The sequence below is a fragment of the Gracilimonas halophila genome (assembly GCF_042684365.1).
Lineage (GTDB): Bacteria > Bacteroidota > Rhodothermia > Balneolales > Balneolaceae > Gracilimonas > Gracilimonas halophila.
In genome coordinates this window covers 57,672-115,342 of the sequence record NZ_JBHULI010000001.1, presented here as the reverse complement: position 1 = coordinate 115,342, position 57,671 = coordinate 57,672, and the positions used below count along the sequence as shown (strand labels likewise).

The following is a 57,671-nucleotide window of genomic DNA, read 5'->3' as shown; positions in this document are numbered from 1 at the left end:
TCCTTTATCAAGCTCGATAGGTTTATTATTTCCTTCCCGAAATAAAAGTGGATTATTATGCCCGGCATTTACATAGTCAAACTTCTTACCATCAGCTGATATCTTACCCCAGAAAAAGGTAATGAACTTATCAGGTGGAGTATTCTCATATATAATATTGTTAATACTTCCTGTGGCTTCGGCTAAAGTGATATCTATGGGAGCCAGTGCGTGTAACATAGACTGCAAGTTTGCCATTAAAAGAGAAGCGGGGACTCCTTTTCCTGTTACATCAGCAATAGCAAGTATACTTCCGCCATCGGGGGTTTCCACGATATCAAAATAATCTCCCCCAACCTGTCTTGATGATATATTGGTAGCTTTGAGATCGAAACCTTTGATCTTTGGAATGGGTGATGGTAACAAGCCTTGCTGAATGGTTTTCGCCAGGTTCAGCTCTTCCTCCATGCGTTTTTTCTCGACTTGTTCTTCCAGTAAAAGAGTTTTTTGTATGGTGAGGAGGGCTAAATTTCCAAGAGACTGCAGAAAATCCACCTGCTCTTTGCCATACGACTCATTATTAGCAGGAGCACCAACCCCAACAACCCCGATCTTTTCATTCTGAAAATACAAGGCGATCACAAGACGAATGTCATTTTTATCCAGAAATGGGCAATCGTGATTTTCTTCACAATAGAATACATCTTCAAGTTCAAATAATGTATTCAGTTCTTTTTTGGACGGTTTCTCTTTAAGTCCGCTGCTTGCTAAAATAGATTTTTCATCTTCAATATCCAGAACAAAGAAGAATGTCCGTATCAACATTTGCCCAAGCATGGCAAACTTGAAAGTGCGGGCGATCTCATCCCTGTCAACCATGAGGTTAAAATCTTTGCTTAGCTCAAGAAGGGTATGAAGGTCATGTACTTTTCTGTCAAGCTTTCTATTTATAAGGCGAAGTTCCTGAAACATCCTGGAATTAGCTATGGCCACTGAAGAAATAATGGTCAGGCTTTCAATAAACTCTAATTCACTATCGGTAAGAGGTTTTTTGGTGCCTTTGGGGCCCAAGCATAAAAATCCGAGATGATGGTTAGTGGTGCGCAGGTTGAAGAAAATACTTTCGTCTGCAAGACCTAATTTTTTTGTGATCTCAGGATGATCTGTACCCTGAATAATAGCATCCTCCAGAGTCATTTCCGGGAAATTCAGTTGGATGGTATCATTTTCTGAAAGTGAGCTTCTTCCTTTGATCTTACTCACCTGATAAAAATGATCAGAGCCTTTATTGATAAGGATCATACCCTTTGGAACCAAAAGCTTGCCCATTGTGATGAGTAACAAATTATTCAAGACAAAATCCGGCTCCTGCGATTCAATAAGCATTCTGCTAGTTTCAAGCAGGGTACGCAGTTCAAACCGGCTTTGGCGTTCTTCAGTATTTGAAAAAGTTGATTTAGTGTCCACGATACGTCAAAGGTTTTTGACCATTCGTATTACATTGGTATGGCCTTTACGATTGTATTGCACCTGATCCATTAATTTTCTGATGAGGTAGACCCCCATGCCGCCACGTTTTTTTTCTTTGATCCGCTTCATCAGGTCTGGTTCAGTGTAAGAACTGGGATCAAAGCTTTTTCCTTTATCCATCAAAGTGATCCACAGATGATCTGAATCGGAACCGATCTCAATGTTTACTTTTTCTTTCGGGGTATTTTTGTAAGCATGTTTTATGATATTGGTATAGGCTTCATCAACAGCAAGCCTGATCTCGGAAATATCTTTTTGGGTCAGCCCAATATTCTCAGCATGTGCAGCAACAAAATCCCGTACCTCTGCCAGGTGCTCTGTAGAAGCCTCAACAGATAAGGTTTTTATTTGTTTAGTTCCTGCCACTCTCTTGCTCTTTAATTCTCAAAGCTTGTTAATGCTTCTTTTTCATCTTCCAGGATATCATATAGTGTTGGGAAACCCAGTAAATCAAATACATTATAAACTCGGTCATTCATATTGGTGAGTTTGATGTCACCGCCCAGACTTCTTACATCCTCAATGTAGGCCATGAAAACACCCAGTCCGGCACTTGCTATATAATCGAGACCGGAACAGTTAACTATGATTGAATAACTTTCATCATCGATCAAGGATTTGAGTGCATTCTCCAACTGAGAAGCTGTATGCGCGTCAAGCTCTCCGCTGATATCCAGTATAGTTACGTTGTTTTTTTGCCGTGTAGCGATACTGAAATTTTTCATTTCGCTTAAATTGAAGTTTCTGAATAATGTTGAAGGTGCATAATAACGTAAACCGTAGAATTAGAAAAGTTTTTAGGGTCGAGGATTACGAATGATGGAAAAAAAAGATGCAAAAAAATAGGGCATTGCATTTTTCATATGCAATGCCCTGACTATTCATCAAGAGAGACGCTACTTGAGCGCTCCTACAATTAAGCAAATGCTTGGGAGAGATACAACTATAAATTCTAACCCGCTATTTATGAATCGTTTCCTGATCGCTGAACTTTAGAGACCCAATAACCAGTATTTAGTTCATTGCCCAAATCAGCTCCAAATTCTTCAGCCTCTGCTTTAGATGCAAAGAACCCCACGCGCAACCGAAACCAAATATCCCCGGTTTCTTCCTCACCGACCTTTACTACATAAACATGAGGATAATCACGGTCACTGAGTCTGTTCTTATATTCATTAGCTTCACCTTCAGAACGGAAAGCCCCAACTTGAACGGCATATTCACCATCCTCAGCAAATTGAGTTGAATCTTCTTCTTCCATTTGCTCTTGTTGAGCCACACGCGCAAGACTATCCTCACGTGCTTGCATTAGTTCAGCGATGCGCTGTTGTTCAACTTGTCTAAGAGAATCCAGTCGAGCTTGTTCAGCAGCTCTTCGTTCTTCTTCGCTCGGTCCGCAGCCTTGTATCATTATCAGTGTAAAGGCTAACAGGAGGGTGTAGATGCTTATATTTTTCATGACTATTAGTTTGTTGATATTTGTGAATAAGTTGTAATCCCGAAACAAATTAAACTTACATTATCCCGCCCTGTTTCACAAATATTCACGTATCAAAACTTTCAGAAGTACCGGAATAGTCCTTATCTTATATAGACTGAATCTAAATCAAGATTTTTTGGTTCAGTAATCATATGGAAAAACCTCTCTTACACATAACCGGATTAACCAAATCTTTCGACGAAACAGGCCCAGTTGTTAACAACGTGAGCTTTGATGTCGGAAAGAATGAGATATTTGCACTTTTGGGCCCTTCAGGTTGTGGAAAAACGACTACACTTCGGCTTATAGCCGGTTTTGAGCAGTGCGAAGCCGGAGAAGTTTTTATTGAAGAGGAGCTTGTAGAAAGCACAAATAAGCGGTTATCACCGCAGAAAAGAGAGATCGGTTTTGTATTTCAGGACTATGCATTGTTCCCTCACATGAATGCTTTGGAAAATGTAGCATTTGGTCTGCACGAAATTGAGCGAAAAAAACGCCCGGTTCTTGCTGAAGAAGTACTGTGCAGAACCGGAATGGAAAAATATAAGCATCGAATGCCTGATGAGCTTTCCGGTGGACAGCAACAGCGAGTGGCCTTGGCGCGAGCTATTGCTCCAAAACCAAGGCTCGTTTTAATGGATGAGCCTTTTTCAGGCTTAGATGCGATGCTGCGAGATACCACAAGGAAAGAAGTTCGTGGGATCCTGAAAAAATCAGGAATGAGTGCGATTCTGGTTACGCACGATCAGGAAGAAGCCCTCTCTTTTGCCGATCGTATAGCGGTGATGAACAATGGTCAGATCGAACAAATAGGAACACCCGAGGAAGTTTATTATCATCCCAAAACACAATTTGTAGCTCAATTTCTGGGAAGAACGAATTTATTCCGTGCACACGCAGACGGCTCCAACAATGTGGAAACGAGATTGGGTCCGGTAAAGATCAACAAAGAAGCGGAAGGGCTGATCTTGTGTTCTATTCGCCCAGAGCATTTAACGATCGAGCGTTGCAAAGCAAATGGAACAGAGAGTGGAATTATCGTAGGACGGGAATTTCGAGGCCATGATATCACCTATCATGTATTGTTTAAGGGTGATAAGTACATTGTGCATACTGATAACCGTCTTTTATTTGATGTAGACGAGCATGTAATTGTGAAACCTCTGGAGCCTGCCGTAGTATTAGAACAAAAGGCGTGACCTATATTTGTTAATTAATTAAGGAGTATTATGTCATTTTTTGGATTTTTAGTGTTATTACTCATAGCTGCTATCTGCGGTGGAATTGGCCAGAGTATCAGTGGTTATAGTTTTGGCGGATGTCTCATCTCGGCCGGGGTTGGTTTTATAGGCGCCATTTTAGGAAAATGGATCGCAGGTGAACTTGGGCTGCCGGAATTATGGACCATTCAAATTGACGGGAGTCCCTTTCCCATAATATGGTCGATCATTGGTGCGGCACTTTTTACAGCTGTTTTGGGAACATTATTTCGTGGTAAAAAATCAATTTGACTGATCTCAGTAAACTATGCATTTCAAAAGCTGTCCTTTAAAGAATGAACAACATTGAAGCAGTAATTTTTGATATGGACGGTGTGATCGTGCATAGCAATCCTACTCACAAAGAAGCAATTCAGGAGTTCTGTGTTAAATACGATCTGGAGGTCACAGAAGAAGAGTTTAGGCAAAAGGTTTACGGCCGAACCAATCAGGATTGGCTCCCCGCTGTTTTCGGAGATCTGCCTGATGAAGAAATTCAGAGTTATGCTGACGAGAAAGAGGCCATATTCAGAGCTGCATTTGATCCAAGAGAACATAAGGTATCCGGAATTATAGAATTCCTTGATCTGCTCCGGAAAAATGATATCAAATGCGTTGTGGCAACTTCAGCTCCGGCTGAAAATGCGGAGTATATCTTAAGTGAGCTCTCCTTGAACTCTTACTTTTTGTCGGTGTTAAATTCCTCGCACGTCACGAAGAGTAAACCTCATCCTGAACCATATCTGAAAGCGGCTAAATCGGTTGCAGCAAATCCTGAGAATTGCATCGTGTTCGAAGATTCTATATCAGGAGTGGAATCAGGATTAGCGGCAGGATCTAAAGTAGTGGGAGTGGCAACAACCCATACCCACGAGGAGCTAAGTAATTGTTCTTTAGTTATCGATGATTTTAAAAGCCTGGAACTCCGGGAACTTCAAAAGATCCTTACTTGAAAGCCTATGTCAAGTCACTGTTTAGGGGGAATTGTTCCAGAAATTGTCTTGTGACTTCAATCTGACATTTGGCCCTCACCAGATTGTGTTCGGGATGATCACATGAATAATAAATATTACCCTGAAGGTAGTCGGTGAGAAACCGAATACCCATGATCAATGCCATATAAGGTGCGGAAAAGGGTATAAATTTAATTTCTTCTTCTGTCAACCAGCCTGATTCATTTTCAATATATCCTTCCAGGAATGCATAATGAAAGTCTTCTCTGAGTTCGATCTTTCCAAGGTTCGGCTCATCTTCAGGAGTAGAGGGGGTAAGCGTTCTGAGGCAGTCGCCGACATCAAAGTGGATGATTCCGGGCATAACGGTATCCAGATCAACAACACAACGGGCTTTATTAGTTTGGTCAAAAAGAAGGTTGTTGAATTTAGAATCATTGTGAGTGATCCTAATAGGAATCTCCCCGCTATCCATGGCATATTCCAGGGGGAGCAGAAGTTGAGTGAATCCCGCTATTTGTTCGGGAAGAGGATCAATTTCAGAAAGTTTTACAGGTGTATTTTTCAGGGCAAGTTTAAATTGTTGGTATCGTTTCTGCAGAGAATGAAAATCAGGTAGGGTTACAGAAAGTTGTTCGGGGTCTGTTTGTGAAAGAGTCTTAGCAAATTGGGCGAAAGCTTTTCCGGCTTCAACTACCATTTCTTTATTCTCAGGAGCATCATAGCCCACCAGGTGTTCCTTAAAATGATAGATCCTCCATGCCTTAAATTCATGCTCATAAAACAATTGCCCGTCATTGGTTTTTAATAGCTCAAGGCTTTCATAAGGTGAACTCTGAAAAGCATCTTTAAGAATGGTTGTTACATGGGCAATGTTTCCCATCAGGGCTTCAACATCCCTGAAAACGGAGGTGTTGATCTTCTGAAGGAGATAGGATTTACCCTGTCTTTCAATGACCTTATAAGAAGTATGGATCAATCCTGTTTTAACTGGAATAACCCGCACCTGTTCTCCCGAAATGGGAAAGCGTGCAAGGATCTCTTTTATGACTTGATCAGAGTCCATCAGGATAAACTCCTGATTCATGAAGTTCTGTAAGCTGCCGGTTTACCCATTCTTTATCCTCACTATAGGTAACGCCAAACCACTGACTGTTGGTAGGAATTACCGAAACGTTTACTCCCTCATTTAAAAGCCGGGTTAGCACATTGGCGAGATAAAATTCCGCGGTGCTTCCCGGATTGAGGTTTTTATAAAAACGATCGAATCCTTCGCGAATAGCATCAAAGACAGAAGGTGTAAATCCCATTAAATTCATGGAGATCAGATCTTCCGACCGAAGTTCTCTTTCTTTTTTATCTGTTTCAGAAATGATCTTACCAAGTCTCTCTTCAATGGATTTCAGTTCTTCAATATTAATCAGGTTCCCGCTCTCATCAACATGACAAAGACCTCTTGAAACCGAACCGTTTGGACTCAGGGTATTCCCCAATTCATAGCCGATAATGAATGCACCGTTTTTATCAGAAGACATTTTCTTAAGCTGATCACAGGTTTTCTGAATGGCTTCCCTCCCATAAAAATCATCGGCATTGGCGATGGCAAAAGGTTCGTTGATCTCATTTTCAGCCATCCATACGGCGTGTGCGGTACCCCAGGGTTTGGTTCTGCCTTCCAAAGGCTGGTATTGTTCGGGAAGGGAATCCAGTTCCTGATAAACTACTCTTAGATCGATCCTATCTTTCCATTTATTGAAAACTGTCTCATTGAATGCAGGCTCAATTTCTTTTCGGATCACCACAACGATCTTTTCGAAACCTGCTTCAATGGCATCCAAAATGGTGTAATCAATAATAAGATGGTCATAGGGACCAAAGGTTGAAAACTGCTTGGTGCCGCCGTATCGGCTTCCCATCCCGGCTGCGAGTAATACAAGTGAAGGCATTTTATGCGGTTTGAAAATTGAAATTCCAACTAAGAGCGGAAGTTACCAATCACCCAAAGCAAATACAGGTTCGCGATGGATCCAGTTTCCATCTGTGAAATCGGGAATTTCCTGAGGAGTTCCTCCTTCCCTGATCGATACTTCAGATAACGGGGTGATCACCCGCATCACAGCAGCGTCATAAACATCAATGACGGCCGGGGCACTAGCTTTTACACTTTCAACAAAAGCGCGGTCGAGAAAATAATCCATGCCTCCATGTCCTCCATCGATGGCGATCTCACCATATTTTCTCCAAAGCTCGTGATCGTACTTTTCAAACCATTCTTTCCATTCATCCCATTGGTGATTTTCTGAAACACCTTCCACATGAACTCTTCGGGTGTGATAGTCGAATTGGGCCAGTCCTTTAACACCTTGAACTCTGAATCCAAGCGAATAGGGCCGTGGAAGGTTGGTATCGTGCGTTAGAATGATGGTCTCGCCATTAGCCGTGGAGATATGTGAAGTGACGATATCTCCCAGCTTCCAGTCAATGTTTTCATACGGGTGATCTTCACCGCCATCGGGGTGATCGAGTACAAATTGGTTTAGCCCTTTAGCCTTGGTGGCAAAAGATGAAATAGAGGTAAGCCGATTACCTCTGTTTACATCCAGCATGGCATTAAGCGGTCCGAGACCGTGTGTTGGATAGAGTTCCCCGTTTCGGCGAATGGAGTGTTCAGTTCTCCAACGGGCTTCCCCGTAGCTGTCCTTCCCAAATTTAAGTCCGCCTTGCCCGTCATTGAATTTCACCTGTCGAAGATCATGCTGATAACCGCCTCTTAGATGCAGAAGTTCTCCAAATACATTATCCCTTACCATATTCAATACAGCCAATACATCCCGACGGTAATTCACATTTTCGAGGAAAAACAAATGCGTTCCTGTTTGTTGATGTGTACGAACCAACTCCCAGCATTCATCCACTGAAAAAGCTCCAGAAACTTCAACCCCGGTATAAACTCCATTGCGCATTGCAGCGAGACTCATCGGTGTGTGCCATTTCCAGTTGGTGGCAATTATTACACCATCCAGATCTTCTTTTTCGAGCATTTCTAAGTATGCATGATCATTTCCGGTGTAAACTTTGGGCAGGTCCTTGCCTTTATTTCTGAAGATGTCCTTGGTTTTGGTGATGGCCTCTGGGTCGATATCGCAAATAGCGGGGCAATGCACGCCTTCATAACTAAGGATATTATTCACGTGATTCCGTCCTCGTAGTCCCGTTCCAATAAATCCAATACGGACATCATTCATCGTACCAAGTGAACTGGCTCTTACAAAAGATGGCAGAGTGAATGTTCCTGCTGCAAGAACTGATGCCGATTGAAGAAATTTACGTCGTGTAAAATCACCCATTAGAATTCAGTTTTAGTTAAATATTGTTGAATGATATAAGCCGATACAATGAAGACCAGCGTTAAAATTCCTGCGGTAATATAGTTTCCATATAGAAAATTTCCAGTCCCTATTAGTGCTGAATAGGTTCCAATGCATCCTACAAAGACCATCAAAATGCCTTGTGGAACTCCCCAATCCTTGGTTTCGGCGATCTCATCACCCCGCTTTTTAGATTCCCGGATCAGTTTTTTCCAGCCGGGTCCGCCGGGGTGAGTGAGTTCATAGAATTTGCGAAGTGTCTCATAGGATTCCGGCCGGGTAGTAAAGGCGGTAACGATCCAGACCACCGAGGTGATGAAAACGGCCAGTAATAACTTCACCGTGAACCCATCCAGATAAGTAGTGGCTAAGGCGTCATCACTCACAAAAAGGACCAACACAAAAGCGGTGATCGTACCACTGATCATAGCTGTCACTTCCGTTAGGGCATTAATGCGCCACCAGAACCAACGGAGCAGATAAATGGCTCCGGTTCCTGCGCCTGACAATAGTAAGATGTTGAAGGCCTGCGTGGCATCTCTCAACAAAAACAAAGCAAAGGCTCCTGAGATAACCATAAGTAAGAGTGTTGAAATTCGCCCCATTCTAACCAATTCCTTTTCGGTGGCATCAGGCTTCACAAAACGGTTGTAAAAATCGTGAACCAGGTACGAAGAGCCCCAATTCAAATGGGTACTGATAGTGGACATAAATGCCGCGATGAGTGAGGCTGTTACCAATCCCAGCCAGCCCGGTGAGAGTAAGGTCAGCATGACCGGGTAAGCGATGTCATCTCCCAGATATTGATCTTTGATATCCGGAAAAACTTCATGAATGGAAGCCAGATCCGGGAAAAGTACCAGGGATGCCAGTGCTACAATGATCCAGGGCCAGGGGCGCAAGGCATAATGTGCAACATTAAAGAGAAGGGTTGCTCCTACCGCATGATTTTCATCTTTTGCAGCGAGCATACGCTGTGCGATATAACCGCCACCTCCGGGCTCAGAACCGGGATACCACACCGACCACCATTGCACAGCAATGGGAATAATGAACATGGAGATGACTAGTGAGGGATTATTCATACTTGGAAATATATCCAGTTTGCCCTCCAGGTTGGGGTGATCAAACAATGCAGCCAGTGAACCGATCTCGGGCTGTTCAATAGCTACGTAGGCAGCATAAAAAGCCCCAACCATGGCGATCCCAAATTGAAAGAAATCCGTCCATATCACCCCTTTGATCCCGCCCAGGGCTGAGTAGGCGACTACTATGGCCGATCCTCCAACTACAATGATCCACGGAGAAAGCCCGAACATAACGGAGCCGATCTTAATGGCAGCCAGCGTCACGGTTCCCATGATCAGGCAGTTGAATAAAACACCGAGGTAGATCGCGCGGAAGCCCCTCAAAAAGGAGGCCGCTTTTCCGCTGTACCGGATCTCATAGAATTCAAGATCTGTAAGCACATTGGATCGCCTCCATAAACGGGCATAGATAAATACGGTTACCATACCCGTGATCAAAAAAGACCACCACACCCAGTTTCGGGCTACGCCGCCTTCACGCACCAGTCCTGTCACGAGATTGGGCGTATCGGCGGAGAAGGTGGTGGCCACCATTGAGACTCCCAAAAGCCACCAGGGCATGCTTCTTCCCCCAAGAAAAAACTGTTCCTGATTTTTGCCGGCTGTTTTGGATGACCACAATCCAATGACAAGTACAACAGCAAAAAAGACAGCAAGGATGGTCCAGTCTAAGGAATGAAGGAGCATGTTTGATTCAATGATAAATTTCGGTTTAGATCATCTTTAACAGATCAATCAAATATTGCCCCTATAAAAAGGTATTCTGAGGAAAAATACCAATGAATGTTTTAAGAGCTTTTATTTGAAGAGCAAATGTGACCCCGCCGGGAATCGAACCCAGATCTAGGACTTAGGAGGTCCCTATTCTATCCAATTGAACTACAGGGTCATTTGTAAGTTTAATAAAAACAATATCTATTAAGCTTACTTATAAAATTCATAATCGTTTCATAATCATATTACGGATTTTTGTTATACTATATCAACGAAAATCTGAGAATATGAAAAAGAAAGACTTTGGTTATTCTAAGGACATTGTAAAGTACCTTCAAAGTGATGGTACAATTCCGAATGGTTCCTTCACTATTCAAAAAAACAAACAGGGTGGAAAAGTATATCACTACTGGTACTATAACAAATCAAAGGGTACAAACAGACTGATTCATTTGTGTTCTGTAAATGATAAAGGTGATGAGGAAAATTCTTTTCAGAATAGTGTTAAAATCTTAAAGGATAAACTCAAAGGAATCTCAAAAACAAAAAGGAACCAGACTTTTCTCAATGTTATTGACGATTATATTGAAAGATTAGAAAAGGAAGGTGAAGAGAATGTACGGGGTACAGAACGGACTAAAAAAACAACTCAGGATATCATTTCACATGTAAGAAAACTCCGAGACTATGTGATTGAAACCCCCATTTCATTAAGAGGAGTTCAAAGGGAAAGTTTTAGAAATTATTTTGAGGACTTTGTTAGTTATCTCATCTATGATTACGAAAAAAGTAATGGTGAAAAGGAGTTATCTGATAATTCTATAAGGGTTATCCTTATACATATTCAACAGTTTTTGGATGAATTAGTTGAACCAAGTAGAGGGAATAGAGTGATAAAATATCATCCTATTACACCAAAATTTAGAAAAAACCTATTTTCTGTTAGACGAAAAGAGAAGTCAATTCCTGATTTCTATACTGTTGAGAATTACATAGAGTGGGTAGAAAAACTATCTGAAAGAGTTCGTAAGGTTTGGTTGGAATTTATCAAGAACCCTAAAGTTAGACCTGAAAAATACACCTCAGTTTATTTTACATCACTTCTTCAAATACTTTATGGGTTTAGAATAGGTGAATTAGTTTATTGTTATTCAAATAAAAAGAGTATGGAGAGGATTCATGGGAAAAAGAAAAGTGGGTATTCATATATTTCACCAAATAAACACATATACACCTTTGTTATTTATTGGAAGAGAAAGTTTGGGAGAGTAGGTGTGGATTATAGTGTGTTTTCCTGGACTAAATCAGACCAACTAAAACAGGAAAAAATATTCCTAAAAGAACACCATAAAAAACCTACCTATAAAACAAATATTATAGAAGTAATAATGTACTTGTATTCTGATGAAGACAGATTATTTCCATTTGACATGGGAACTTTAAGAAAGAATTTTGACAATTATGTGTTGGATGAACTTGAGTTGAAACATACAGGTGTAGAAAGAACACATGACCTGAGAGATATGATGATAAACTTTAATCTATACACTAAGGGTGTTTCAACATTTGATTTATCACAGGTAACCAGGAATTCAGTTCAAACCATGGAAAATTATTATATCCATACAAGTAATGAGATAAGTATTTCAAACAGTGAAAAACTTTCAATTAAGAACCGAATAAGTGAAGTGTATAATCTTAAAATGGAAAAGGATAACTAATCTCTACTGTGTCAAATAAATTATGGTCTTTTGAAGTATCCATATATTGACAGATTATGTACTAAGTCCATTTGATAATACTCTGAAATACATATTCAAACCCTTACCTGTTTGTTGATAGATAAACACTTTTTTATGGAATATTCTAACAGGGTAATCAAAAATTAGTTTCTTGTAACTGAGAACTTTTGTTTCCCCAAACACTTGGTCTGACCCGTTTATATATCGAGGTCAATTTTTTTGGTCTATAGAAGTTATAGAGTAGTTATTCTCACTCTGAAAAATATATATAGATATACGGTTCAGTAGGTAAGTTGGTATCTGTTGAAAAAACGAAAAAGATGGAAACAAGTCCCCCAGAAGAAAGTCAGAAAAAGAAAAAACGAGTTCTAAAGTTTATTCAATCTCACTTGATGTAGGTCATTACATCTCTTTACCTGTTCCAACATTCCCACCTCAGTTTTTCGAAGGATATGAAGTTTAGTATCACCTGATACACCTATAAGTATGAGGTCGGATGAGAAAACGAATAAAAAAATTGAAAAAAGTTTGAAATAGTTACTACCTGACCATCTTACGAGAGAGTTTTTGGAGGGTATCCAACTCTCGTTCCGTCTTTTGAAGTGACCTGAACACCTTCTTGAAAAACCCATTAATCTTCCTGACAACTTTACTTAGAAATGAGGATTCTCCGAGTCGTTTAACTCCAACCGAACTGAGTACCCGTGAAGTTGATATGGTGGATTTTAGGGGGTTTTTAAGGAGTTTTCGTGTTTGCGAATTCACCTTGGCCAATGACCCCTTAAATGATTTTTTGTACTTGTACCACTAAAAGAGTGTCCTTTTTGAACATACCCTCAAACTGTCGGTTTCCCCAAAACCTGCTCCTAATTAATAGTGTCAGTAGTGTCCTCAGGAGTAGACTCGGTTTCAAAAGATAGATTTACAAGAGATACAAAAATTATGAGAGGTAGAAGGGTATAACGTATGATAAATACATAAATAAGGTTTGTACAGGAAGTGGAAATACTTGTACCCCAAAAAACCTTCTCCCAAATCAATGGGAGGAGGTTATTGGGTTAGGTTATGTTTGAAAGATAAACACCCAATATTTGAAGTTAATCATTTAAAGGTCTTAGGGTATAAAACTTGTACCCCTAAAAACCAATATCAATAACGGGGTATTTATATCAATAAAAGTTATTAGATACTTGTTTATTAGTTGACAAGTAATTTCTAAAGGGGGTCAGGTAATACCTGTCTATTGTTCTATGAGGTCAGTATTTATATGAACATCCTTAAACCTCTTATCAATGGGATTCGGTTCAAGAGTTATGAGGGTACCAGAAATACTGTTGATGTGTTTAAAAACTTTATTTTTTATTTTCGAACGATATGAGGGGGAATGGTCAGGGAGGAAAAGTTTATCATCAAATTCAGACATTGAAATAACGGTACTCCCTTTGATATACATAGAATAAATTACTTCCCAGGTTCTTCTCACATAGTCATCTGTGATAGGTATCAACTCACCATTTTGGAAAACATGAATTTTGTCGTCCTCATAATTGAGATAAAGAGGTGATTCACTTTCTGTAGTTTCAAGGGTACTCTTTTGGATATATCTGATATAAATAAAAACTAGGAGTACACTAAAAGTTAGAACTGTGAGAATCCACCACAGGTATTTGGATAATATAAATCCAAATCTACTGTAGGTCGGAATTTCAGAGAGTGTGAACTCTGAATTAGGTATTCTTTTAATGGTAAGATTGGTTGTACTGTTTTCCCTATCAGAACCAACGAATATCCATTGGTCACTTTTATCTGAGTAATAAAAAACAAACCGAGTTATGTTAGTAAGAGTAGGGTTCTCTAACTGATAGAATCTACTTGTATTAGTATTGAGAAAGTACTTTCCATCTATATGGGTGATATTAGTTGAGTCATTTCTCGTATAACTGGTTCTCACTAACAGATAATACCCAAGGTTAATCTTATGTTCTGTTGGAATTATCCATTTTTCACTGACCCATTTTTTCTTTTGGAGATTGTATGTACCCAAACTATAAGAATCTTCATCTATCCACTGACTGTTTGATTTCGTCATATAGAGTAATTCTCTGTTGTCTCTATCGTACCAAAGTGAATTTTGGGTCATATGTGGAACCACTTTTAAGTCATCCCCGTAGGACTCCAATAACCATTCGTTTTTGGAAGTGTATTTCAAGAGGAAATTCTTAACCTCCCAAAAACCATACCCTCCCTGTACGAATATGTTGTTATTTTCATCTATGACCCCTCCGTGATTGTACATGTATTTATGAACACTCGTGTTGGATATGTGTTGAAGAGACTTGGTCTTAATAGCATATTTGTACACTTCCCCTAAACCAATTTCCCAAAAGAAAAGAGTAGACCCGTCACGGGAGGTTTCCATGTAATGATATTCATCTGAAAGTGGAAATTGAAGAGTATTGATAACGGAGAAAGACCCATTTGGTTCAATCTGAGTAAGTTCTCCTGACTGATTGTTTAACAGGTATATAAACTCAGATTCAGGGTTGAATGAAATGGATAGGTTTGAAAGAAAAGAAGGTTCCTTCTGAGGAAACTCGACAAGAATATTGTCCTTGATAACTTTCTCATCGTCAGATATCGGTTGAGGGGTTGGTGAAAAGGTGGAAAATAGTACTATTAACAAAATTCCAATCATTATAAATCGTGTGTTGTCTTAATGATATCTTAGGTACAGTGATAATAACTAAGTAAAGTCTTATTTACTTAATTTATCCATTCTTTTCCACCAGGGGTTTTTCTTGAACTCATTGTGAAAATCTGAAATTCTAAGTGGAGGTTATAAGAACAGAATTTATAATCATGACCCTTATTAATTGTAAATCAGACACGATTTATAATCGGATTCATAATCATTGATAAAGCATGTTAAGTAATTGATATTATAGAACTTATGCTTATTACAATTCTCTCCAATTGAACTACAGGGTCAGTAGTCAAGACAATCTTTGTGGAAAAGATACGTAGCTTAATGTAACTAATCAGCTTCTTGTTAGTAGAAGTTTATTGATTTTATTCCACAAACAGATTTTCAGGGCGATGCAAAAAACAGCTATAGTATTTACTTTTCTCCTTCTCTTAACGGCATTTACAGAAGCGGCCGCGCAAACCACAGTCACCGGCAGAATTGCAGATGCCGAAACCGGAGAGCCTCTTCCGGCAGCTCACGTGATCATCAAAGATACCTACAAAGGAACGATCTCGAACCAGGATGGTGAGTTCAGCATCATTGTCGGCGAATTACCGGTGACATTAGTGGTACGTTTCATCGGCTTTGAGAGTCAGGAAAAAGTTGTTACTGAAGAGACCGATTTCGTGGATTTCTTACTGAAGCCGTCGGTGGCGGAAATGGGTGAGATCGTGGTGACCGGTGAAGATCCTGCCATAGCTATTATGAGAGAAGTGATCCGCCGAAAACAGATCTGGCGGGAAGGTCTTAAGACGTATAAAGCCGAGGCGTATACCCGCCAGCAGCTAAAGAATGATACGACCATCATTTCTATTTCTGAAAGTGTGTCCATCGCCTACTGGGATAGGGAGAGAGGTCACCGGGAAGTACTGAAGTCAAAGCGACAAACGGCCAATATTGATGAGGCAAGTAATTTTGCCGGGGTAAGCTATTTACCGAATTTCTATGATGACAACCTTGATATCGCGGGTTTTGATATGGTTGGGGTAACTCATCCGAATGCGTTGAGCTATTATGATTTTTACCTTGAAGATATACAGTCGCTGGATGGACAGGTAGTATATGAATTGTCAGTAACATCAAAGCGAAAACTACAGCCCCTTTTTGAGGGGACGATCTTTGTGCTGGGTGAAGAATATGCGTTGCTAGAAGTAGACCTGAAGCCTAATTCGGTAATCAGTTTTCCTCCCCCGGTACAAGACTTTAACCTTACTTATTCCCAGCAATTCAATAATTTTGGGGGCGATTACTGGCTTCCGGTAGATGTCCGGATCGAGGGATTGGTTGAGGTTGGTATCGTAGGGCTTAGATTCCCTCCCATAGGCTTTAAGCAAGTCGCTAAGCTGAACGACTATGAAGTGAATACAGATCTTCCTGATTCGCTGTTCAGATCAACGCAAATGTTGATGGTAGATTCCACAACGATCAATAGCGGTGATTCTCTTTTTGTCAGTGAAGTTGATGTGATTCCCTTGGATCTTCAGGAGAAACGTGCTTACGAGACGGTGGACAGTACAGCGACGCTGGAAAAAGCATTCAAACCTACCGGTTTCTTTACCCGGTTTATTGATTGGGAAGATGAGGATGATCCCGGTTATTCTATAGAAAGTAATGGAGGCAGCAGCAGAGGCAGTAATAACTCTTCAAATACACAAAATAGTCAGGGGCCTTCAATATGGTCTAAAGTAACGCGAAACATAAGTCCTTTGGCTCGTTTCAATAGGGTAGATGCCTTTTATGGTGGAGTTAAACATGAACGACGATATATAGATAACAGGCTTTCATCGGAGGTTTTTGGTGGATACAGTACCGGTTATGAGGCGTTCTCTTATGGAGCTAAAATAGGATGGTGGCCACTGAAAAAGACCCGCCGATTTGGACTTTCTGCCGGTTATAGTGCTACTACGGAAACCCGCTATAATTCCGATATGTATAATTCTTTCATAACCAGTATGCCGAACTTATTGGGCTATTCTGATTACTTTGATTACTACCGAAATGAAGGAATTGAGTTTACGGCAGCTTACCGACCGGAGAAGAGGTTTCGTGGCACATTTCGTTTGAATTATGCGTATGAAAATCATTCTGCCATAAATTATAAAACCAGTTATGACATCATTGGCAGAGATCTGATTCAGCGCCCAAACAGTTATATAGATGAAGGTACTCTGAGTGCTTTTAAGGTATCCTATAGCATAGGAGAAGACAAGAAAGCTTTTGGTGCTATTGGCGCCAATGACTTCTCTGTAAGTGTTGAGCAGTCCGCAAAACTCATTGGAAGCAGCTGGGATTATACCCGGTTTAAACTGGATATATATCGCCGGTACGAGACTTTTTATCAGCGGCGGTTTTTCCCAAACACATTGGATATGAGATTAAATGCCGGAACCTATCTTGGCGATCTTCCTATTCAAAAAAATGAAGCATTGGATGTTGCTTTGGGAGTAGTTACACCTTTTGGAGCTTTCAGAGCCAAGCGTTTTATTCCTTATGAAGGAGCAAGTTATGTATCATTAAATGCAGAGCATAACTTTAAAAGTGTGCCTTTGGAGATGCTGGGCTGGAGAAATGCTACACAAACCGGACTTAGCATTATCGCATTTGGTGGGGTAGGAAGAACATGGATCAAAGAACAACAGGTAGACGAGTTTAATAACCGTTATGGGTTCTCACCTGTATCAACAGATGACTGGCATATGGAGGCAGGACTTTCATTAAGTAATATCTTTAATCTCTTCAGAGCCGATGTCGCTTACCGAATAGATGATCCGGGGTTCTATGTTGGGGTGAGTGTAGCCCGGTTCTTTTAAAGTCGTTCCTAAAGGCAAAATTAAGTACATAAAAAAAGCCCGCTACCATAGGCAGCGGGCTTTTTAAATTATTTACTCTAACTGATCAGCTTAGTTATTTGGCTGATACTTGAGTGTGCTAATAGGATGAGACTCAGCGCGGCGGTTTCTTTCACAGCCGGGAGTATTCGCATCCAATTCAGCTTCAGTACACTCAACAGGAGCTTTACCTAAGCCACTTGACTCAATGCGGTCTTCAGAAATGCCGTTTTCTACATAGTAGTCAACGACAGCATTTGCTCGACGCAAGCTCAAGCGTAAGTTGTATTGATCTCCACCAACATGATCAGTATAGGCATCTATACGGATTCGGAAAGCTGGAGCATCTTTGAGTAATTCAACATTTTCAGCGAGGGTCGTTTGAGCATCACTGCGGATGTTAGAACGGTCAAAGTCAAAGTTGATAGTTCCGAAATCGTCGGCGTTCAGGAACACAGGGTCACTGGAATCCATAGGATCTGTTCCCATATCAATTTCCTGCATATCAGTGAAGCCATCACCATCAGAATCTGCGTTGTTAGGATCTGTGTCATGAGTCATTACTTCGTCATAATCATTTAACCCATCGTTGTCAGAGTCTGAACTGTTAGGATCGGTGTTATAATTGTTTACTTCGTCACCGTCAGAAAGGCCGTCTTCGTCAGAATCAGGATTGTTAGGATCGGTGTTGTAAGAATTTACTTCATCACCGTCAGAAAGGCCGTCACCGTCAGTGTCAGCGTTGTTAGGATCTGTGTCGTATTCATTGATCTCTTCACCATCGGTAAGGCCGTCACCGTCAGTGTCAGCATTTAATGGGTTGGTTTCGTGAACTCTAAGCTCATCATAGTCACTTAATCCATCAGTATCAGAGTCTAATGTTTTTAGGGTCTCGTCATCTAGGGAATTTAAGTACTCAATGGTACGCTCGGATGGAGCAAGTAATTCTTCGGTCCCTGAACAGTTGGTCATAAAGACCAATGCAACGGCTACCAAAGAAAAATGTAGGATAGATTTTAAATTTGTCATCTTCTTGGATTACGGTTTGAATTAACTTTGCGATGTTTGCTTACTAAAATAGCGGTTTAACAAAGAATTAAAAAGAGTTTTTTATCAACTTGGCATATATTATAAAACAAAGTTTTAAAGCTCAATAAATGAAATTAAGAATAAATAAATTTGTCATGTTATTTGGGTATAAATTATTTATTTTTGTCGTCCGTTTTTTACGGGGCTATAGCTCAGCTGGCTAGAGCGTCGCGCTGGCAGCGCGAAGGTCCGGGGTTCGAATCCCCGTAGCTCCACAAAGCCTTTTTCCATTACCCGGAAAAGGGCTTTTTTTTATTTCTTTTATAATACAAATGGTTATCAGTGTATTTTTCCAAATATTAGAGTCTTCGCATACCGCTTGTTTGTATGCGGCTATTACTTTAAAATAAGACTCAAATAAAATTACGGGATTAAATATGTTTGAGAGATCACTTAAAAGTCATTCTATAGCTCTTGTACTGTTGATTGCCTGTGTTGTTCCCTGCGAATTAGTAAATGCTCAGGACATCAATCTTGAGCTTGAGCCCAGAGCTACCTTAGAAAACACTCAGGTTTTAAGTTTAACAGGATTGGGAATAAATGGTGATGGAACCGGGCCTGTACTGATTTCGGGGTTTTTAGAGAACCTGACAGCTGAAACCATCAATAATCTTTATATCGAAGTAAAGGTAAATGCGGCAAAAGTAGGTGATATTATTGAATTTAGGTCTTATTCCACTCTTCCGATCTCATTGGAACCTTATCAGTCAGTGTATGCAACCAATAATGATTTGGCTAACGAAAGAATTCCGGGAATAGACCAGCAAATACAGTTTTCAGGCGGATTCACTCCGGAAGGGGATGAGTTTTTCGAAAACCTGTCAGGCTCAACAGCCCTGCCTAAAGATATTTATACCATCCAGGTCATTATTTTCAGGGTAACCAATGCTTTTGGTCGGCAGGACCTTGCGAGTAGCACTATCGAGATCGGAGGAGGTGCCACTTCATCATTTGATGAGAGTGAGATCTATCTTAAAACACCGGGAGATATTTTTGGTGCTCCTGCATAGATCACTAATCCATATCCTCAATTTAGTTGGGAAGGGGCGAGTGATGTGTCCTACCGGTTGTTGGTTGTAGAAGATAACGGACAGGATAGTCCGGAATCATTGCTACAAGGTGCAAAAAGTTCAACACCGATCAATGACGGAGGTTCCTTACTTGAATTTGAAAATCTTGCCGTTACCGGGAACAAATCTACTTCACGTCCTTTATTGATAACTGATCTTTCAGGAACTGAAAGCAATCGAGATGATTATTATGTACTATCAAATAACGTGACTGAAAATAATTTTCAAACCTATGTAATGCAGACCGGAGCTCGTTTCAATATTGATAATTATCATTCACTGGTATTTGACGCAAACTTAACCAACGTAAGTGGTTCAGGGCGCGCAAATGATAGAATTGTACAGCTCAGATATGTATTCAGGTTCTAAGTTAAATGGCTAAAAATAAAAGCAGTAGCAAAAAGCTGATCTCCATTCTTCTGATAGCCATTACTGCATTTATAGCATCGTTCATTTTGATGATCTTCAAGCCGGTTCAAATTCTGGAATTGAAGTATAGTGACCAGTTATTTGAGTGGAGGGGCCCGCTTGATGTGAGTGACTCTTCCATAGTATTGGTGGCTATAAGCCAGGAAGCAGATGAGGAAATTCTCCAGAAATATCCCTGGCCAACCAGTATTCACGCCAAATTGGTTGAAAATCTAAATCGTGCCGGAGCCAGGGTTATCGCCTTTGATGTCATCTTTGATAATCCGGATCAGTATGATTTTAAGAATGACACTCTTTTTGCGGAGGCACTAAAAAAGTATAAGAATGTGATCTTGGCAGGAGAGTTACAGCGAAGTATCACAGATCTTTCAGATGAGACCTCGCCCATGTTTCCCATTCCGGTATTAACTGCCAATAATCCAAATCAGGTTGCTTTAGTGCGGGTGCACCCGGATCTGGATGGTGCCGTTCGATCTTACCGATTTGGGCAAGAATATCGGGAGCAAAATTATTACAGATTATCATTGGAAGCACTAAGGCTCTATGCAAATATTCCATACGAACAGATAGATCCCATAGGCCCGAATCCGGAAAGCGATCACTTTGCTTTGGGGCCGTATCAAATATTGAAGGATGGAGCGAATTCGTTTCTTATCAATTATTATGGGCCGGAAGGTACGTTCCCTGAAGTATCTTATGAAGAAGTGATCGATGATTCTTCTTACACAACAGTATTCGAGTCTGAGCTTGGCTTTGCTGTGAATAGTTTTGATGATCCTGATATTGGTCACCTGAACCTTGAGACTTTTAAAGATAAGATCGTGATCGTGGGGGCCACCATGCCGCTCCTCAAAGATTTCTATGCAACCCCTTTCGCTAATGAGGGTAATAATGCACGTCCGGGGTATCAACTTCATGCTAATGCTCTTCAAACCATCTTAGACAGTAACTATATTGAGCGATTCCGTGGCTGGTATACGCTGATGATCATGTTATTCTTCTGTTTCATGATCACGATGGTAAACCGTTTTCTAAGTGCAAATTTTGGGATCCTGATTTCGCTGGTAATGGGCGCCGGATATTTTGGGATCACATACTGGGCTTTTATTCAACATAATATCCTGATGGTATTAACCGGACCACTACTGGCGGTTACAGTCACCCAAATAGGTATGGTTAGCTACGAATACTATATAGAGCAAAAAGAAAAAAGGCGCATTAAAGGAATGTTTTCATCCTATGTATCTCCTGACCTGGTCAATCAGATGATAGAATCAGGAGAAGAACCACAACTTGGTGGAGAAGAAACTTACATGACGGCTTTTTTCAGTTATATCGTTTCTTTTTCTACATTTTCAGAACAACTGGAAGCCAAAGAGCTGGTTCAGGTCATTAATGAATATTTAAGTGCCATGACCGACATCCTGAATGATCGTGGCGGCACCCTCGATAAATATATAGGTGATGCTATTGTGGCTTTCTTCGGTTCCCCAGTGTATTTGGAGGATCATGCCTATCAGGCTTGTATAACTTCCCAATTGATGCATAAGGAATTAGAAAGGTTAAGAGAGAAATGGGAGAAAGATGGACGCCCTGAAATTGTTTCTAATATGCAACACCGTTTGGGGATGAATACCGGTATCATGGTGACCGGGAATATGGGATCGACCCGGCGCTTTAACTATACGATCATGGGAGACAATGTAAATTTAGCTGCTCGCTGTGAGAGTGGAGCTAAACAATATGGAGTCTTCACGATGGTAACGGAATCTACCAAAGAGGAAGCGGAAAAATTTGGTAACGAGTGTCTGTTCCGACAGTTAGACCATATTGTAGTGAAGGGTAGAAGCAAGCCGGTAAAAGTATTTGAGATCGTCGGTCTTAAAGAAGATGCAGATCAACAGCTTCTTGACTGTATTGGATTATATGAAGAAGGCCTGCAACATTATCTGGATCAAGATTGGGACAAGGCCCTTTCGAAATTTAATAAGTCCGGAAAACTTGAGAAATACGTCAAGAATCCATCCGGTATTTTTATGCAACGGTGCGAGTTCATGAAGGAAAATCCACCGGGTGACGAATGGGACGGAGTGTTTATTATGGAGAGCAAATAAAACTCTTAAAAGAGCTAAAATGTGCGGAGAGGGAGGGATTCGAACCCTCGATACCTCGTTGGAGGTATACTCCCTTAGCAGGGGAGCGCTTTCAGCCACTCAGCCACCTCTCCGTTTTTTCAAGGGCAACAAATATAGCCACCTTTATGGACTAATAGCAACTTTTATGAGCGCGAATATGAAGACAATTTTCTTTAGTTTTTTTGAGCTTCTAAAAAAGCCTTAATAGGTAATTTTATAATAAACTCAGTCCCTGTTTTTTCTTCAGATTCTACACTGATACTTCCATTGTGGAGCGTGATCATTTCCTTACAAATAAGTAACCCGAAACCTGAACCCTTTTCATTATCAGTTCCGGGTCGGGAAGTATTGGAATCTAATCGCAGTAAATTTTCTGCAATTTTCTGAGGCATTCCAATACCATTATCCTTAACACTTATCAGATAATGATCATCCACTTTTCTTAATATAAGCTTAACTTTACCCCCGCTTTCTGTAAACTTCAGGGAATTGGAAACAAGGTTTAGAAGTACTGTTTGAAGCATGTTTTGATCCGCAAGTATTCTGGCCTGCTCAGGAGCTGAAACTGTTATACTGATTCCTTTTTGGTTACCAACGTGTTCCAGAAGTTTTTGAGTTTGATTCAGTAAGTCAGAAAGGTTGATCCATTCTGGAGCCAGTTTAATTTTACCTGTTTGGAGAGATGCCCATTTAAGTAAGTTTTCAACAAGTTCTAAAAGTTGTTTTGCGGAACTTTTAATGTTTTGAAGGTTTTCGGTGAGTTCTGAAGAGGTCGAATCGTCTGCGTCCATTAAGGAAAGCTCAGTGAACCCTAATATAGCCTGGAACGGGTTTCGCAGATCATGAGCAATGATGGAGAAGAATTTATCTTTGGTCTTGTTGCTTTCCTCAAGTTCTGTAGCTTGCCTTCGTATGATCTGGTTCTTAACCTGAAGATCATTTCTTTCTTGTCTTAGTTCAGCTGTTTGTTCCTGAATGATGGTTTCAAGCTTACGCTGTTTATTTAATAGATATCGGTAGCGGATCTGAGTAGAACCAAAATAACCTGCTGTTATGAGAGCAAGAACAAGGATAAAAAACCATGGTTGTTCATAGAAATAAGGCTGAACAGTAATAGAAGCAGTAGCAGGTTGTTCACTCCATACTCCATTGTTATTTGCTGCTATAACTTCAAACGTATAATCTCCGGCAGGTATATCATTATAGGATGCAGATCGTTGGTTAGATATTTCATTCCAGGAATCATCAATACCGATCAAGCGGTATCTGAACCTTGCTTTTTCACTTGAAGGAAAGGTCAGTGCGTGAAAATTGATAGTGAAGCTTTTGTATCCTTTATCGATTACAACTTCATTGGATGTGTAAGAATTTCCACCGGCAGTTATGGAGTTGACCAAAACAGTTGGGGGAAAGGCCTGGGATTCATTCTGGTCTTGGCTGAAAATGGCGACCCCTTCCTGCGTTGAAAACCAAAAGTCTCCACTGCTTGTCCTGAGTCCTGCTTCCTGAACCGAACCATTTCCCTCAGGATTACGCATTCCTTCCGCACGTCCATAATGTAATAAGGTGAATATATCAGAATCATTATCTAAATAGGCATTCAGTTCAGATTTTTTGATCTTAAACACACCACGGTTTGAGGACATCCAAAGCCAACCGTCTTCATCTTGAGATATCCAGTGTATGATATGATCGGGCAGGCCATCTTCCATATTGATATATGAGATCTCACCATCTTTAAGACGGTTCAACCCATTGTTTTCTGACCCTATCCAAATGGTGCCGGCGTCATATTCATCAATATAAATAGACCGGATATTATTGGAAGAAAGGCCATCTTCGACCGTATAATTTGTAAAAGAACCCTCGTGAAAACGGGATACTCCTCCATCCAGACTGCCAGTCCAAAGAGCACCATCTGGGGCTTCGGTAACGTACCTTATCTTAACACCGGATAACCCATCATCTTTATCATAGATAACATGGTTGGAATCGGAAGGATCGAATTTTATCAATCCTCCGTAGGTACCAAGCCACATTTCCCCGTTACTGTGAGTATAAATGGAGCGTATATCATTGATCTCAACATTATTTCCCGGGGTATAATGCTCTAAGCCGTTTGGCGTTATTTTATTTAGTCCTTTTTGATGATGCCCAAACCAAATATTCCCATGTATATCTTCCCCAATAGATTGGACTATGTTTGTTTCTGCTCCATTTGTTACATCATAATGAGTAATGGAATTGCCTTCAATCATGTTTAAACCGGCACCTCGGGTACCCACCCAATAGCGCCCCTGACTGTCTTCCAGCATAGCGAGTATATTATCTCCTGACAGACCTTCCGGGGTGCCTAAATTTTGAACTTTACTTTCGCTTACAGCAAGGAGGCCATTTCCACTTGTTCCAAACCAAAGTTTTCCTTCGCGATCTTCAAATACGCTGTTGAAATAATAGTCACTGTGATCCGGTATTTCTGTAAAGGGACGAATTTTTCCATCCTCAAATAAAGAAAGTGAACCTGAAGTTCCTACTAACCAAAATCGTCCTTCCGAGTCCGTATAAAATTCTCTATATACCTCCCCTAACTCTAAATAATTGTGTTGAACTTTTGAGATATTGCCATTTGAATTGTAAAAGACTTCCCCGGCCGAAGAAAATAATGTTTTGTTATCGTCGTGGAATATATCATAGATTGGATGATCGGCTGTGATGGCATACTTTTGAGATTGGACCAATTCTTTTTCCCGCAATTCATATACACCGTCATCGGTTCCAACTGTTATGGTTCCGGCATTGGTTCTTATAACTTCCAAAATGCGATTTTCCTGCTGTTCGGAACTTTTGTGATACTCAGCTAATAGATCTCCGGTTGGAGTAAATTGAAGAAGACCGTCGTTTGTTGCAACCCAAATACTCTTATCATGGTCTTCATAAATATTGTGAACCTGATTTTGTTTGGGATTATCGCTGTTATAGAACCTGGAAAACTTTTCATCATCAAACACATAGAGTCCGGAATGAGTAATGAAGAACATCCTGTTACCGGATAACTCATACATTTGAGTCAGGTCAGAATCGGTAAAGTTTGTTTGGTTTCCAAAGTGTTTGAACTCCCCATTTTCTTTAAGAAGGACTCCGCCGTATTCCAAAGCAATCCACATTCGACCGTTGTCCTGCTGGTATATGATAGTGGTGCGATTATGGGGCATTGCAGGGGTGTTGGAATAATTGAATAATTTGAATTCCAGTCCATCGAATCTAACAAGTCCGTCATAGGTGCTTATCCATAGGTAACCGAGGCTGTCTTGTGTGACGCGCCCAACGGTATTCACAGGAAGGCCGTCTTCAAGGGTCCAGTGTTGGGCGGTAAGAGTTGGTTGTTGCTCTAATATTGATAGCTGGAAGGCTTTCGCCGACACGCAAGAACAAACCAAAGCAAGTAGTAATATGACTTTTCTAATCATAGCAACAGCGATAAAACACCCATTTATACACAACCGGGTGCTGTTATTTAGCCTTCATTATCTATTACATAAATCTGAGAAAGGTTGCGTCCTTCCTGGGCATAGTCTAACCCGTATCCCAATACAAAAGCATTCGGAATTTCAAAACCAACGTAATCTAATTGCACATCATATTTAGTGGCTTCTTTTTTGTGAAGCAAGGTGCATACAGAAACTGATGCCGGGTTATTTTCTTTCATTCGTTTAACCATGTAATTCATGGAAAGGCCGGTATCCACAATATCTTCTATAAGGATCACATGCCGGCCTTCGATCTTAGCATCAATGTGTTTTAGTTCGGTAACCTGACCTGAAGATACTTTTTCATCACCATAACTGCTTAGTTTCATAAAATCCACTTCGCATGGAATACTAACATGCCGCATAATATCTGCCAGAAAAATAAAAGCACCATTAAGGATGCCGATGAAAATAGGTTTTTTACCTTTGAAATCTTTGTCAAGCTGATTACCAAGCTGATTCATACGCTCGTCAATTTGCTCTTTAGTAATAAAGATCTTGAACTTTTCACCGTTACATGTCACGGTTTCCGGTTGGTAAAATTTAGAACTCATAGTTAAGTGAAATTAATCGTCAAAAAGGTTTCTGTTGTTGATTCGCATTTAGCTCTCTCTGAAATAGCACCATGATCTCCGTCTGCTGTTAAATCAGGGTAAATAATGGCGTAAATAGTACCATCTGATCCGCACAATACCAAGGCTTTTTCACGGGAGGTAGTCGGAATTTTTCTATTGGTCAGGTGATCAGAAATATTTTGAGAGCCGCTCATTCCAAGCGGTTGGAAAACGTCTCCTGCATTCCAGTTTCGGGCCTGAAGGGGCCAATTCAGTTTCGAGGAATCCAAACGTAATGCCGGCAGGGGTATTGGCTCAGGCTTTAGTTCAATAAGAATGTTTTTCGATTTCCAGCCATTTCGGGCCTGATCTTCATCGATCTCTTCCGAAATAACTGGTGATGTTTGTTCCGCCTGAAGGTGAATATGATCCCGGTCTCTGGTTAAAGTCATGGGCCCGATCTTCAGGCTCTTTCCGGTCTGAAGGAATTCAATTTCTGAGAGTTCTTGCAATTGTCCACGCGAATAATCCCCCTTCATGCCCGCTTGATCAAGGATGGTTTTGATAACGGCCGTTTTTAATTCTTCCGGTAATTTGGTGAATTTATTCAATAAAATGGTGTTCTTGGAAGATACCTGATCGGAAATATAGGTGATGCTATGTTCGAAGGTTTTACCAAGCCGCGGAAGATCAAGGATATTTTTTTGCCAGCCCGGAAATAAGTTGTCCATAGCATGAATGAATTCATTACGGATGAAATTTCGGGCAAATTCAGAATTCTTATTAGACTTATCTATTCTATAGGGGACGGCTTCAGCTTCACAGAAGTCAAGGATTTCTTGTTTAGTGTATGATAAAAGTGGTCGGAAAAGTTCACCATTCCAAATACTCATTCCCTGCCAGGTTGAAGGGGAACTGCCCCGGAATAATTTCTGCAAGATCGTTTCTAACTGGTCATCCTGATGATGAGCGGTAATGATGGCATCAGCTTTATAAGCCTCTTTAAGATCTCTGAAATATTGATATCGCTGATTACGAGCCCAGTTTTGAAAATTCTCACCCTTTGAAGCTTCAGGTTCAAGCCGGATGGAACAACATTCAAAACCCCAGGCGTTTGACATCTGCTCTACTAACTCCTGGTCCTTATCAGACCCTTTGCCTCTTTTTCCGTAATTAACATGCACTGTTAAGGCTTTTACGTCCTGAGTGTGTAAGAGATAGAGTAGGGCCATGGAATCAGGACCACCGCTAACGCCAACGATGAAAAAACTGTCTTTCTCAAAAAGATCAGATAGAGATCCTGATAGGTTTTTTTTAAATGATGTTGTGCTGGTTTTTGCCATGAGAAAAAGTACGTGCTTAATGGCAAAATATCGAACCGGGAACCGAGAATATTCAAAATTCGAAATTCTCCTAAAACCGACTATCTTCAACCGAAATTCAACTCCCAAATACTATTTCAATTTATGTTTCCTGACAGATCCTGGATTTACCATCATGATGAACCCCTTACCCGTTACTCGCTGGGGCAAGACGGGGAAAATCCACTGATCTGTTTTGGGGTGAATCCAAGTACGGCCAAGCCTGATGATCTTGACCCAACAGTGGCTTCGGTGGCTCGTTTTGCTCGCGATCATGGGTATGACGGCTGGCTGATGTTCAATCTCTATCCGCAACGGGCTACCAACCCGGATAAAATGCACAAGCATTTTCAGAAGAAGATCCACCAGAAAAATATGGATGTGATCGCCGGATTAACCAACGATTTATCTGCGGATGTCTGGTGTGCATGGGGAACGCTGATTGAAAAGCGATCGTATCTTTCTCGTTGCCTGCATGATATTTATGAAGTGCTTTCTCAAAATAATTGCAATTATTTTAAACGAGGCCGAATATCAAAAGCCGGACATCCCCATCATCCACTCTATCTTAGAAAAACTGCCCCTCCTGAGATTTTCAATATGGATAAGTATGTAAAAGAAATTATTTAAGAAGGCCGGGTTGAGCTGTTTTCTTGTGTGGTTAAATAAGAAGGTCGATATTCACTAAAGTCTATTCAAAAAAATTAAACCAAAATGCTACGATATTTACTGCCAATAATTCTTCTTATTTCAGCTTGCACCCCATCACAGCAACCACCCATTGACTGGGGTGAATCTCCGTGGCCGGAAATCAGAAAAGAGCGTATCTCAAATTTACTTCCACAAGCTATGGAAGCAGCTAACGTGGACCTTTGGATCGTGATCTGCAGGGAAAATAATAATGACCCGATCGCCGACCATATTGGAGGTGAGAATGCAGGAGGTACCGCAGCATTTCTTTTTTATAAAGATGAAAATGGGTTTCATTCCCGGATTTATTCACCTTCGGGAGAATCAACGGCACTGGCGGAACTGAAAATTCATGATGAGGTAATTCCGGTAGAACGGGGAATGTCTGCCATGGAGCAGGCAGCCGATTTCATCAAGGGGCAAAACTTTGAGCGAATTGCGATCAACTCGTCTCCAAATAATGCACAAGCAGATGGCTTGAGTTTTACTCAGCGAAAGGCTCTGGAATCAGCATTAGGCACCGGACTTTCAAGCAGATTGGTTTCCTCTGAAGAATTGATCTATGAATGGTTGTCGGTGAAACTCCCTGCAGAGGTAGAGATCATGACAAAAGCAGCAGAGCTTACAGCTGAATGGGAGTTGGAAGCCTATGAGATCATAGAACCCGGAGTTACGACGGATGCAGAGGTTGCTGCATTTTTAAAGAAAAAAATGAAAGAATATGGGGTGAAGGATGCCTGGAACCCCAGTCAAAATCCTAATGTGAATTCAGGCGCTGACCGCGGCCATTCACATGCAACAGATAAAGTGATCATGCCCGGAGATGTGATTCAAACTGATTTTGGAATTAAGCTCTATGACCGTTGGGTAAGTGATATCCAGCGTTTTGCCTATGTACTGAAAGACGGAGAGGTAGAAGCACCTGAAGATATTCAATACTACTGGGAATCCGCCAGGGAGGGTAACCGGGCTGCTTTTAACGCGATGAAGCCGGGAGTGAAAGGGGTAGAAGTGGATGCTGCCCAACGTGAGCTCATGGAGGAAAATGAATCGGAATATGTTATGTGGAGTACCGGGCATCCGGTGGGTTATGTAGCTCATGATACGGGGCCAAACCTTGGGGGCTCGCAAGCACCTTCCGTTCGCCCTGCTGCACAAAAGGTTCTCAAGCCCGGGATGGTTTTTGCTTTTGATGGCTTCCACAGCTGGCCTTTGACGGATAGCACCTACAAAACCATCAGCGTGGAAGAGATGGCTGTGATCACGGAAAATGGCGCCGAGTTTTTGATCGCTCCACAGGAAGAACTTATTCTGATCGATTGAACATCAGTTACCATTACTGAACTAAGAAGATCAAACCACTTTAAACAAAGAAAATAACCATTCCGGCATAGGCAATTACAGCCATGGTTCCGGCCAGAATAGCAAGTGGGAACTGAGTTTGAACATGGTCCATCAGATCGCAGCCGGTTGCTAAAGAGGACAGAATAGTGGTATCTGAAATAGGAGAACATTGATCTCCAAAAACGGAGCCACCAATTACCGCTGAAAAACAAAGTGTAAGGAAAAACGGATCAGGAATCACAGCCCAGGCTAATGGGATTGCAACGGGAAATACAACCGCATAGGTTCCCCAAGAGGTGCCGGTTGAAAATGCAATGAGCATGCATAAGATCATCAGCAGACCGGGTAAAAGAAATGGAGGAATCACATCACCAACAAGATCAACCACATAGGGGGCTGTCCCGACGGCATCAGCTACCTCTTTAAGGGAAACAGCTAAAGCCAAAATAACGGCACCGATGGTAACACCTTTACAACCGTCAATAAATCCATCGATCACTTCTTGTAATTTCATGCCTTTGGCAAGAGCTATTCCAAATCCAACCAATACAGCCAGTATGAAAGCTTCGGCAATAAGTAAAATTGCATTTTCACCCATATTCATGAAGAAACGTGTAACAACGTAGGGTATGATAGCAACGCCCAGTAATGTTCCAATAGGTCCAAAAAAGTCGATGAGTCCGGGTTGATAGGATTTTGGAATCTTACTTTGTGTGAGCTCATCTGCGGCCATAGGAGTAGCCCCTTCCCGGTCCAGCCCGTGTCCGGCTCGAGCCCGCTTGATAGCCAGCCTCATTTTCTTTCCAGGGATGTAAGGAAATTTGTCCCAGGCAAAGAGAAGCGTTAGTAAAATGGCGAAGATGGCGTAAAAATTATAAGGTAGAGCAGTGAAGAAAAAAGCGATACTTTCTTGAGTAGTTTCGAACATGGGCAAGGTGCCTATGATTAATCCTCCTACATAAAAAGGCCAAACATTGAATGGGATCAAAGTTGCAGCTGGAGAAGCAGTGGAATCGACCATATAGGCTAATTCTTCATGAGATACCCGGTGCTTATCAGCAATGGGGCGAACTGTTGCTCCCGTCAGAACGGTACTTATGGTTCCTCCCTGATGAAAAATAAGCCCCATCATCCAAGTAAAGAACTTGGCGGTTTGTGGCCCGCGGACCATTTTTTTACTGGCCCAGGTTGCAAACTTCTCGGCACCTCCGGTTCGTGTCCAGATACCGATCAATCCACCCAAGGCCCATAGATATACAATAATGATGAGTGCAAAACTTTCAGTTCCTACAGAAGGGATCAAAAAACCTTGTACAATATTAAGCTGTCCGGATATCACACCTCCCAAACAAATACCAATAAAGAGTGAGCTTACCACTTCCCGGGTATAAAAAGCTAAAACGATCGCTACCAAAGGGGGCATGATAGACCAAAAACCGTAATGCCCGTTTTGTTCCGGAAATACCGAATTCAGTCCTGCATAAACTCCGGCAACAACTAATGCGAGTACGGCACCAACACCAATACGGCGACGTGTTTCAGGATTTTGCCATTTCTTTTTTGTTCCGGCGAAGTCGTTGCTCATATTATTGATTGTTTTGTAATTTTATGCAACAGGATGGTAGTAAATGCATTATTGAATGACAAACAAGTATCAATATGATAAATACCCATCGTAGCTTGTGATTTCTTATTATTTTGGTGAACTAAAAATTAGTGCATATGATCTCGATAGAGTTTTTGTCTACTTTTCTTACAGTAATAATTGCCCTCACTATTATTGGGCTTTCAATAGTTAAATTTTTACGAATATATTGGGTGCTGAGAGCAGGAAAGCGGCATTCTGTATTAAAGTTGAAGGGACACTATTTTGCTAAATCATTAAAGGTATTCTGGGCAGCAACAATGATTCTAACACTGGTTGCGGCACCTGTTTTTATTTCTATCAGATGGCCTTTAGGAGGATTTGTTTCAGCTGCCTTGATAAACATAGTAGCCATATTCGTGATATTTTTTGCTCTTATTGAATTGGTACTCAGTGTTAGTTTATCGGAAAGCCTTATTCAAAGAAAATTTAAAAAAATAGTACTTAGCATAAGTGTTTTAGTACTGTTGCCAACAATGATCTGGCTGGTCAGTTCGGTTGGACAAGTATTTGAGTACCCTGAAATCGAAGATAGTTATCTAATAGAACTTCCTACTCAGGGAGCCTGGATGGCAGGACATGCCGGAGGTTCTGTTTTGACAAACTACCACAATGCCATTGCTTCACAGAAATATGCGATAGATGTAGTTAAGGTAAATGAGGATGGGTGGTTTTTTCAGAATAGTGGGGAAGAGCTGACGGATATATATTCTTTTGGCGAACCGATTTATGCTCCTGTAGCAGGAGTTGTTACAACGGTTGTTGATTCACTTCCAGATCATGAAATTTCTTTCTCTCCTTCAGATTCTTTGAATCCGGCGGGGAACCATGTAGTAATTCATTTCGATAAGGATAGATACCTTTTTATGGCTCACTTAATGGCAGGGACTATTGAAGTTCAAAAGGGAGATTCAGTTTTAGCAGGGGATATTATAGGTAAGATTGGGAATTCAGGTAACACTTCCTGGCCTCATTTACACATGCATATTCAGAATAAGCCTGCAATAAGAATGGCAGATACGCAGGCTTATCCATTCAGGTTCAAGGAAATGGAAAGGAAAAGATGGTTTTTCTGGCAAATGACGGAAAATGATTTCTTGCTGCGCAATGATTTTTTCAGGGAATAGCTCATAAAAAAAGGCGCATCGATCGATGCGCCTTCTATCTATAATTGGATCATGCTGTTTAAGGCTGTTATCAATCAAACAACTTCTTTATCCAGCCAAAAGCACCGTCAGATTTACCGGGGGTAGGACGTTTTTTATTTTTCTTACCTTCTTTTCCTCCTGAAAGCCCTTCATAGGAAGGACGGGGTAGTCCGTTGGTTTTTTTGTTTTTTTGCTTTTTAGGCTTCTTACGTCGTTTACGATCGCGATCGTCATTCTTCTTACGGCTGTTCTTATCTGATTTTTTTCTGTTCTTATCATTATCAGATTTTTTGCCTCTTCCTTTCTTCTCTTTGACTTCTTTTGGAAGCGGAAGTTCTGTCGGAGCATATCCTACTTTCTTTACGATCTCATCGATGTCGTCTTTGTCCATCTTTGAAACCAAAGAAACAATACGTGCGGCTTTACCATTACCCACCAGTTCAGCCCGGTATTTGTATTCTTCAACTTCGTTGGGGACATCATAATTAATAACCTGCTTCACTTCATCAAGCTCAACTTCCGTTGCTGACAATCCACCCACAAGCAAGATCTTCATCTCTCCTGAAGTGAATTTCCCAAAGCGTTCGTTATAATACTCCTCCTTTAATCCTTCGTTGATACTCACCACTCCCCAGCCTTTCTTACGAATGATGCGGAAAAGGCGGTCGGTGGTACGCTTGGATGCAGCGAATACCACGATCTTATCAGTTAGGTTTTTCTCTAAGTGAGCAAGAAGGGTAGATATCTTGGCTCTTGGAGGTACATAGATATAAGCCTGAGCCAGATCTTCAGGAACAGGATCAGGGTCTTCTTCAGTTTTTGAATCTTCTGCCTGGGCCTGGGTTTCTTCAGCTTCTTCTTTTTCCTCGGGATTCAGAACAACGCTTACACTTGCTTCTGCAAGTTTGCGGTTCACTTCTTCCTGATTCAGTTCAAACTCCTCATCCGAGTCAGTTTGTTTGTCTGAAGAGGACTCTTGTTGCTTCTCTTTTTTGGAACTGGAAGTTTCCTTGGATCCTTCTTTTTCAGAAGATTGTGTATCATCAAAGCCAAGTACAGTCGGATCTTTTAATAAAAAGTCAGCAAGCTGCTCCGTAGCTTTGTTATGAGATTCGGAAAAAATAAGCGATTGAGGAGCGCCATCCACATATTTAAGGATGTCCTTAACCCGGCTAACCAGGTTATAGTTCTCCATTCCGTGGGCCTCATCAATAATGATAAGATCTACGTTGGGAAGCGTTAGCTTATGGTTTTCCAGTATTTCAATTAGCCGGCCGGGGTTTGCCACCACAACCGGTGCTCCATCTTTAATAGCTTGTTCTTGTTGAGTACGGATTCCTTTCATGGAAAGTGCCGCACTGCTGATCTGTGCATGGTAGCCCATGCCCCAAACCTTTTCGTCTATTTCTTTAACTCGCTCAATAGATGGTGTTAATATTAAAACTCGTGTGCCAGTAACCTCTCCGTTGGTCGTCAGTTTTTGTAATGCAGGTATCAAAAATACTCCATCATCACCGGCTTCATGTTTTACAAGCATATGTTTGCCTTGTAGTGCCGGTGGAATAACTTCATTCTGGAGAGGTGTGGGTTGTTCAATTCGTACGTCGGCCAGCCCACTCAATAGTTCAGGGCTGAGGCCAAATTCTTCAAAAGACAATGGTTACACCTCTTTCATTTTTGGCGTTATAGTTCAATTTTCAAAGATCGTGTCTTTTAATAAAGACAAACCAATATACAAAAAATGTGAAGCAAGCTCAGGGAATATCGAATTTTTGATATTCTATACTTAATTTTTTGGGATTTTAATGCTCTATTTTAACCGCAGGTTTGATTCCTTTTTATAAACATTAACTTATTAGTTAGTGCTCTCTTCAGAAATTTCTTCCTTTTGAAAAGCAGTCCTGAAATTTTCGGCATAACCCAATTTAACTCCCGTTCTTTTTAAATAAAGAATGGAGAGCCCAAGAATAAATAGCATTCCAAATATTCCTATCAATCCTGCTTCGGGGCCAAAAGCTCCCCCTGTCCACCATTCAGGACCACCTTGCTGTATCTGGATGATGGAATGCCGGAATTCCATACCGCTTACCCTAAACCCGAAAACTCCTCCCTGAAAAAAATTCCATGAAAAATGTAGTCCAATGGATAGTGCCAGCCGCCCGGTTATTAGGTAAGGAACGGCCAGCATTACTCCTGCAAAAATGATGTTTATTACAGCTGTAACAGAGGCATTAGGGTTGCTTGCATGTAAGATCCCAAAAATGGAAGAACTGATGATCACGGCAATTACAGCCGCTTTTTGAGGAGTGATGTTTCCAAAGGTAAATCCTTCAATAATATTGGGAATGAGGTATCCTCGCGCCATCACTTCTTCGTAGAATCCAACAGAAGCCATTCTTATGAAAAAATAAAATAGAGGAACCATCCAAAAGCTTTGCCCATTACGATCCCATCCGTACCCGGTAACTTCCAACCCTTCGGTTAGCCATAATGATAAAAAGATGAGCCCCATAGCTGTTCCGGCAATAGCGACTCCCATCAGACATTCTTTAATCCATGTTTTGGTCATGATCAACCCGGAATCTCGCCAGGCTCTCTGATCCACAAACCGAAACATCATATAAAATAAGCCAAGCGTCATAACGGACTGTCCTATGAATTGAACAGGCTCAAAAGGGATGAGAAAAGGGATGCTTACAGCTATACTAAAAAGAAAAATGAATAGCAGAACCCTAAATAAAGAGCGAAGACGCTGTTCATCCGGATTATAAAATGGATTGGTCATGATGAAGATTGAATTTGATTTGGGAGGAAGGTAATAAATTTTTCGTTTCACGCTGAGATGGCTAAGAAAGCGCAAAGGCCGTAAAGTGTATGTTGAAAAACTGAACAATACCTCAGACTTTTTACGTTAACCTTATAAATCAACCAAATTAAAACTCATGAAGCGATACGTTTTAGAAACTGATAGATATACTATTAAAGAAGTGTTTGGAGTAAGCTCAGATTCGGAGATCATGTATGAACCAAACTATAACGTAATGCCTGGCCATTCGATGCCCGTAATTATTGGAAATGATAACAGAAAAATAGTCAGGTCCATCTGGGGTTTAGATCCTGATAATTCAGAAACAAGTGTATATGAATTGGAGCATGAAGCTTTCACAAAAGAGAACTCTGAATTTTCCTTGAAGGATTTTAGTCCATGCTTAATTCCTGCCTTAGGGTTTTATAAATGGAAGGAAACAGTAGATGATCCACTACCTTTTTATTTGAGGGTGATCACTCAGGATGTTTTGGGAGTCGCGGGGTTATGGGATACTCAAAGTGAAAGTTTTGCAGTTTTAACAATGCAAGCAAATGCCCTGGTAGAACCACTTGACAATCGAATGCCGGTGATCCTGGATCCTAAAGAATTTGAAGAGTGGCTGAGTGAAGGCGTGAGCGATATGATAAAAAATGGTTTCTCAGGAAATCAATTATTACCAAACATGTCTGTTTTCAGGGTGCCGGAGCTGGTGAATGATCCATCCAACAATTCAAAGGAGCTTATTCAGCCTATTCCTAAACTCCGAAACTATGATGGGGAGGATGAGGATTAGAAATTAGGAATTCAATACTACTAATCTCCAGAAGGAATAGTGCTCGGTTTACCTTCTGAAGGGTTGTCGTAGTAACGAATGGTTGGGTATGCAAAATCAATATCGTCATGTTCGGCAAAACGGTCCAAGACGGACTCCCATATAGATTGGGAGATTCCCCGTCGTTTCCGTGGATCGGAGAGATATCGAATGGAGAGGTTAATACCGCTATCCTTAACACTTGTATACACGATCGGGGTTAAGTACCGATATTGAATAAGATATGATTTCTCGGCTTTTTTAACCTCTTCCTTGGCCTGCTCGACGAACTCCTGCATATTTTCTTCAACAACTTCCTGCAAGATCTTTCTCGCTTTCTTCCAGTCACTTTCAAATGTGACCAGGACCCCCATTTCATTCCAGATAAACTCAAAGTCGCTGGTGTAGTTGGCAAGGTCATCAGTAAACACTTTATGATTTGGTATGTGGATCACTCTGCCGGTACTTTGATCAGCATCTACCCAATTTCCTATTTCCAGTATCGTAAACTTAAATACCCGAATATCGATGACATCACCTTTGGAACTTCCAACCTGAATGCGATCTCCGATATCAAAAGGTTTTCTCCAGATCAGGAATAACCAGGCTGCAATATCAGTGACAGGGTCTTTCAGGGCAATGGCAATACCGGCTGAAAGAAGGCCTAAGAAAGTTCCTAATTGCCCAAGAGCAGCAAACCAAACCTGCCCTAAGATCAGCACACCTATAAAAAAGGTGATATAGGTAATATTTTTACGCCACTTATATACGGTTTTTTTGGTCTCTACATTTTTCTGTAGAAGCCGAACAGCAAAGATTCGTATTCCCCATAGAACTAAAATAATGACCAAAGTCTCAACTATTTGCACGGTGAGACTTGGTGAGCTTGCTATGAAATCAGTGATGTCATTTATGAACTCTTCCATTCGTGCAATTTAATTATTTTTTTGAGTAGCTAATGCTTGGGATAGTATGCAAAATTGGGTATCTTTTCACCCTTCAAAAAGATTAAGAAATTAATTACATGCTTTATAATATTATTGTAGGAGTTATTGCTGTTATATGCTTCCTGTTGATCGTGGTTGTTTTACTTCAGCCGGGACAGGGACAAGGAATTTCCGGAATGGGCGGAGCAGGGGCCATCGGTGGCGGTGGCGGACTTGGTGCTCGCCGAACAGCAGACTTGCTTTCGAAATCAACATCTATTCTTGCTGCTATTTTTCTGACCCTATGTGTGTTGGCGAACTTTGCCATCGACAGAGGTGATGCAAATAGAAGTATTTTACAAGAAGGTGCGCCTGGAATGAATGCTCCAATAGAGGCTCCTTCGGAAACAGCTCCGGCTATCCCTCAGCAAGAAGATAATTCAAGTGAGGAAAACGAAAACTAAGTAGTTTCCTTCCAGAAATTCAAAGCCACTTACATTACTTATGTGAGTGGCTTTTTTTATGATTTAGATCTTGGTTTCAAAGATGAAGGCTGAAATATTGAAACTTCAAATTACTACCTGAGCTAAAAAACATCTTCTTTTCGTAGATAATAGTAAGCAGAAGCTCGAAAAAATATCAACTAATAGAAAAGAAAGATGATTAGAAAAAAGTTAGGATTACTGTCGGTAATTGCTGCGCTCTTAGTTACAGGATGTGCAATGCCGGGAGCCAATATGTTAAACAAAGTTCCCATTAATTCGGTGGATATAGAAGTGTTGGATGTGGAGGGGAACCCAATCCAGGGAGCACAAGTTGAAGCATCCAATGGAAGAAAAAGTACGACTGATGAATCTGGAATGGTGACTATACGCTTCGGAACTGTGGGTATTCATAATATTACGGTACTTGCAGATAATTATATGCCAAATAACATGGTGGTCACGATGCCTAAAGATAATGGATCTACCATAACAGCAAGACTTACTAACGAAGTAGAGATCGGAGCGATCAGTTTTACCGGAATAAACTTTGGGGCAATGAATATGTATCCGATGATGTTCAACTATCTTTTTACGGGGTATGGATATCAGCTGGAACTTGAAGACTATCCCGAAGGCGGATGGACCGAGTGGAAAACGGATGATTCGGAAGAATCCTACATGAGAAAGGCACTACTTAAAAAACTGGAAAACGGACAGGAATGGTGGCAGATCATTCTAAAAGGAGATTCTGATGATGACGAAGAGCATTATATCGCAGAAGTATTATTCTCTGAAGGTCGGCAGTCGATCGTAAGAATGCGTGAGAAGATCGGAGATAATGAGGCGCAGGAGAAGCCGGTATCAGAAGGATGGTATAATTCCCCTCAAAAACTAACGGAAGAATCAATGGAAGGAGCTCTTTCCGAACGCTCTGTTTCTGTTAGTGTGCCGGCAAGAACTTTTACGGCAGACCTGCTGAACTTTGGAGTCGCTCCCGGTATTTCGATGAAGATGTGGAGAGTTTTCGCAGATCAGGTGCCCGGCGCTATCGTGAAATACGAATATGCTGAAGAAGAGGAAGGAGAAAGTTCAACCATGGAGTTGGTTGATTTTGGTACCGACGCAACAACGCTACTTGAAAGTTTCTAGGATAAACCGATTCACAATTTTGAGCCTCGTACTAACATACGAGGCTTTTTTATTAACTAATGATCAAATAATGCCGAGCTTAGATACCGGTCACCACGATCACAGGTAATGCAAACGATCACACCTTCAGCTAATTCTTCAGCTAATTTTAGGGCAGCCGTTAATGCTCCACCGCTGCTCATTCCCGCGAAAATTCCTTCTTCGATGGCCATTCTACGGGCCATTTCAGTAGCCTCTTTTTCACTTACGTCAATAGTGCGGTCAACGCGTTCGGCTTCAAAGATCTTTGGGAGATATTCTGGCGACCACCTGCGAATTCCCGGAATCGAAGAGCCATCAGTCGGCTGAGTTCCAACGATCTGAACTTCAGGATTTTGAGATTTCAAATACCGGGATACACCCATAATTGTTCCGGTGGTGCCCATAGCGGAGACAAAATGCGTGATCTTGCCATTCGTATCTTTCCAGATCTCAGGACCGGTGGTGCGTTCATGCATTTTATAATTATCGGGATTGGTAAATTGATTGAGCTGAAAATATCCGTGGTCATCAGCCATTTCTTCAGCCAGCTGTCGTGAATACTCAATGGTTTTTTCAGCGGGGGTGAGGATCACTTCAGCTCCAAAAGCCTTCATGGATTTGATGCGTTCTTCGGTGGTACTTTCCGGCATCAGCAATTTGATGTTGAGCCCTTTCATAGCTGCTATCATGGCGAGTGCTATACCAGTATTTCCGCTGGTGGCCTCTACCAATGTATCTCCCGGCTTTATATCTTCACGTTCCAGTGCCCCATTGATCATCCCTAAAGCCGCACGGTCTTTAACACTCCCTCCCGGATTTTGTCCCTCCAGCTTACAGTAGATGGTTACTTTTTTATTGGATGGAATATTCTGCAATTCAATAAGTGGGGTGTTGCCGATAAGTTGTTCTATCTTCATAGGTATGAGTTTTCAAAAAATGATCCTGCTATTTATAAATAATGGTATCCGTTTCTCCTTCAGAATTCGACATCTTTGCCTGATAATAGATCTTGGAATTAGCGGGTACGCTTTTCGTCAGCCATACATTACCGCCGATGATACTGCCTTTGCCGATCACCGTAACGCCACCCAAAATAGTTGCCCCGGCGTAGATCACTACATGATCTTCAATGGTTGGATGCCGTTTCTTGCGGGCATCTTCTTTATTAACGCTCAACCCACCTAAAGTTACACCCTGATAGATCTTTACATAAGAACCGATCTTTGTGGTTTCACCGATCACAATACCGGTTCCGTGGTCTATACAAAAATGATCTCCGATCTCGGCTCCGGGATGGATGTCAATTCCCGTTTGTCGATGGGCATATTCCGAGATGATCCTTGGAATCAGATTCACCCCTAAATGTAGTAACTCATATGCAATTCGGTGAGCGGCCATAGCATAGAATCCCGGATAGGTACGAATAATCTCCCCTTTAGACTTAGCGGCAGGGTCTCCATCAAAGATCGCATCAACATCCTGTAAAAGCATTTTACGGATAGAAGGAAGTTGTTCAAAGAACTGGTCTTCTAACCCACTTATACCGCTTTTTACACATTCCTTGTTGTGATCAAGGATGGTTCGGAGTTCTGTTTTACAGTGAGTCAATTGTTCCTTTATGGCTTGTTCATCTGTTAAACGGTTGTAGGTAAATTCAGGGAATAACAAACCAAGAAGCTCATCAAAAAATGAAATAACCTTTTCCGGGGGAGGGCATTTGGAAACATCCCGGTGAGCTTTTGTCAGATCTGAAATAAAAGAAGTTAGGTCTTCCAAAATATATAATTAGTTCTGTGTCAGGAAGTTATAACAATAAAAATATGCTAATCAGTTCATCCAAAACTGAGTTTAACAACGGGAAATATTAATGCTGTGAAAATCTGAATATTTCCCTAAAACTTTATTACTTTCATACTAATAACATAGTTCGGGGAGTTGCCTTTTTACAGGTAAAACATGCAGATATCTGTAGATCTTTAGGTAATCCATTCTTTTGCTATAAATATCAACAGTGACGCGTTATGGGTCACACAAAACTTAAATTCTTATGAAACGCATAATAACGACGTTATTTGTTTCCCTGTTATTCGTGAGTACCGGATTCGGGCAAACACAACTCATTGAGAAGGTCACACAAAGTGACAACGAACTGGTGATCCCGTATGAGAAATATGTTCTCGATAACGGATTAACACTTATCATCCATGAAGATGATTCTGACCCATTGGTCCATGTAGATGTAACTTATCATGTAGGTTCAGCTCGTGAGGAACTTGGAAAGTCAGGTTTTGCTCACTTTTTTGAGCATATGATGTTTCAGGGTTCTGAGAACGTTGCCGATGAAGAGCATTTTAAGATCGTTTCTGAATCAGGAGGTACCTTGAATGGAACCACCAATCGTGATCGCACCAACTATTTTGAAACCCTGCCAAGTAATCAGCTTGAGGTCGCACTTTGGCTGGAAGCAGACCGTATGGGTTTTTTCCTGCCGGCTGTAACGCAGCAGAAGTTTGAAGTGCAGCGTTCAACTGTAAAAAATGAGAAACAGCAGAACTACGATAATCGGGCTTATGGATTGTATAGCGAACTAAATGCGGCATCGCTTTATCCGTATGGTCACCCGTATTCATGGCTGACTATCGGGAAGCTGGAAGACCTTGACCGCGCTAATCTCGAAGACCTGAAAAACTTCTTCCTTCGCTGGTATGGTCCCAATAACGCTGTACTGACTGTTGGCGGAGATGTAAACCCGGAAGAAGTGGTGGCCTTGGTTGAAAAGTATTTCGGAGTGATCCCAAGTGGACCGGAAGTGGAAGAAATGAAGCTTGAACGGGTAACTTTAGAAGAAGATCGATATGTATCTTATGTAGATAACAATATCCGCTTTCCGGCGCTTATTTTTACTTACCCGACCGTCCCCCGCTTTCATGAGGATGAGGCACCTTTAGATTTCCTTGCCCAGATTCTTGGGACAGGAAGAAGTTCATATTTTTTCCAAAAGTTTGTACAAACTCAGAAAGCCATTCAGGCATTTGCGGGTAATTCATCCAGTGAACTTGCGGGTGAATTTTCCATGTTTGTATTGCCATATCCGGGACAAACGCTGGCTGATTTTGAGACTGAAATGAGAGGTATCCTCGAAGAATTTGCTGAGGATGGAGTTTCGGATGAGGACTTAATGAAGATCAAGGCCTCTTATGAGTCAAGTTTTATTAACCGTTTGGCCAACGTAAGCGGAAAGGTGTCACAACTTGCCAGCTATGAGACCTTTGCAGAAAGTGCCAACTTCATTCAAAGTGATCTTCAGCGATATCTTGATGTGACCAAAGAAGACATTATGCGTGTGTTCAATAAATACGTATATCAGCAGCCTGCCGTTGTGCAAAGTGTGCTTCCAAATGAAGATACCGAACCTGCTAAACCTGACAATTACACTCCTCCAACAGAGGGTGAAAATCCATATCCGCAGGCCGATTATACCGGGCTGGATTATACACGTCCTACGGGAGATGACTTTGACCGAAGTGTGAAGCCTGAAGCTAAAACAGCACCCCTTGTTCAGGTTCCTGAATTCTGGAAAGATAACTTCGATAATGGAATAGAAGTTATTGGGACCAACTACAATGAGATCCCAATTGTTACACTCCAGTTATCTATTCAAGGAGGACACAGGATGAATGCTTACGAGCCGGATAAAGCTGGTTTGGCTTCATTGACAGCCGCTATGTTGAATGAGTCCACTGAGAATTTTACGGCGGAGGAGATTCAGGAAGAGTTGCGTAAAACAGCAAGTACTGTTCGTGTATCATCAGGGAGTTCTTCCACTACGGTGTATATCAGTACACTGAAGAAAAACCTTGACCGAACGCTGGAACTGGCAGAAGAGATCATGATGCGACCCGGTTTCGATGAAAATGATTTTGCACGTGTTAAAATGCAACAACTTGAGGGATTGCGATCAAGCTATCAAAATCCCGCATCTGTAGCGAGCATGGTATATAATCGTTTGCTCTACGGAGATGAACATATCTACTCTGTTTCCTCAAGCGGACTTGAAGAAACCATTGAGCGAATTACCCTGGACGATGTGAAAGCATTTTACGAGAAATATTATGATCCGCAGCTTTCAGAGTTGGTTATTGTAGGTGATATCGAGGAGGACGAGATCCTTTCAAAATTAGACTTTCTGAGGGAATGGGAGCCTAAAGGTGCGGAGGTTCCCGACCTTCCGGAGGTTGAACCTGCAGAAAACACTAAGATCTACCTGGTAGATAAAAAAGGAGCTCCTCAGTCTCAGATCCGAATTGGAAATATGACAGATCTGACTTTTGATGCCACCGGAGAATATTACAAAAGGTCGCTTATGAACTATGTATTAGGAGGCGCCTTCAACAGTCGGATTAATCTGAATCTCCGCGAAGACAAGGGCTGGACATACGGCGCTCGTTCTTTTTTCAGTGGTTCAGATGAGCCGGGACCATTTACAGCATCTGCAGGTATCAGGGCTTCCGCTACCGATAGTGCGGTGTACGAATTCATGAAGGAGATCACTGAATATCGTGAAGATGGTATCACGGAAGAAGAGCTCGAATTCATGCGAAACTCCATCGGACAGCGTGATGCCCGGGAGTACGAAGCCCCTTATCAAAAAGCAGGGTTCTTACGTCAGATTATTCGCTATGATCTGGATGAGTCTTTTGTAGATGAACAAGCAGAGATCATTCGAACTATTTCTCAGGATGAGATCAATGAGCTTGCGAAAAAACATCTGCAAACGGATGAGTTCTACATTCTGGTGGTTGGTGATGCCGAGGCACATCGTGAGAACCTGGAAGCTTTAGGATATGAGGTGATCGCCGTAACCGAGAAAGGTGATATCATTTCTGAATATCAAGAAGGGAATGCCTCCGGAGAGGGTGAGCAGTAAGCTTTACTTTTTCATAAACTGATAAAAGATCCCGCTTGATTAACTTCAGGCGGGATTTTTTTATTCTACTATTTCCCAATACAAAACCGCGAAAAGATCGAATCAAGCACATCTTCATTAGTGATCTCGCCGGTAATGGTTCCGAGTTCTTTTAATGCTGCACGAAGGTCGATGGAAAGAAAATCCCCGGTCATGCCCTGATCCAATGCCTGTAAGGCAGACTGAACGTGCTCTTTTGTTTTTTGGAGGGCATCGCGGTGGCGGGTAGAAGTAACCAACAGACTGGAAGCATCATAATGCTTGTTTTCCAAGGCTCGATCTTTCAGCAACTGCTTTAGCTCTTTGATCCTTTCTCCTTCCAAAGCTGAGATCTTCAGGTCAAATTCCGTTCTCCATTCTTCATCTGTTTCAATATCAGCTTTGGTTCCTATCAGGATGAAAGGAGTGTCTTTGGCGCGCGACTGAAAGTCGGCGATCTCTTTTCTTTCAATATCTGAAAAGGGCTGAGACAGATCTTTGAGGTAGATCACCAGGTCGGCTTGTTCAAAGGCTTTCTGAGAGCGCTTCACCCCTTCAGCTTCAATGACATCTTCGGTTTCACGAAGCCCGGCTGTGTCTATGAGTTTGAATAACAAACCATCATAACTCCAGTCGGCATCAATGGTATCTCGGGTAGTACCGGCAATCTCCGTTACAATGGCTCGATCACTTCCAACCAAAGTATTCAATAAGGTTGATTTTCCAGCATTAGGCCGGCCGATCAAAACCGTCTTAACCCCATCTTTAACCAAGCGTCCGGTTTCATAAGTTTCCAAAAGTTCGGTGATCTCTGAATCCAGTTCTTCCAGGAGTTTTTGAAGCTGCTCCTTATTGGCAAATTCTACATCTTCTTCTATGAAATCCAGTTCCAATTCCACCATGGCGGTAGCATCAATGATCTGCTGCCGGAATTTTTTGATATGTTCTCCCAGTCTTCCTTCCAGCTGCTGATGGGCGGCATCTACTGCTTTGGAGCTTTTGGCATGAATGAGATCGGCCACGGCTTCTGCTTGATCCAGGTCAAGTTTCCCATTCAAAAATGCACGCTGAGTAAATTCACCCGGTTCAGCGGATCTCACACCAAGAGCAAGGATCGTTTCCAAAACTGATTGGGTAACCAAAACCCCGCCGTGACAGGAGATCTCTACGGTCTCCTCACCGGTATAGGATCTGGGAGAACGAAAAATCGTAACCAACACTTCATCCACAGGGAACCCTTGCTTGTTCATGACCTTTCCGAAATGGACGGTATGGGTATCCTGTGTATTTAGGTCTTTACCTTTGAAGGCCTCATTTACTTTTGCAATAGCATTAAGTCCGGAAACACGAATAACGGCAATTCCGCCTTCTCCAACAGGAGTGGCTATAGCAGCAATAGGTGGTTGTTGAGTGATATCTGACATGTTGCAAAGATAGGCAGGATGTTATTAAAAGACGAAGTGAGTATGTATTCAGAATGAACGTTAAAATTATGGATCACATTATGTAGCTATAGACCAACTAACCACAATAAATTCAATCCTATGAAAAAGATATTTTCAATAATCATATGTTCGTTTTTTGTCGTGACTACAGTTTAGGCTCAAAGCTTTTCGCCCGACCGGCCCGGAATTGGGAATGGATCATTCATAACGCCACAGAATGTGATAGGGTTGGAAGCCGGTGTCCAATACACAACAACGGAATCTTCGGATCAGATAAATATTGGTCAGGTGCTACTAAGATATGGAGTAATGGAAAAACTTGAGTTAAGGGCCTTAATCAATTCGTATGTATCAACCACCTTTGATGGTCCGGTAGAGTCAATTAGTGGGTTTCAGGATATGTCAGCAGGTTTAAAGTATAATTTCATTGGTGGAAATCGAAGTACCAGTGTCTCAGGTTTGGTGGAATTTAGTTTTCCGGTAGGCTCGGATGAATATACCAATGATGAGGTGGTGCCAAGTATGGTAATTCTTGCAGATCAATCATTAAATGAGATATGGGGTATTTCGTCAAATTTTGGATACAATTTTGGACCAGGTAGTCTTGATGACAATTGGTTCTATACGTTTACACCGAGTTTTTCATTTCCATCAAAAGAATACATTACAGGATATTTTGGATATGCAGGAATGTATTTTGGAAATAGTTTCAATCGGCACTGGCTGGAAGGCGGGATGACCTATGCATTAAAAAGCGGAGCTCAGCTTGATATAAATTTAGGATATGAAACAGAAGGTGAAGTGCTCTTTATAGGGGGCTGGATTCGCTAAAGGGTTTTGACTGAAAAGACGATTATTGAGTACTGATCTAAAGGGACAAGTATGGCTTGGTACTTTTTTTATATGCTGAAAAAAGTGTATTTACAAAAGCAGTATAATATCTATGAATAGAATTATTGACTGAATAGCTGAGTTGTAATATCAACGGATTAAAAGGCAACCAACCAATAGGCAGTTATGGAAAAGTTTATCTTAGCATTAGACCAGGGTACCACGAGTTCACGGGCGATGCTCTTCAATAAAAAAGGAGAGATCGTTTCGGTAGCACAAAAAGAATTCAGACAAATATATCCTGAGCCGGGTTGGGTAGAACACGATGCGCAGGAAATATGGTCGTCACAAGCGGGTGTCGCAGCAGAAGCGGTAGCTTCAGCCGGAATAAACGGGAAAGCAATTGCAGGCATCGGAATCACAAATCAGAGAGAAACAACGGTGGTTTGGGATCGGAAATCGGGTAAACCTATTTACAATGCCATTGTTTGGCAAGACCGGCGGACTTCAGATTATTGTGATCAGCTCAAGAAAGATGGTCATGCCGATATGATCCAGAAGAAAACCGGGTTGGTCATTGATTCCTATTTCTCGGGAACAAAAGTGAAATGGATTCTTGATAACGTTGAGGGGGCCAGAGAAAAAGCAAAAAATGGCGAGCTTGCTTTCGGCACTATTGACAGTTGGCTCATTTGGAATTTTACGCAGGGAGAATTACATATTACTGATGTGACAAATGCTTCCCGGACTCTTTTATTTAATATAAACTCGATGGAATGGGATGATGAATTACTTGAGTTGATGAATATTCCTAAAAGTATGTTACCGGAAGTGCGTCAATCGAGTGAAAAGTATGGAAGCACCAAGACCACCTTATTCGCGAGTAAAATACCCATCGCAGGTATAGCCGGAGATCAACAGTCTGCACTTTTTGGGCAGATGTGTACTGAGCCCGGCATGGTCAAGAACACCTACGGAACCGGATGTTTTATGCTCATGAACATTGGGGATGAGCCTGTAAAATCTGAGCAAAACCTGCTTACGACGGTAGCCTGGAAAGTGAATGGCCAAACAACGTATGCTCTGGAGGGATCAGTTTTCATTGGCGGTGCTGTTGTTCAGTGGTTGCGAGACGAAATGAGCATTATTCAGGAGTCTAAAGACATTGAATATTTTGCCAATAAAGTGGAGGATTCAGACGGAGTGTATTTAGTTCCTGCATTTGCTGGTCTTGGTGCGCCTCACTGGAATCAGCACGCAAGAGGCATAATGGTAGGGATGACGCGAGGAACAAATCGGGCTCATTTGGCACGTGCTGCACAAGACTCTATTGCCTATCAGGTGATGGATCTGCTGAACGCCATGAAAGCTGATGCCGGAATTGAGGTCAGGGAACTGAGAGTTGATGGCGGGGCTACTGTGAATAATACATTGATGCAATTTCAAAGTGATCTGCTGGGGGAAGTCCCGGTAGTTCGGCCTATGATAACAGAAACAACGGCTTTGGGAGCTGCCTATCTGGCCGGATTGGCCGTTGGATTTTGGGATGATATTGAAGAGATAAGGAAACTTTGGAAAGCCGATAAAACTTTTGAACGAGAGATGGAATCGGATAAAGTAAGAACATTAACAAAAGGTTGGCAAAGAGCCGTTAATGCGGCCATAACCTGGGCAGATGATAGATGATGTGGAAGTATTTGATGAGAAGCAAATAATGAATCCTTTTTTAGCTGAGTTTATAGGAACGTCTATACTCCTTTTATTCGGGTGCGGTGTAGTTGCGAATGTCATCTTGAATAAGACCAAAGGAAACAACAGTGGGTGGATCGTGATCACCTGGGGGTGGGGTATGGGAGTGTTTATTGCAGTTTATACCATGGGTCAGTTTAGCGGTGCTCATATCAATCCTGCCGTAACCATTGGCTTGGCAACAGCCGGTTTGTTTGAATGGGGCATGGTAGTGCCATATATATTAGCACAAATTGCAGGGGGATTTTTTGGGGCTTTCCTGACGTGGCTGGCCTATAAAGACCACTTTGAGGCTACCGAAGACGGGACAACAAAACTGGCTGTTTTTTCAACTATACCTGAGATAAGGAACTATAGCTCAAATTTTATCACAGAGACGATTGGCACTTTCATTCTGATCTTTGGAGTATTGTATTTATCCAATCCCGGTTTTATTGATGTGGATGGACAATTTCTTTCTACAATTACAATCTCCGGGGAAGAAATTGGGTTTGGACTTGGTTCGCTGGCTGCTCTGCCGGTAGCATTGTTAGTATTTGGAATCGGATTGGCTATAGGCGGTCCAACCGGGTACGCTATAAATCCGGCGCGTGATCTTGGTCCAAGGATAGCACATGCTTTATTACCATTTTCAAACAAAGGAAGCAGTGATTGGGCGTATTCGTGGGTTCCTATTGTGGCCCCATCAGTTGGTGCGGTTTTAGCGGCATTGGCTTTCAGAATACTTTAAAGTTTCTAAAACGAAATAATCTGAATCAGGGAAGAGAAATGAATTCATCAAATAGAATGAAATCATATTCAGTGGTTATTTTTTGTATGCTTGGTTGGTTTGCAATTTCATGCCAAACATTAAAAGCTCAGGAAAATTATGTTCCCGACAGGCCTGGCATTGGTAATGGTTCATATGTAGTTGAACCGGGTGTTTTTGGCTTAGAAACAGGGATCCAGCTTTCAACGGCTAAGTCGGTAAACCAATTTGATATTGGGCAAATGCTGCTTCGTTTTGGAGTGTTTGAAAATCTGGAAATGAGGGTATTAATGAATTCTTATTCAACTCAGAATTTTGATGAAACAGACATCACAAATTCAGGTTTTCAGGATCTTGGGTTGGCAACGAAATTCCAGTTTTTTGAATCAGAAAACAAAGAAACGAGAGTTTCTGCAATTGGAAAAGTGAGTTTACCGGTTGGAGCATCTGCCTTTACGAAATATGAGGTTATTCCAACTCTATTTCTAGCGGGAGATCAGTTATTAACCGAAAACTTTAGCATGTCTTCTAACATAGGGTATACTTTTGGAGTGGGCAGTTCGAGTGATAATTGGTTATTTACGCTTACGCCCGGATTTACATTTCCAAATCAGAAAAATCTGGGGGTTTATGCAGGATATGCGGGTATTTACAGTGGAAATAAGATCAACGAATACTATGCAGAAGCGGGCATTACATTGATTGTAAATGAAGGAGCTCATCTCGACTTAAATGCAGGTTATGAATTTGAAAATGAGTCTCTATTTATTGGGATTGGATTTTCCCAGGGCTTTGACCGGTGGGTCAAATAAAAAAGGCCGAACTTTTGTTCGGCCTAAAGATTCATGGAAAAATAAATTTACCTCACATTCCCCATCAATTTGCGAATGGGCTTACTTAACAACAGCATCACAAGTCCACCACCCACTGTTGTGATCACAATGATCCAAAACAGATCAGGAAGCAAGGTAGGGTCGGCGGCTATATCATCCTGATTAAATTGACCGGCTACACGTCCGGCTATCAGGTTCCCAAAGGCAATAGACATAAACCAGATACCCATCATCTGTCCCACTAATTTTTTTGGTGCAAGTTTGGTTACTGCACTCAATCCAACCGGACTCAAACAAAGCTCACCGATGGTGTGAAAGAGGTAGGTCATGATCAACCAAGTAGGCAGCACTTGATTGCCATCAACTACGTAATACGAGGCAAACATCATTACCAAAAACCCGACGCCCAGAAAGATCAGGCCCAATGCAAATTTCACCGGAGTGGAAGGTTCAAGCGTTCGCTTAGCCAGCCAAACCCAAAGCCATCCGAAAACGGGAGCCAGGGTAATGATGAAGAAGGCATTTACAGACTGAAGCCAGCTTGCCGGCATCAGCCAGCCAAACATATCACGATCGGTATAACGCTCAGCAAAAAGATTCAGTGAAGAGCCGGCTTGCTCAAAACCAGACCAAAAAATAGCGGAGAAAATGAACAATGCGGCGATCACCCCGATCTTTTTCTTTTGATCGGTGTTAAGATCCTCTGCCACAAAAACATATACAAAGTAGGCGATCACTAATCCAAAAATAACGACACCGGAAGCGTCTGCAATAGCCACGGGATCAATTGTAATAATACCACCCATCACTAATCCAATAAAGATGGTTAATGCAGCTCCGATTCCCCAAAGCGCATTTTTAATACGGGAATGACGATTAGCCTGCTTTACAGGATCATCCAGTTGTTCGGGTTTCATTCCAATATCACCTAAGTAATTTTCGGTTAGTTTATACTGTACTAAACCGAGAACCATTCCTACTCCGGCAAGGCCGAATCCATAATGCCAGTTAATACTTTCACCGAGCCATCCTGTGGCAATAGGGGCAATAAAAGCTCCGATATTTATTCCCATATAGAAAATGGAAAATCCGGCATCGCGGCGGGCAGGTTCATCATCACCATACAAACCACCTACAATAGAACTGATGTTTGGCTTGAGAAATCCTGTTCCTATTACAATAAGTAAGAGACCCAGATAAAATGTTTGATCTGTAGGAATAGCCATGGAAAAATGCCCCGCAGCAATGATAATTCCTCCATACCAGATGGCATTTCTAAGCCCCATGAATTTATCCGCAAGCCAGCCACCCGGTAAAGCGAGCAGGTAAACGAACATAGTGTAAAGGCCGTATATAGCGGTTGCTGTTGTATCGTCGAGCCCAAGCCCGCCGGTATTTATGGCATCTACCATAAAAAGCACTAGAATTGCTCGCATTCCATAATAACTGAAACGCTCCCACATTTCAGTAAAAAAGAGGGTAGCGAGTCCGCGTGGATGCCCGAAAAAAGAAGTTGAGTGGCTGTCTTGTTCGCTTGCCATAAAGTTAAAATTAAGTTAGTGTGAAATTCATGAAGTGTCCGATGATACCTAAACAGGAGAACGGTTGCAAGAAGGGATTGAATTCAAGGATTGAACTGACGACATTAGACTTTGTATTTAACTCGTAAATAATTGTCTCAGAATAAGTTTGCAAATTTTTTCTGAGATAGAGTTTTGACTTTCGCCCAGTATAGCTTTGGAAATGTTATACTGGAACTAATTAAGAAGAAAAACATGAAGAACGTTAAGATCAGTAGTTTATATAAGGATATTGAGGATTCGATATCCAGATTGAAAAAAGACCCATCTTCGGTTTTGAGGTCTAGAGCAGTGGTGGAAGAAGCACTAAAAAAAAATGAAGCTTTTTACGGCATCAACACCGGCTTTGGGATTCTTGCCAATAAACGGGTTGATGCTGATCAATTGAAACAATTACAGCGCAACCTGATCTTGTCTCATGCAGTTGGTACCGGCGATCTGATCTCAAAAGATATTTCCCGGCTTATGCTTCAGCTTAAAATTCATGCCCTTGGATTGGGGTATTCAGGGATCTCCAAAGAAACCTTTGACCGTCTTATGTACTTTGTCGAGCAAGACCTCATTCCTGCTATTCCTGAAAAAGGAAGTGTCGGCGCCTCCGGTGATCTGGCTCCCTTAGCGCACATGTCACTTCCACTTTTGGGGTTTGGGTCTTTCTGGAACGATGGTGGAACCGAAACTATCCCAGCCGGTGAAGTGCTGAAAAAGCACGGCCTCGAACCTATCGATCTTCAGCCCAAGGATGGACTTTCTTTGATCAATGGTACACAGCTCATGAGTTCTTATGGAGCCTTTATTTTGGAGAAGACACTTAAACTTTTAAAAGTAGCGGACCTTTTAGGAGCAATGAGTTTAGAGGCGTTGCAAGGAAGTAATAAACCATTCGATAAACGCATTCATGAGATTCGGCCACATTCCGGACAGCAGGCAGTAGCAAAAAACGTAAGGCATTTATTAGCGGATAGTGAGATCCTGGAATCACATCGAAATTGCGGCAAGGTACAGGATCCATATTCACTTCGTTGCATCCCACAAGTTCATGGAGCCAGTCGGGATGCTATCGCACATTGTGTAAATACGGTTGAAACGGAGATCAATTCCGTTACCGATAATCCACTGGTATTTCCTGATGGGGATATCATTTCAGGGGGTAATTTCCATGGGCAACCTTTAGCTTTGGTTTTAGATTATGCGGCAATTGCTTTGGCTGAATTGGCAAGCATTTCAGAACGAAGGACTTATCTATTGCTGGAAGGACATGATGGATTACCCACTTTGTTGATGGAGGAGACAGGCATCAACTCAGGGTTTATGATCCCTCAGTACACAGCTGCAGCTTTAGTTTCTGAGAACAAAGTACTCTGCCACCCCGCTTCAGTTGATTCCATTCCAACCAGCCTGGGACAAGAAGACCATGTAAGTATGGGAAGCATCGGTGCGTTAAAATTGCTGAATGTATTTAAGAATGTGGAGCAGGTCCTGGCCATTGAAATGTTTACTGCTGCACAAGCTCTCGACTTCCGTAAACCTCTAAAACCGGGGAATGGGGTGGAAAAAGCTCATCAGATTATACGAGAACAAATTCCACATGCACAAGAAGATCATTACTTTAGAGATGAGATCAATTTGGCTGTAGATTTACTATTCGATCATAAACTAATTGATCAGCTTGGTTAGCAATAACTAAGATCGCCAAGTTCTGAAAAGAAAGAAACCGGCGTAATTTTTGTCATTTTTGATGAAAAAATTACAAGTGATAATGGCGGAAGGTCGATCCTTTGCAGACTTTGGATTTAAAAAGCTATTGGATATCATACCAAAAAATGCCCTTTAAAGCTACGAAGTGCCTAAAACCGTTCATAAATTAGTTAATACCCACTAATAAGAATTGAATCAATATTGTAAATTAACAAGGAGTTTGAAATGGAGATCAAAGTAGAAGAAGGAGTACAGATCAGTGAGGAAGCAGCGAAAGCATTGCGAAAACACGCTGATATGATCGAGTGCCAATGCCCTAATAAATTGATAGACATTTTGGATGTTGTAAGAGATTTTACCAGTTACACCGAAAAGTGTATAGAGAAATATCCGGAAGACAGAGATACTCACAAGTGGCTTAAGTCCTCTGGAATGAATATTGATCAGCTTATTTCAACTACTCTTATTCAACTTGCAAGATTCGAAGGATTTATCAACGAGAATAATGAAATTATAGATCGTGATAAAATAGACTGATGACCTTTCATAGAACGATGCTTTTATTATAAGAGTGACTTTCGTTTCTTCAGCCCATGAAAACAAAAGTCCCCCGGCATATTTTGCCTGTCATCGTATTTTCACAATTTGCCGGAACCTCTCTTTGGTTTGCAGGGAATGCTGTAGTCCCTGACCTTATTCTGGAACTCGGCTTGAATGAAACAGCTATAGGGTATATTACTAACGCTGTTCAGACAGGTTTTATAATTGGGACTCTAGTTTTTGCTTTACTAAATGTAGCCGATCGAATTTCCCCTGTTAAAGTATTTTTAGCATGTTCTCTTCTGGGAGCAGCATTTAATGCTCTTACCATTTATGGATCAGGTTTTGGAGAGTTAATGGGGGCTCGGTTTTTGACCGGTTTCTTTTTGGCCGGTATTTATCCGGTAGGAATGAAGATCGCTTCAGACTGGCATGAGAAAGGTCTTGGAAAAGCACTTGGATACTTAGTTGGAGCGCTGGTGGTTGGGACAGCCTTCCCTCATTTTCTAAAATTCGCAGGCGGTGATCTACCCTGGCGATTTGTTTTAATAAGTACATCTTTGATCAGTATAACCGGAGGTCTTGTGCTATTCTTTACGGTTCCTGACGGACCGTTCAAGGGAAAAGCAGGAGTTTTTAAACCATCAGCACTGTTTACCCTGTTCAGGCAAAAAAACTTTCGCTCCGCAGCTTTTGGCTACTTTGGTCATATGTGGGAATTGTACACTTTTTGGGCTTTTGTTCCGGTGATGTTAGCATATTACAATGGGGTATCTCAAGCTTCCCTAAGTGTACCTCTTTGGTCATTTTTGATCATAGCAATAGGTGGGGTGGCATGCGCCGTTGGTGGGCATATTTCACTAAGTATGGGAAGTAAAAAAGTCGCTTTTACATCACTTATGACGTCGGCTTTATGTTGTTTGTTGGTACCCTATATGTTTCAAACGCCGGTTTGGGTATTTATAGCATTCTTATTGCTGTGGGGAGCCGTTGTCGTTTCAGATTCCCCTCAGTTTTCAACGATGGTTGCCGGTTCAGCCGACCGTTCGTATGTAGCAACTGGTCTGACTATCGTTAATAGCATAGGCTTTGCAATTACCATGGTGAGTATTCAATTAGTTAGTAGTCTTTGGATCGTGGAAGGGTCACCAAAAATATTTTGGATCTTATGTTTAGGTCCACTGGCAGGTTTGTTCGCTTTGCGCAAGTTTAAGAGTTCAGATTAAACCGAAACCTTATCAGCTAAGAAATCGTATAAAAGGCATGGAAATAATTTGGATCATATTAGGTGCTGTATTTGTTGTAGCCGGACTCATTGGAGCTTTTCTTCCCGTAGTTCCGGGATTACCTTTCAGTTATATCGGTTTGTTGATCCTTCAGCTTTTGTACACTCCCTTTTCCACCTCTTTTATGTTGGTTTGGTTAGCCGTGGTTATAATCTTTGGATTTGTTTTAGATAACGTGATACCGGCCTGGGCAACCAAGAAGTCAGGAGGAACTGCTTACGGTGTTGCCGGAAGCATGATCGGTTTAGTAGCAGGACTTTTTTTCCCACCGATTGGTTTTATAGCAGGACCGCTTATTGGTGCGTTTGTTGGAGAGATGGTATCAGGTCAAAAATCAGACCGAGCGTTAATATCAGCATTAGGGGCGTTTGCAGGATTTATGGCCGCAACCGGGCTTAAAGTTATGGCAGCGGGAATGATAGCATTCTACTATTTCACAAATCTGAGTTAGGCGAACATAATCTTCTCCGCTTTAATATTCTATCTTATTTTGATATGAATTGTATTATTTATTAATTCCCGTTCAGATTAATAAACGGGTCAAATAATGCGGTTTTCTAATTTTCTACTCCTCATAGGTCTTCTCCTTATAGCATTCTCTTGTACAAAAAAAGATCAATCTTATACGGTGATCAAAGGTGCTACACTTTATGATGGGACCGGGGCAGATGCTATGGAAAATAGCGTGATCATCGTGAGAAATAACGAAATAGATTGTGTAGGAAAAGCTGAAGACTGTTCAATTCCTTTAGGAAGCAAAGTAATTGACGCCGCAGGTAAATATATTACTCCCGGCTTGGTTGATGCGCATATGCATTTTTTCCAAACAGGCTTTTTTGATAGCCGCCCTGATGCCATGGACCTGAATGGAACTTATCCTTTTCCTGAAGTAGCCGCTTACCAGCAACAAAATCCACAGCGTTATTATAAAACGTATTTGTGTTCCGGTATCACTGCAGTATATGATGTGGGTGGGATGAGCTGGTCAGTTGGGCTGCAAGAGGCAGCCGAGAAAGATCCCATGGCTCCACATGTAGCTGCGGCCGGTCCTTTGCTGACTCCAGTTCCCGGAGCCCCCTTCGATCTCCCATCCGACAGAGTGTTGGTGCAACTTGATTCAGAAGAAACGGGTAAGAAGATGGTTCAATATATGTCGGCTTTGGGGAGTACCGGAATCAAGTTTTGGGGAATAAGTGCTGATGACCCTGAGTATATGAGTTACGTGGAGGCGGCGGCTGAAGAAATTCGAAAAAAGGGGAATCAGATGATCGCACATGCTACGACTCTTGAGCAAGCAAAAGCTACTTTAAGGAATGGTGCCAGGTTATTGGTTCACAGTGTCTCGAATACTGAGATTGATGAAGAATTCATTGAGTTAGCAAGGGAGAACGAAACCTTTTATAATCCCACCTTAATTGTTAGTGCAGGTTATATGCTGGCATATCGTGCTGCAGCTGATATACAACCTATGCAAATAAATGATCCTAATGGGTGCGTAGACCAAAAAACCATGGAGTTGATACAGACAGCTTCTCAGTTTAAAGATCACTCAAGACTGACAGATGAATTTAAAGAAAGGTTGCGAAACTTTGATCCACAGACCCAGATGACAACAGATTTGATGCTGGTAAATCTCAAAAAATTATATGATGCGGGTATTCCAATAGTTGTTGGAACGGATGCAGGTAACCCGGGTACACTGCACGGGATTTCAATATTTGATGAGATGGAAATGATGCAAGAGGCAGGTATCCCTGCGGAAGATCTCATAGTTATGGCGACTAAAAATGGAGCTGAGTCAATGCGACGATTAAATGATTTTGGAACCCTCGAGCGTGGAAAATTAGGTAACTTGATCATGATGAATAAAGACCCGGCAGAAGATATTTCAAATATAAGATCGTTGACCCATGTAATGATCAAGGGAAACTTGAATGAGGTTAAGGGTATTCAAAGAAATTAGGTTGACCGTAGCTAACCTTTCCAAAGTTACAACGAGCTAGAATAAACCAAGGTTTATCAAGTAACTTTGGAAAGGTTACTTAAGGGGGGTGATTTATATTTCAGGAAGAATAGTATGCTAAAACTTGAGCCGAACAGATATTATCACATATATAATCGGGGCAATAGTAAAGAAAAGTTGTTTTATACCACTGATAACTACAGGTATTTCTTGAATAGATTTGGTAAACATTGTACTCATATATTTGAAACTTATGCCTATTGTTTAATGGGGAATCATTTTCACATGGTTGTAAGTGTTAGGGATATTGAAGAGCAAGAGAAACTTTTTATCGAAAGCGATCTTAGGCCAAAAAAATTAAGATCACCCTCTAAGCATTTAGCACATTTTTTCAGTTCGTACACCCAATCCATAAATAAACAGGAAAATAGAACCGGAAGTCTGTTTCAGAAAAATTTCAAACGAAAAGAAATTGATTCAGAAGAGTATTTCAGGCAGATGGTAGTGTATTCTCATATTAATCCTATAAAGCATGGATTTTCTAAAAGCTTAACTGATTATCCATTTTCTTCTTACCAGATTTATTTGAATTCTGAAGAAACCTTTATTCAGCGTGAAAGAACTTTAGAACTGTTCGGAGGAAGAAAAAAATTTATTACAGCCCACGAAAATGTTATTGCTAGGTTTTAGTTTATTTTAGTCCGTAGTAAACTTTTTCAAATTTATAACGAGGTGGAATAAACCAAAAAATACCAGGTAACTTTGGAAGGGTTGCAAAGTGATGAAAATTCACAACTTCATATTTGTCTGCCTTTTTTTGTATATCATTCAATAAGTCTAAATCTCTAAATTTCAGCGATATGAAATTTTATTCTGCTTGTTTATTGATAATAATTGCTTCATTGCCCCTTTTGACCATTGATGTAGCAGCCCAGGACAAACTTTTGGGTAAGATTGATTTCCCTAACTCAGGTGCTGAAGAGGCACAAGATAACTTTATCGAAGGGGTAAAGTTTCTTCATAATTTTGAATATGCAGATGCAGCAAGGGCTTTTAAGCGGGCACGTCAAATAGATCCTGATTTTGTGATGGCTCATTATGGAGAAGCCAAATCCCATAATCACCCCATTTGGTTTCAGCAAGATAGACAAGCTGCTATGGAGGTTTTAAATA

Annotated in this window: 47 protein-coding genes and 3 tRNA genes (2 of these 50 cut by a window edge); 27 read left to right on the top strand and 23 right to left on the bottom strand. The window is 41.4% G+C overall.

Annotated elements, in window-relative coordinates:
- From ACFSVN_RS00530 to ACFSVN_RS00515, 4 genes are all read right to left on the bottom strand, one after another.
- Window positions 1–1,446, bottom strand: the 5' portion of a protein-coding gene (locus ACFSVN_RS00530) for a GAF domain-containing SpoIIE family protein phosphatase (protein ID WP_390296992.1). The gene continues 282 nt to the left of window position 1, outside the view; the window shows 1,446 of its 1,728 coding nt (coding positions 1–1,446); its start codon is at window positions 1,444–1,446; its stop codon lies beyond the left edge, outside the window.
- 6 nt (window positions 1,447–1,452) lie between these two features.
- Complete coding sequence (locus tag ACFSVN_RS00525; protein WP_390296988.1) at window positions 1,453–1,875, bottom strand: ATP-binding protein; 423 nt, start codon at window positions 1,873–1,875, stop codon at window positions 1,453–1,455.
- Window positions 1,876–1,886: 11 nt separating this feature from the next.
- Window positions 1,887–2,234: an STAS domain-containing protein gene (locus ACFSVN_RS00520; RefSeq protein WP_390296985.1), complete on the bottom strand. Its 348-nt coding sequence runs from the start codon at window positions 2,232–2,234 to the stop codon at window positions 1,887–1,889.
- Between the two features lie 239 nt (window positions 2,235–2,473).
- On the bottom strand, window positions 2,474–2,968 hold the full coding sequence (locus ACFSVN_RS00515; protein ID WP_390296982.1) for an SPOR domain-containing protein: 495 nt from the start codon (window positions 2,966–2,968) through the stop codon (window positions 2,474–2,476).
- Window positions 2,969–3,141: 173 nt separating this feature from the next.
- Between ACFSVN_RS00515 and ACFSVN_RS00510 the strand changes: the two genes are divergently transcribed.
- From ACFSVN_RS00510 to ACFSVN_RS00500, 3 genes are read left to right on the top strand one after another with little or no spacing between them, the layout of a single operon-like run.
- Window positions 3,142–4,188, top strand: a complete 1,047-nt coding sequence (locus ACFSVN_RS00510; RefSeq protein WP_390296979.1) for an ABC transporter ATP-binding protein — start codon at window positions 3,142–3,144, stop codon at window positions 4,186–4,188.
- A 30-nt stretch (window positions 4,189–4,218) separates the two neighbouring features.
- The gene (locus ACFSVN_RS00505; RefSeq protein ID WP_390296976.1) at window positions 4,219–4,500 is read left to right on the top strand and encodes a hypothetical protein; all 282 of its coding nucleotides are present in this window, start codon (window positions 4,219–4,221) and stop codon (window positions 4,498–4,500) included.
- Between the two features lie 44 nt (window positions 4,501–4,544).
- Window positions 4,545–5,201 (top strand): HAD family hydrolase, encoded by a 657-nt coding sequence (locus ACFSVN_RS00500; protein WP_390296973.1) that lies wholly within the window; start codon window positions 4,545–4,547, stop codon window positions 5,199–5,201.
- Window positions 5,202–5,205: 4 nt separating this feature from the next.
- Here ACFSVN_RS00500 and ACFSVN_RS00495 read toward each other — a convergent pair whose 3' ends face one another.
- From ACFSVN_RS00495 to ACFSVN_RS00475, 5 genes are all read right to left on the bottom strand, one after another.
- Window positions 5,206–6,288 carry a phosphotransferase enzyme family protein gene (locus ACFSVN_RS00495; protein ID WP_390296970.1) on the bottom strand — a complete coding sequence of 361 codons (1,083 nt, stop codon included), beginning with the start codon at window positions 6,286–6,288 and terminating at the stop codon, window positions 5,206–5,208.
- On the bottom strand, window positions 6,257–7,147 hold the full coding sequence (locus ACFSVN_RS00490) for a nucleotidyltransferase family protein (protein ID WP_390296967.1): 891 nt from the start codon (window positions 7,145–7,147) through the stop codon (window positions 6,257–6,259). The genes ACFSVN_RS00495 and ACFSVN_RS00490 overlap by 32 nt, the downstream gene beginning before the upstream one ends.
- A gap of 42 nt (window positions 7,148–7,189) precedes the next feature.
- Window positions 7,190–8,548 (bottom strand): Gfo/Idh/MocA family protein, encoded by a 1,359-nt coding sequence (locus ACFSVN_RS00485; protein WP_390296964.1) that lies wholly within the window; start codon window positions 8,546–8,548, stop codon window positions 7,190–7,192.
- Window positions 8,548–10,344: a sodium:solute symporter family protein gene (locus ACFSVN_RS00480; protein WP_390296961.1), complete on the bottom strand. Its 1,797-nt coding sequence runs from the start codon at window positions 10,342–10,344 to the stop codon at window positions 8,548–8,550. Before ACFSVN_RS00480 ends, ACFSVN_RS00485 begins: the two co-directional genes overlap by 1 nt.
- A gap of 129 nt (window positions 10,345–10,473) precedes the next feature.
- A tRNA-Arg gene (locus ACFSVN_RS00475) sits at window positions 10,474–10,546 on the bottom strand.
- 112 nt (window positions 10,547–10,658) lie between these two features.
- On the opposite strand from ACFSVN_RS00475, the gene ACFSVN_RS00470 reads away from it, so the two are divergent.
- Window positions 10,659–12,092 (top strand): hypothetical protein, encoded by a 1,434-nt coding sequence (locus ACFSVN_RS00470; RefSeq protein ID WP_390296958.1) that lies wholly within the window; start codon window positions 10,659–10,661, stop codon window positions 12,090–12,092.
- Window positions 12,093–13,353: 1,261 nt separating this feature from the next.
- On the opposite strand, the gene ACFSVN_RS00465 is transcribed toward ACFSVN_RS00470, so the two are convergent.
- A complete protein-coding gene (locus tag ACFSVN_RS00465) occupies window positions 13,354–14,808 on the bottom strand; it encodes a hypothetical protein (protein ID WP_390296955.1) in 1,455 nt (484 codons plus the stop codon).
- A gap of 401 nt (window positions 14,809–15,209) precedes the next feature.
- On the opposite strand from ACFSVN_RS00465, the gene ACFSVN_RS00460 reads away from it, so the two are divergent.
- Entirely contained in the window at window positions 15,210–17,669 is a 2,460-nt protein-coding gene (locus ACFSVN_RS00460; RefSeq protein WP_390296952.1) for a DUF5686 and carboxypeptidase-like regulatory domain-containing protein, read from the top strand.
- 90 nt (window positions 17,670–17,759) lie between these two features.
- On the opposite strand, the gene ACFSVN_RS00455 is transcribed toward ACFSVN_RS00460, so the two are convergent.
- A complete protein-coding gene (locus ACFSVN_RS00455) occupies window positions 17,760–18,716 on the bottom strand; it encodes an OmpA family protein (RefSeq protein ID WP_390296949.1) in 957 nt (318 codons plus the stop codon).
- Between the two features lie 201 nt (window positions 18,717–18,917).
- On the opposite strand from ACFSVN_RS00455, the gene ACFSVN_RS00450 reads away from it, so the two are divergent.
- The 4 genes from ACFSVN_RS00450 to ACFSVN_RS00435 all read left to right on the top strand — a co-directional run bounded on the left by ACFSVN_RS00450 (window position 18,918) and on the right by ACFSVN_RS00435 (window position 22,389).
- Window positions 18,918–18,991, top strand: a tRNA-Ala gene (locus ACFSVN_RS00450).
- Between the two features lie 162 nt (window positions 18,992–19,153).
- The gene (locus ACFSVN_RS00445; protein ID WP_390296946.1) at window positions 19,154–19,786 is read left to right on the top strand and encodes a hypothetical protein; all 633 of its coding nucleotides are present in this window, start codon (window positions 19,154–19,156) and stop codon (window positions 19,784–19,786) included.
- Window positions 19,787–19,831: 45 nt separating this feature from the next.
- Window positions 19,832–20,215, top strand: coding sequence for a hypothetical protein (locus tag ACFSVN_RS00440; protein WP_390296943.1), 384 nt, complete (start codon window positions 19,832–19,834; stop codon window positions 20,213–20,215).
- A gap of 5 nt (window positions 20,216–20,220) precedes the next feature.
- Window positions 20,221–22,389, top strand: a complete 2,169-nt coding sequence (locus tag ACFSVN_RS00435; RefSeq protein ID WP_390296941.1) for a CHASE2 domain-containing protein — start codon at window positions 20,221–20,223, stop codon at window positions 22,387–22,389.
- Window positions 22,390–22,413: 24 nt separating this feature from the next.
- Here ACFSVN_RS00435 and ACFSVN_RS00430 read toward each other — a convergent pair.
- The 4 genes from ACFSVN_RS00430 to tilS all read right to left on the bottom strand — a co-directional run bounded on the left by ACFSVN_RS00430 (window position 22,414) and on the right by tilS (window position 27,834).
- Window positions 22,414–22,502, bottom strand: a tRNA-Ser gene (locus ACFSVN_RS00430).
- 81 nt (window positions 22,503–22,583) lie between these two features.
- A complete protein-coding gene (locus ACFSVN_RS00425) occupies window positions 22,584–25,877 on the bottom strand; it encodes a sensor histidine kinase (protein WP_390296938.1) in 3,294 nt (1,097 codons plus the stop codon).
- A 47-nt stretch (window positions 25,878–25,924) separates the two neighbouring features.
- On the bottom strand, window positions 25,925–26,491 hold the full coding sequence (gene hpt / locus ACFSVN_RS00420; protein ID WP_390296935.1) for a hypoxanthine phosphoribosyltransferase: 567 nt from the start codon (window positions 26,489–26,491) through the stop codon (window positions 25,925–25,927).
- A 2-nt stretch (window positions 26,492–26,493) separates the two neighbouring features.
- Entirely contained in the window at window positions 26,494–27,834 is a 1,341-nt protein-coding gene (gene tilS / locus ACFSVN_RS00415; RefSeq protein ID WP_390296932.1) for a tRNA lysidine(34) synthetase TilS, read from the bottom strand.
- 123 nt (window positions 27,835–27,957) lie between these two features.
- Here tilS and ACFSVN_RS00410 point away from each other — a divergent pair, with 123 nt between their 5' ends.
- A complete protein-coding gene (locus tag ACFSVN_RS00410; RefSeq protein ID WP_390296929.1) occupies window positions 27,958–28,482 on the top strand; it encodes a DUF1643 domain-containing protein in 525 nt (174 codons plus the stop codon).
- A gap of 84 nt (window positions 28,483–28,566) precedes the next feature.
- Window positions 28,567–29,865, top strand: a complete 1,299-nt coding sequence (locus ACFSVN_RS00405; protein ID WP_390296926.1) for a M24 family metallopeptidase — start codon at window positions 28,567–28,569, stop codon at window positions 29,863–29,865.
- 40 nt (window positions 29,866–29,905) lie between these two features.
- On the opposite strand, the gene ACFSVN_RS00400 is transcribed toward ACFSVN_RS00405, so the two are convergent.
- Complete coding sequence (locus ACFSVN_RS00400; protein WP_390296923.1) at window positions 29,906–31,471, bottom strand: Na+/H+ antiporter NhaC family protein; 1,566 nt, start codon at window positions 31,469–31,471, stop codon at window positions 29,906–29,908.
- A gap of 320 nt (window positions 31,472–31,791) precedes the next feature.
- Here ACFSVN_RS00400 and ACFSVN_RS00395 point away from each other — a divergent pair, with 320 nt between their 5' ends.
- A complete protein-coding gene (locus ACFSVN_RS00395) occupies window positions 31,792–32,658 on the top strand; it encodes a M23 family metallopeptidase (protein ID WP_390296920.1) in 867 nt (288 codons plus the stop codon).
- A gap of 70 nt (window positions 32,659–32,728) precedes the next feature.
- Here the strand turns inward: ACFSVN_RS00395 and ACFSVN_RS00390 are convergent, their stop codons facing one another.
- Window positions 32,729–34,336, bottom strand: coding sequence for a DEAD/DEAH box helicase (locus ACFSVN_RS00390; RefSeq protein ID WP_390296917.1), 1,608 nt, complete (start codon window positions 34,334–34,336; stop codon window positions 32,729–32,731).
- Window positions 34,337–34,534: 198 nt separating this feature from the next.
- Window positions 34,535–35,515 carry a CPBP family intramembrane glutamic endopeptidase gene (locus ACFSVN_RS00385; protein ID WP_390296914.1) on the bottom strand — a complete coding sequence of 327 codons (981 nt, stop codon included), beginning with the start codon at window positions 35,513–35,515 and terminating at the stop codon, window positions 34,535–34,537.
- A gap of 106 nt (window positions 35,516–35,621) precedes the next feature.
- On the opposite strand from ACFSVN_RS00385, the gene ACFSVN_RS00380 reads away from it, so the two are divergent.
- Window positions 35,622–36,281: an SOS response-associated peptidase gene (locus ACFSVN_RS00380; RefSeq protein ID WP_390296912.1), complete on the top strand. Its 660-nt coding sequence runs from the start codon at window positions 35,622–35,624 to the stop codon at window positions 36,279–36,281.
- 20 nt (window positions 36,282–36,301) lie between these two features.
- On the opposite strand, the gene ACFSVN_RS00375 is transcribed toward ACFSVN_RS00380, so the two are convergent.
- Entirely contained in the window at window positions 36,302–37,225 is a 924-nt protein-coding gene (locus ACFSVN_RS00375) for a mechanosensitive ion channel family protein (protein WP_390296909.1), read from the bottom strand.
- Window positions 37,226–37,323: 98 nt separating this feature from the next.
- On the opposite strand from ACFSVN_RS00375, the gene secG reads away from it, so the two are divergent.
- Complete coding sequence (gene secG / locus ACFSVN_RS00370; RefSeq protein WP_390296906.1) at window positions 37,324–37,689, top strand: preprotein translocase subunit SecG; 366 nt, start codon at window positions 37,324–37,326, stop codon at window positions 37,687–37,689.
- Between the two features lie 195 nt (window positions 37,690–37,884).
- Entirely contained in the window at window positions 37,885–38,859 is a 975-nt protein-coding gene (locus tag ACFSVN_RS00365) for a peptidase associated/transthyretin-like domain-containing protein (RefSeq protein WP_390296903.1), read from the top strand.
- Window positions 38,860–38,915: 56 nt separating this feature from the next.
- On the opposite strand, the gene cysM is transcribed toward ACFSVN_RS00365, so the two are convergent.
- Together cysM and epsC are read right to left on the bottom strand one after the other, a co-directional pair.
- Complete coding sequence (gene cysM, locus ACFSVN_RS00360) at window positions 38,916–39,797, bottom strand: cysteine synthase CysM (protein WP_390296900.1); 882 nt, start codon at window positions 39,795–39,797, stop codon at window positions 38,916–38,918.
- A gap of 28 nt (window positions 39,798–39,825) precedes the next feature.
- Window positions 39,826–40,656, bottom strand: coding sequence for a serine O-acetyltransferase EpsC (gene epsC, locus ACFSVN_RS00355; RefSeq protein WP_390296897.1), 831 nt, complete (start codon window positions 40,654–40,656; stop codon window positions 39,826–39,828).
- 271 nt (window positions 40,657–40,927) lie between these two features.
- On the opposite strand from epsC, the gene ACFSVN_RS00350 reads away from it, so the two are divergent.
- Entirely contained in the window at window positions 40,928–43,807 is a 2,880-nt protein-coding gene (locus ACFSVN_RS00350) for a M16 family metallopeptidase (RefSeq protein ID WP_390296894.1), read from the top strand.
- A gap of 68 nt (window positions 43,808–43,875) precedes the next feature.
- Here the strand turns inward: ACFSVN_RS00350 and mnmE are convergent, their stop codons facing one another.
- Window positions 43,876–45,240: a tRNA uridine-5-carboxymethylaminomethyl(34) synthesis GTPase MnmE gene (gene mnmE, locus ACFSVN_RS00345; protein WP_390297310.1), complete on the bottom strand. Its 1,365-nt coding sequence runs from the start codon at window positions 45,238–45,240 to the stop codon at window positions 43,876–43,878.
- 216 nt (window positions 45,241–45,456) lie between these two features.
- Between mnmE and ACFSVN_RS00340 the strand changes: the two genes are divergently transcribed.
- From ACFSVN_RS00340 to ACFSVN_RS00325, 4 genes are all read left to right on the top strand, one after another.
- Window positions 45,457–46,101 (top strand): transporter, encoded by a 645-nt coding sequence (locus tag ACFSVN_RS00340; protein WP_390297307.1) that lies wholly within the window; start codon window positions 45,457–45,459, stop codon window positions 46,099–46,101.
- A gap of 186 nt (window positions 46,102–46,287) precedes the next feature.
- Window positions 46,288–47,787: a glycerol kinase GlpK gene (glpK, locus tag ACFSVN_RS00335; RefSeq protein WP_390296891.1), complete on the top strand. Its 1,500-nt coding sequence runs from the start codon at window positions 46,288–46,290 to the stop codon at window positions 47,785–47,787.
- A 28-nt stretch (window positions 47,788–47,815) separates the two neighbouring features.
- Complete coding sequence (locus tag ACFSVN_RS00330) at window positions 47,816–48,580, top strand: MIP/aquaporin family protein (protein WP_390297304.1); 765 nt, start codon at window positions 47,816–47,818, stop codon at window positions 48,578–48,580.
- 56 nt (window positions 48,581–48,636) lie between these two features.
- Window positions 48,637–49,410 carry a transporter gene (locus tag ACFSVN_RS00325; protein ID WP_390296888.1) on the top strand — a complete coding sequence of 258 codons (774 nt, stop codon included), beginning with the start codon at window positions 48,637–48,639 and terminating at the stop codon, window positions 49,408–49,410.
- Window positions 49,411–49,457: 47 nt separating this feature from the next.
- On the opposite strand, the gene ACFSVN_RS00320 is transcribed toward ACFSVN_RS00325, so the two are convergent.
- Window positions 49,458–50,972: a peptide MFS transporter gene (locus ACFSVN_RS00320; protein ID WP_390296885.1), complete on the bottom strand. Its 1,515-nt coding sequence runs from the start codon at window positions 50,970–50,972 to the stop codon at window positions 49,458–49,460.
- Between the two features lie 234 nt (window positions 50,973–51,206).
- Here ACFSVN_RS00320 and hutH point away from each other — a divergent pair, with 234 nt between their 5' ends.
- The 7 genes from hutH to ACFSVN_RS00285 form a co-directional block, all read left to right on the top strand.
- Window positions 51,207–52,688 (top strand): histidine ammonia-lyase, encoded by a 1,482-nt coding sequence (gene hutH / locus ACFSVN_RS00315; protein WP_390296882.1) that lies wholly within the window; start codon window positions 51,207–51,209, stop codon window positions 52,686–52,688.
- 246 nt (window positions 52,689–52,934) lie between these two features.
- The gene (locus tag ACFSVN_RS00310; RefSeq protein WP_390296879.1) at window positions 52,935–53,246 is read left to right on the top strand and encodes a hypothetical protein; all 312 of its coding nucleotides are present in this window, start codon (window positions 52,935–52,937) and stop codon (window positions 53,244–53,246) included.
- 56 nt (window positions 53,247–53,302) lie between these two features.
- On the top strand, window positions 53,303–54,475 hold the full coding sequence (locus ACFSVN_RS00305; RefSeq protein WP_390296877.1) for an MFS transporter: 1,173 nt from the start codon (window positions 53,303–53,305) through the stop codon (window positions 54,473–54,475).
- 37 nt (window positions 54,476–54,512) lie between these two features.
- Entirely contained in the window at window positions 54,513–54,986 is a 474-nt protein-coding gene (locus ACFSVN_RS00300; protein ID WP_390296874.1) for a DUF456 domain-containing protein, read from the top strand.
- Between the two features lie 96 nt (window positions 54,987–55,082).
- On the top strand, window positions 55,083–56,498 hold the full coding sequence (locus tag ACFSVN_RS00295; protein ID WP_390296871.1) for an amidohydrolase family protein: 1,416 nt from the start codon (window positions 55,083–55,085) through the stop codon (window positions 56,496–56,498).
- Between the two features lie 210 nt (window positions 56,499–56,708).
- Entirely contained in the window at window positions 56,709–57,188 is a 480-nt protein-coding gene (locus ACFSVN_RS00290) for a transposase (RefSeq protein ID WP_390296868.1), read from the top strand.
- Between the two features lie 170 nt (window positions 57,189–57,358).
- Window positions 57,359–57,671, top strand: the start of a protein-coding gene (locus tag ACFSVN_RS00285; protein WP_390296865.1) for a tetratricopeptide repeat protein. 1,163 nt of this gene lie beyond the right edge of the window; 313 of the gene's 1,476 nt are visible here — the first part of the coding sequence; its start codon is at window positions 57,359–57,361; its stop codon lies off the right edge, out of view.

Bases quoted from the DNA above. Each gene is read 5' to 3' on its own strand.
- ACFSVN_RS00520 (WP_390296985.1), bottom strand. From the start codon at position 2,234: ATGAAAAATTTCAGTATCGCTACACGGCAAAAAAACAACGTAACTATA.
- ACFSVN_RS00515 (WP_390296982.1), bottom strand. From the start codon at position 2,968: ATGAAAAATATAAGCATCTACACCCTCCTGTTAGCCTTTACACTGATA.
- ACFSVN_RS00510 (WP_390296979.1), top strand. From the start codon at position 3,142: ATGGAAAAACCTCTCTTACACATAACCGGATTAACCAAATCTTTCGAC.
- ACFSVN_RS00505 (WP_390296976.1), top strand. From the start codon at position 4,219: ATGTCATTTTTTGGATTTTTAGTGTTATTACTCATAGCTGCTATCTGC.
- ACFSVN_RS00500 (WP_390296973.1), top strand. From the start codon at position 4,545: ATGAACAACATTGAAGCAGTAATTTTTGATATGGACGGTGTGATCGTG.
- ACFSVN_RS00495 (WP_390296970.1), bottom strand. From the start codon at position 6,288: ATGAATCAGGAGTTTATCCTGATGGACTCTGATCAAGTCATAAAAGAG.
- ACFSVN_RS00490 (WP_390296967.1), bottom strand. From the start codon at position 7,147: ATGCCTTCACTTGTATTACTCGCAGCCGGGATGGGAAGCCGATACGGC.
- ACFSVN_RS00485 (WP_390296964.1), bottom strand. From the start codon at position 8,548: ATGGGTGATTTTACACGACGTAAATTTCTTCAATCGGCATCAGTTCTT.
- ACFSVN_RS00480 (WP_390296961.1), bottom strand. From the start codon at position 10,344: ATGCTCCTTCATTCCTTAGACTGGACCATCCTTGCTGTCTTTTTTGCT.
- ACFSVN_RS00470 (WP_390296958.1), top strand. From the start codon at position 10,659: ATGAAAAAGAAAGACTTTGGTTATTCTAAGGACATTGTAAAGTACCTT.
- ACFSVN_RS00465 (WP_390296955.1), bottom strand. From the start codon at position 14,808: ATGATTGGAATTTTGTTAATAGTACTATTTTCCACCTTTTCACCAACC.
- ACFSVN_RS00460 (WP_390296952.1), top strand. From the start codon at position 15,210: ATGCAAAAAACAGCTATAGTATTTACTTTTCTCCTTCTCTTAACGGCA.
- ACFSVN_RS00455 (WP_390296949.1), bottom strand. From the start codon at position 18,716: ATGACAAATTTAAAATCTATCCTACATTTTTCTTTGGTAGCCGTTGCA.
- ACFSVN_RS00445 (WP_390296946.1), top strand. From the start codon at position 19,154: ATGTTTGAGAGATCACTTAAAAGTCATTCTATAGCTCTTGTACTGTTG.
- ACFSVN_RS00435 (WP_390296941.1), top strand. From the start codon at position 20,221: ATGGCTAAAAATAAAAGCAGTAGCAAAAAGCTGATCTCCATTCTTCTG.
- ACFSVN_RS00425 (WP_390296938.1), bottom strand. From the start codon at position 25,877: ATGATTAGAAAAGTCATATTACTACTTGCTTTGGTTTGTTCTTGCGTG.
- hpt (WP_390296935.1), bottom strand. From the start codon at position 26,491: ATGAGTTCTAAATTTTACCAACCGGAAACCGTGACATGTAACGGTGAA.
- tilS (WP_390296932.1), bottom strand. From the start codon at position 27,834: ATGGCAAAAACCAGCACAACATCATTTAAAAAAAACCTATCAGGATCT.
- ACFSVN_RS00410 (WP_390296929.1), top strand. From the start codon at position 27,958: ATGTTTCCTGACAGATCCTGGATTTACCATCATGATGAACCCCTTACC.
- ACFSVN_RS00405 (WP_390296926.1), top strand. From the start codon at position 28,567: ATGCTACGATATTTACTGCCAATAATTCTTCTTATTTCAGCTTGCACC.
- ACFSVN_RS00400 (WP_390296923.1), bottom strand. From the start codon at position 31,471: ATGAGCAACGACTTCGCCGGAACAAAAAAGAAATGGCAAAATCCTGAA.
- ACFSVN_RS00395 (WP_390296920.1), top strand. From the start codon at position 31,792: ATGATTCTAACACTGGTTGCGGCACCTGTTTTTATTTCTATCAGATGG.
- ACFSVN_RS00380 (WP_390296912.1), top strand. From the start codon at position 35,622: ATGAAGCGATACGTTTTAGAAACTGATAGATATACTATTAAAGAAGTG.
- ACFSVN_RS00375 (WP_390296909.1), bottom strand. From the start codon at position 37,225: ATGGAAGAGTTCATAAATGACATCACTGATTTCATAGCAAGCTCACCA.
- secG (WP_390296906.1), top strand. From the start codon at position 37,324: ATGCTTTATAATATTATTGTAGGAGTTATTGCTGTTATATGCTTCCTG.
- ACFSVN_RS00365 (WP_390296903.1), top strand. From the start codon at position 37,885: ATGATTAGAAAAAAGTTAGGATTACTGTCGGTAATTGCTGCGCTCTTA.
- cysM (WP_390296900.1), bottom strand. From the start codon at position 39,797: ATGAAGATAGAACAACTTATCGGCAACACCCCACTTATTGAATTGCAG.
- ACFSVN_RS00350 (WP_390296894.1), top strand. From the start codon at position 40,928: ATGAAACGCATAATAACGACGTTATTTGTTTCCCTGTTATTCGTGAGT.
- glpK (WP_390296891.1), top strand. From the start codon at position 46,288: ATGGAAAAGTTTATCTTAGCATTAGACCAGGGTACCACGAGTTCACGG.
- ACFSVN_RS00330 (WP_390297304.1), top strand. From the start codon at position 47,816: ATGAATCCTTTTTTAGCTGAGTTTATAGGAACGTCTATACTCCTTTTA.
- ACFSVN_RS00325 (WP_390296888.1), top strand. From the start codon at position 48,637: ATGAAATCATATTCAGTGGTTATTTTTTGTATGCTTGGTTGGTTTGCA.
- ACFSVN_RS00320 (WP_390296885.1), bottom strand. From the start codon at position 50,972: ATGGCAAGCGAACAAGACAGCCACTCAACTTCTTTTTTCGGGCATCCA.
- hutH (WP_390296882.1), top strand. From the start codon at position 51,207: ATGAAGAACGTTAAGATCAGTAGTTTATATAAGGATATTGAGGATTCG.
- ACFSVN_RS00310 (WP_390296879.1), top strand. From the start codon at position 52,935: ATGGAGATCAAAGTAGAAGAAGGAGTACAGATCAGTGAGGAAGCAGCG.
- ACFSVN_RS00305 (WP_390296877.1), top strand. From the start codon at position 53,303: ATGAAAACAAAAGTCCCCCGGCATATTTTGCCTGTCATCGTATTTTCA.
- ACFSVN_RS00300 (WP_390296874.1), top strand. From the start codon at position 54,513: ATGGAAATAATTTGGATCATATTAGGTGCTGTATTTGTTGTAGCCGGA.
- ACFSVN_RS00295 (WP_390296871.1), top strand. From the start codon at position 55,083: ATGCGGTTTTCTAATTTTCTACTCCTCATAGGTCTTCTCCTTATAGCA.